The sequence below is a fragment of the Streptomyces sp. NPDC057438 genome, from assembly GCF_042802995.1.
In the GTDB taxonomy this organism is placed as follows: Bacteria; Actinomycetota; Actinomycetes; order Streptomycetales; family Streptomycetaceae; genus Streptomyces.
On sequence record NZ_JBHVDD010000076.1, the window covers coordinates 1 to 49816 of the forward strand.

Here is a 49816-nt window from a genome sequence, read left to right on the forward strand (position 1 = left end):
CCGGCGCTTCCTGCGCCGTCTGATGAAGAAGACGAGCGCGGTGCCGAGGGTGGTCGTCACGGACAAGCTCCGCTCCTACGGCGCCGCCCACCGCGGGGTCATGCCCTCGGTCGAGCACCGTTCCCATAAGGGCCTGAACAACCGGGTCGAGAACAGCCATCAGCCCACCCGGCAGCGTGAACGCGCGATGAAGGGCTTCCGCAGTACCGGTGGAGCCCAGCAGTTTCTCTCCGCGTTCAGCGGTATCTCGCCCCACTTCCGGCCCCGCCGCCATCTGATGACCGCCCACGAATAGTGAGCAGAGATGACCGTCCGCTTCGTGATCTGGAGCCAGATCACTGGTGCTGCCGGCCGGCCCACTCCGGCCTGAACATAGGCCTGGACCGCAAGCCCACCGCGCCCCGACGCACCGTCAGACGCTTACACACCCAACAACGTGACATCGCCCACCGCGGATGTCCGAAGGCGACAGGGCTGTGGGCAGGAACTGCCGGGGGGAGCGGCGGGAGCGTGCGATGTCGGTGAAGGGTGATGCGGTGCCGGGCAAGGCGGTTCCTCTCCGTGGCGCGCAGTCATCTGCCCTGCTGCTCTGCGCGGAGGCCGCCGCGGCTGCGGACGCACCCTGCGGGTGCCGGCAGGCTTGCGGATGCCCGCAGGCAGCGGCGTGCCGAAGCTGCGGTCTGCAGCGCGGGGGACTGTGCGCCCTTCGTGTTCGTCTTCGTTCGTGGCGTGCCGGCGCTGCCGCTCGTGTCCGTTGCGTGCACGAGTGCCGCGTCGGGTGTCTCAGCGGTGGGCGGCGCGGTTCATCTCGACGACGTCGTCGACGGTGGGGGTGGCCGGGAGGGCGGCGAAGCGTTCCGGGAGGCTGTCGCGGATGGCCGCGTCCTTGACGCGGTCGGCCGCGGCCAAGGCCGCCGGCAGCTCGTCGAGGGTCAGTGCGGTGCAGTAGGCGGGGCTGTTCGGCTGCTGGCGCCAGGAGTCGGCCAGCGTGCCGGCGTCGTAGGGGTCGAAGCCGGTGTCGTCCACCAGGCTCATGGCCACCTTCCGCGCCTCCTCGGAGTCACCGGCGACGGGAATGGCGAGGCGGCCGGGCGTTCCTGCCGGGACGCCCTTGGTCCGCTGGGTTTCGGCCAGCGCGGCGTTCCACGCCTTGACCACGGGGCGGCCGAGCAGCTCGGCGGTGTACACGCTCTCCACCTGGCCCTTGTCCACCGCCTCGATCGGCTCGCTGAGCATGCCGGGGTAGTAGTTCGAGGTGTCGATGACCACCGTCTGGTCGGGCACCGACGCGAACAGGTCCGCCAGCTGGCCCGCCACCCCGAACGGGATCGACAGGACGATGACGTCCCGGCCCTGGACGGCGGCCTCGGAGAGGTCCGCCGCGCGGGCCCCGGACTCCAGCACCTCCGCCCGGACGGCCTCGGGGCCGCGGGCGTCGGCCACCTGGACGTCGTGACCAGCCGTGCTGAGCTTGGCAGCGAGGTTCCCGCCGATGGCGCCAGCGCCTATGACAGTAATTTTCATGATTTGTTCCTTAGGAGGTTGTGCCGCCCCTGGGGCAGCACGATGTGATGGATGGGTGGTGGTGCCGCCTGGCGTTGCGGCGGGGGGCGGAGAGCAGTGCCCGGCGATTTACGCCTGGGTGTCCTGCTGGCGGTAGCCGCTCGCGATGAGCATGCGGAGCCGGTCGAGCGACTCCTCCTCGGTACCGGTGCCCTTGATCCAGGCAACGGAACAGGCCGCGAGGAACAGGTCGTTCCCCCGCACCGACGCGCGCACGCGCCCCGCAAGCTGCGCGGCTCGCACGTATTGATCGGTGGCGGAGATGAGGATGTCGCAGGGAATGGTGAGCGGGTTGTCCGGTTCCTGCGCCCTGGCTGCGGCCATGAGCGGGTCGGGCAGCCCACTGAAGGCGCTGAAGTAGTCCTCCATCGCCCGCAGCCACTGCTCCAGCGCCTCGGCCGGGTCACCGAGTTGCTCGATCTCCGCCTGGCGGGCCACCAGCTCCTCGGAGCGCGTCTGCAGCACGGCCGCCAGCAGTGCCTCCCGGGTGGGGAAGTGCCGGTACAGGGTGCCGGGCCCGACGCCCGCCTCCTTGGCCACCGCCTCGAGGGAGGTACCGACCCCGTGCTGCAGAAAGTGACGCTGCGCGGTCTCCAGGAGGGCAGCGCGGTTGCGCTGGACGTCCGCGCGGGGCTTGCGTCCCCGCTGTTCACCGGCGCTCATGCGCCCTCCTGCCTGCCGTGATCCTGCAGGCCGCATCAAAACGGATGCTGCCTCCGTACATGTTCGAGAGTAAAACGGAGGCAGCGTCCGGTCAAATGGGCGGCCTGAGCGCGGAGCCCGGCCCAGTACCCGGTCCAGGACGTCAGGGGGCGAGCTGCTGGTGCCCTATGACGGAGAGCAGTTCGAGCTTGCTGTGGCTCTCCGTGCCGGGACGAGTGGTCAGCACCACCAGAGTCTGGGCGCGGTTCTCGGTGAACAGGAGCTGGGCGTCAACGTCGATGCGGCCGAGTTCTGGATGGAGGATGGTCTTGCAGTCGTCGTAGCTTTGGGCGACTTCCTGAAGTTCCCACATGCGGACGAACTCGTTGCTGTGTTCCTGGAGTTCGGCGAGGATCCGGGCAGCTCGGGGGGTGTCGCTGCCGGCTGTCAGCGCGGCCCGCAGGCGCGCTGCATGGGCACGGCCGTGGTGTTCGTGGACCTCCTCGGGATATACCAGACGCTCGGCCGGGTCCATGAACCAGCGGTAGTAGCCGCTACTGGCCAGACCGGTGTGGCGGGTGTGGTCGCCGAGCAGCGCGACGGCCAACGGGTTCATCGCGAGGGTGTCGAGCAGGTCGGTCTGCACCAGGGCCGGGGAGTCGTCCAGACGGTCCAGGACCCGCATCAGGGTCGGGCTGACATGTTCGGAGCGGTGGAAGCGGGCCGGGGCGTTGTGGCCGATGAGGACGAAGAGGTGGTCGCGTTCGTCCAGGGTCAGCCGCAATGCCCGGGCGAGAGCCGCGGTGATCTGGACGGAGGGCTGCGGAGCACGCTGCTGTTCCAGCCGGGCGTAGTAGTCGGTGGACATACCGGCGAGCTGCGCGACCTCCTCGCGGCGCAGCCCCTGCGTACGGCGACGCGCCCCCTCGACCAGCCCGACGTCGCGGGGGCGCAGCGCCTCACGCCGGTGCCGCAGGAATTCCGCCAGTTCCTTCTTGTCCATGGCCCCATCCTCGCCGTACCCCGCCCGGCTATCCAGAGACCGCCGATCCATGGCTGAGCCACTCCTCTTCTGTCCGCGCGAAGCCGTTCGTACGGCCGGCGCGATGGCGCTCGCGGTGAGACGACCGGTGATCACCTGCCCCTGCGTGACCCGCTGGGAAATTCGCCGGCTGTCGGCGGTACGCCGCAGGCCGTCGGAAGGCGGCCGGCCTGCGGCGACGGTCTCCGTCGAGGACTCCTGACGCTTTGGACAGGCCCCGGGCCTCGTCGCCCGGCCTGGCCGATAGGACGAGGTTCGTCGTGTGACGGCGCTCGCCTGCTGTTGCTTCCCGTCGGGAACAACAGGTCGGTCAGCTGCCGCTGATCATGGCGAGGACGTCGTCGTAGGAGCCGTTGGCCTGCGCGTCCCGGATGAACCTGGCGCGCTCGACGACCAGCTCCTTCGCGTCGGGCTTCTCCCGCAGCAGGTCGAGGGTCTCGGTGAGGAAGTCGTCCAACGGCATGGATTGGTCGCTGTCCTGCTGGCCCAGCAGGGTCGTTCGCACGCCCGGCGGGACCACCTCGATCACCTGGACGCCGACGTCAGCACCGGCGAGCTGGATGCGCAGGCTCTCGGAGAATGAGTGCAGCGCTGCCTTGGTCGCACTGTAGGTCGGGGTGGTCTGATACGGGACGAACGCCAGCGCCGAGGTGACGTTCAAGACGACCGCGTCGTCCTTGCCCACCAGCAGCGGCAGGAAGGCGTACGTCATCCGGATCGTGCCGAGCAGATTGGTCGCGACGTGATCCTCGGCGACCTGCAGTCCGGCCGGGTCGAGGAGGTTCTCCCGCAGCATGATGCCGGCGTTGTTGACCAGGACGTTCAGCCCCGGGTGGCTCGCCGCCACGGTCTCACGGGCCCGGGCGATCGAGTCGGGGTCCGCGACATCGAGGACGAGCGATTCGACGCCCGGGTGCTCGGCCGTGATCTCGTCGAGGAGTTCCTTGCGCCGCCCGGCGACGATCACCTTGTTGCCGGCCTCGTGCAGACGCAGGGCCAGACCGAGGCCGATGCCCGAGGTGCCGCCGGTGATCAGGATCGTGTTGCCGGTCATCTTCATGGGGGTCCTGCTCCTTCGGTACGGCGGGCCGGTGAGCGCCCGCAGCCCCGACCGTAAAGACGCCCGCGCAGGGGCGGGAGAGGACGGCTTATCCATGGATCGGCGGTCTCTGCCTGGTGGAGTGGTCCCACCCAGCGGATCCGGTATCGCTTCGGCGTCGCGGCATCCGAGGCCGGCCCTGGACGCGCCCACACTGGCTTCCCCCTTCTGACATGTCGGTGGGTGGCACCTCGCACGGGTCCTCAACGCCGCCGAGGCCGAGGGGCGGCTTCCGAACGGGTGCGGGCGAGGTGGCTTCCGGCACCCGCCGGGGCCCCGGAGACGACGTCCGGGTGCGGTGACTGAACCGCCCAGCGCCTCCATCGTGGCTGTCCGTCGAAAGACCGCGTTGCCTGCCGCGGGGCTTCGAGCCGGATGGTCATCGAGTAGGAGACGCTGGGCGTGCTCTCGGGAAGGGTTCCTCAGCTGTCCTGGTGCACGGCGGCCTGGAGGATGCCGCCGGTGGGTGCCGCATACGCCGTCGAGGGTGACTGCACTCGACGACGGGCCCGGCTACTTGTCGGCGCCGACCTTGGTGGTGTCCAGCTCGTCCTGCGGCGGCGTGATGGTGCGGGAGTGCAGGACCTTGCGGGCCTGTTCGGTGTCGAAGTCGTTCTCCCACTTGCCGATCGCGATGGTGGCGACGGCGTTGCCGAGGACGTTGATGAAGACGCGGCCCTCGTTGAGGATGCGGTCGATGCCGACGATGAGGGAGAGGGCGGCGAGCGGGATGTGGCCGACCGCGGTGACGGTGCTGGCGAGGACGATGAAGGCACCGCCCGCGATCCCGGCGGTGCCCTTGCTGGTGAGCATCATGACGCCGACCATGGCCAACTGTTGCTGCCAGGACAGGTCGATGCCCATGGCCTGGGCCAGGAAGAGGGAGGCCATCGTGAGGTAGACCGCGGAGCCGTCCAGGTTGAAGGAGAACCCGGAGGGGATGACGATGCCGACCACGGGCCGGCCGATGCCGAGGATCTCCAGTTTGCGTACCAGCTGGGGCAGGACGGCCTCGCTGGAACAAGTGTTGAGGGCGACGAGCAGTTCGGCCTTGAGGAAGCGGATGAGGCCGAACAGGCTCAGGCGGCAGGCCCGCATGATGGCGCCGAGGACGACCAGGACGTAGACGATGCAGGTCGCGGTGAACAGGATGATGAGGTAGCCGAGCTGTTTGCGGCTCTCGGCGCCGTAGGTGGCGACCACGGTGGCCAGGGCGCCGAAGGTGCCCAGGGGCGCGAGCCGCATCACCCAGCCCACGATGCGGAAGACGACGTCCGACAGCGCCTTGATGGGGTCTGTGTAGCGAACGGCTCTGTCCCGTAATCGGTGGTAACGAAGCGTGATGGTTGTCGTTGGGCTGGTGTGCGCGATGTCAACGAGCTTGTGGGCGTGGTGTTTTCGGGACTGTCGGCCCTGGTCGTCGAGGGCGTGACGGACGAGGGCGAGGTCATCCGGGTGTCGGCGCGGACCCGGGACGCTCCGGTGCCGTGCCCCGCGTGCGGGACGCGGACAGCGCGGATGCACGGGTTTCATGGGCGGGTGATCGCGGACGTGCCGGTGGACGGACGGCGGGTCGTCGTCTCGGTGCGGGTCCGCCGCCTTGTGTGCCCGGTGCTCGGCTGCCCACGGCAGACGTTCCGCGAGCAGGTTCCCGGCGTCGTGGAGCGCTACCAGCGCCGCACCAACCGCCTGGCAGGCCAACTCGGTTCCGTGGTCAAGGAGTTAGCGGGCCGGGCGGGATCCCGCCTCTGCCGCGTTGTGGCCTGCGCGATCTCACGCTCGACCGCCCTGCGCATGCTCATGCGCCAGGCAGTGCCACCGCTGCGCGTCCCGCGCGTGATCGGCGTCGACGACTTCGCCCTCAAACGCCGGCACCGCTACGCCACCGTGATCATCGACGCCGAGACCGGCGAGCGGATCGACGTCCTGCCCGACCGCACCGCCCAGACCCTGACCACGTGGCTGCGCGAGCACGCCGGGGCCCAGTACGTCTGCCGCGACGGCTCCGCCACCTACGCCGAAGCGATCCGCCAGGCTCTCCCTGACGCGGTGCAGGTCAGCGACAGGTGGCACCTCTGGTCCAACCTGTGCGGCAAGGTCCTGGCCGAAGTCCGCTCCCACGCCGCCTGCTGGGCCACCGCCGTGAACCCGCCCGACCCGGGGGCGTACACGAGCAGACCACCCGCGAACGCTGGCAGCAGGTCCACCACCTGCTCGACCAGGGCGTCGGCCTGCTCGAATGCGCCCGCCGCCTCGACGTCGCCCTCAACACCGTCAAACGGTACGCCCGCATCAAGGAGCCCACCGCAGAGCGCCGCGCACCCCGCTACAAGCCCACACTCGTCGACCCCTACCGCGACCACCTGCGCCGGCGCCGAAGCGAAGACCCCGCCGTGCCCGTCACCCACCTCCTGCGCGAGATCAAGGAACTGGGCTACACCGGCAGCGCCAACCTCCTGGTCCGATACATCACCCAAGGCCGCGCCGAGGGCGAGAAGCCGGTCACCACCCCGCAGCGCTTCGCCCGCCTCCTGCTCACCCGCCCCGAAAACCTGTGCGCCAAGGACACCGCACTCCTGCGGGAACTCGCCGCAGCCTGCCCTGAGATGACCGAACTCGCCCGCCTCACCGGTGAATTCACTCAGCTACTGACCCCAGCGGAGGGCAACGACGCCAAACTCACCGACTGGATCACCACGGTTCGCGCCGTCGACCTGCCCCACCTGCACTCCTTCGCCAACGGCCTCGAACTCGACCGCGCCGCCGTCGACGCCGGCCTCACCCGCCCGTACCACAACGGCCGCACCGAGGGCGTCAACACCCGAACCAAACGGATCATGAGACAGATGTACGGCCGAGCCGGATTCCCCCTGCTCCGCCACCGCATCCTCCTCCAGTGATCACTACACAGCGCTACCACCGATTACGGGACAGAGCCGTTCGCTACACAGACCCAGGTCAGGACTGTGTGGTCCGGAACGCGAGATACCGGCTGAAGGCTTCGTGGCTGTCGGGCGTGAAGCGCCACTCGATCAGGGCCGACCGCAGCTCCGGCTCGGTTAGCCAGCCATGCCAGGCGACCTCATCGGGATCGGCGGCCACGGTGTCAGGCACCAGGGCTTCGTGCACGCCGAGCCAGTGAGGACTCAAACCGCTGCGGTTGATGAACGTGAACAGCAAGCGCGGCAGTACACGAATCCCCAGCTCTTCGGCCAGCTCCCGCGCAGCGGCCTGTTCATAGGACTCACCGACATCCACGGCGCCACCGACCACGACTTCGTGGAGCCCGGGGAAGCGCAACAGCTGCTCCGACCGTCGGTGAACGAGGACCCGACCGCGCTCATCACGACACACTGTCACGGCGACCCGGTGCAGCCACCCTTCCCGGATGGCCTGACGGCGGCTGACCACCACCCCCAGCACACGATCTTGATCGTCGACACGCTCCACCAGTTCGTCCACGACGCACACCCTGGCAGAGCCCACCGACAATGGTGGAGGTGGAGCGGACGTCAACCTTGCGGCCGATCAGCTTCCACGGCACCGAGTAGAGGGTGCGGCCGGCCTTGATGTGGATGTCCGGTCCGACCGTGGCCGTCGACCAGCGGGCGAGCACGAACGGAGTCGGCGGCAGAGGCAGCAGTTCGGCCGCCTCCAGTGCTTCGAACACGGTCATCGGGGCGGCCCCGCCCAGCGGCCGGCACTTTCGCCGCCCGGCGACCTGCTGACTCCAGGTCACTGCCTCGGCCTGCATGTGCTCGATCGAGGTGAACTCCCGTCCCCGCCAGAACGAGTCGCGGACATAGGGCATCGGCCGCTCGACCCGCGGCTTGTCCTTCGGCTTCGCCGCCCGGGCCGGATCGACCAACGCGCCGTAGTGAGTGGCCAGTTCGGCATATGCCTTGTTGATCTTCGGGTCATAGAGGTCGGGCCTGTCGACCCCGGTCTTCAGGTTGTCCGGAACGAGCCGACGAGGGACACCGCCGAAGTAGCGGAAGGCCGCGACGTGCGCTTCCGTCCACGCGTGCTGGTCCAGGTGCGGCACCGGCCGGACGAACATGTGCCGCGAGCACGGCAGCACCATCACGAACGCCCAGACCCGATGGCGCTTCCCGGACCGCGGATCGATCCACTGCCCGAGGAAGCCGTAGTCGATCTTGGCCTCCGAGCCGGGCTCGCTCTCACGCAACACGGTGACCTGCGACTTCGCCACCTCATCCGGCAGCGTCGCATGAATCCAACGACGGAACGAGAAGATCGACACCTGCAGCTTGCGCTCATCACGAAGCCGCTGATGGATCGTCGAGACGGTCACCGTCCCGAGCAGGCTCTGGATTTAGTCGCGGTGCTGGTCGATCTCCGGCCAGGTCACCTGCCTGAGCCTTCGGTCGATGAGCCCGGGGAACCACTCCTTGATCAGCTTCGACCAGTCGGCCTCGCTCATTGGCGGCCCGCCCGGGCTGATCCCGGACGCCTCCGCCGGGGCCAAGTACTTCCTGACCGTCTTGCGGTCCACCCCCAGCGACGCGGCCAGCTCGCTCTTCGAGCGGCCCGCGTACCAGTGGACGTAGATCTCGGTGATGTCGACCACGACGAACGTTCTCCTCGCCATCCGGGCTGCCCATCGGCCATCCGAACCAAGGGACGAGGGGCATGAGCAGCTCCGCGACGACCAGGTCCCTCGATCCCGACCTTCGCGCTACCCGTGGACAATGCGGAGAATTCAGGATGATTAATTATATGACGCCAAAACCGCCCAAGCTGGGGAAATTGATCCGTCATCGACGTCGCCTGTCAGTGCCTCCTGGCAGGATACGCGGATGACCTCAACTGGCCACCCGCTCACCGACAATGACGATCAGCCGCGTGCCCGCCTTCTGGAGCTGGTCGGCGCCATCGAACCCTGGGACAGCCTGGAGCGCACCCACCTGAAGACCGCCGCGCAGTGGATCGCCAGCGGAGCCCCGGTCTACCGGGTGCACAAGCCGGATGTTCCCGCGATGCACTTGGTGAGCTACTTCGTCGTCCTCGACGACACACGCGGTCAGCTGTTGCTCGTCGCGCACCGCAAGGCGGGCCTGTGGCTGCCGGCCGGCGGACACGTCGAGCCGGGTGAGGACCCGTGGGCCGCGGTGGTCCGCGAATGTCGTGAGGAGCTGGGCATCCACGCCACGGCATCGCCGATCACCGGCGAGCTCCCCCTCTTCCTCACCGTCACCGAAACGCGGGGGCAGGGCTCACACACTGACGTCTCGCTCTGGTACCTCCTCACCGCCGACGCTGACACCATCACCTCCTACGACCAGGAGGAGTTCAACGCGATCCGGTGGCTGACCGACGAGCAGGTGCTCGAGGAGTCGGACGAACTGCTCGACCCCCACATGCACCGCTTCACCCACAAGCTGCAGCACGTCCGGGCCGGAAGGTATTGCGGGTAGCCTCCCCCCGGCCGTCCACGGTGCTGTACGCCCCAGCCACGACGACACAAGGCCGAGAACGACACCAGCACCGCTCACGTTCACCGTCCCCATGGGGAGTCGTGACCGCGAGGGTGGGGAATTACGTGACGCTCAGGCCGTCGGAAGTGGGGAATTGCGTGAGCGTCGACATCAGGATGTCGTTCGGCCGGAGGGCGGCCAGGGCTGCTTGGAACTGGGGCCGCGTCGGCTGGCGGGTGTGCCGCCCGCAGAATCACAGCGGATCAGCGTCCGCCGTCCTTGCCGGTACTTCCTGGGCAGTTGAGCGAGGGCAAGGCGGGCGGCTGTGATGTGGTCGACGGCCGTGTTCGAGCCCGCGTTCCTGGGTCTCAGCAGGGCGGCGACGGGTTCGCCGGTCCCTCCCGGACCGTGGTCGACGAACCCCATGAGCGGGTGATGACCGTAGGACTTCTTCCAGGTCGGAGCCGTGTCCTGCTTGCCCGAGTGCACGACGACCACAACCCCGTCCAGGTCCACGGTCACCTGTCGGCCGGCGTCCGGAGCCCGGTTGCCAGCCACCGTGACCCAGGCACCGGGCCGCAGAGAGCGGATGGCGTCCGAGCGGCGCCGGCCGGTACATCGGTCGCCTGCTGGAGGTGGCCCGCTGATGGAACGGCCAACGCCTGTGGCGGGAAGGGAGATCAGGATCAGGACGTTGGCGCATTGCTGGTTGTTCTGGCTGAACAGCGGGCCTTTGCCCGGGGCCCCTGGCCGCGCCGGAGCCCTCCTGAAACTCCGTGCACTACACACCCACGGCGACTTCGACGCCTGCTTGGGCTGGTACGAACAACACAGAAGCCCTCGGACGATGCGTACCCTCCCCGGTTCAGAGCGCTGCGTTCAGCCGTTTCAGCAGATGTCGGCTGCGATGGGTCAGGTCCCTGGCGCGGGCCGGGTCGGGTGCCACCGAGTGGAAGACCAGCGCCAGCATGAGAGCGGTGTCCAGCCTGTTGAGCAGCGCCGCGGCAGACCAGGTGTCGAGCTGCTGCCCGTCAGTCGCCATGTAACCCTCGAGTACGGCTTCGGCGTTGAGTCCGTTGTCGGGCAGCAGCGCGTATTCGCAGACTCTGGCCAGTTCCATGAGCGGGGGGCCCATCAGAGCGTTGGACCAGTCGACCACTGCTGCCAGACGGCCCCCGGTGCCGAGCAGGTTCTGCCGTCGGATGTCCAGGTGGAGCAGGCGTGCGGCGGAGTCCTCGTGGTCCATGACATCGCGCAACACCGCGCCGTCCGGAAGCTCCGGCAAGTCGGGGGCGTGCCGGCTCAGTGCCTTATGGCGGTCGTGGACGCGGCTGACCAGGAACTCGCCGAAGTCTCCTGGGGCCTGGTAGGCGAGCCGCACTGGCCAGGGCTCCACCTGATGCAATCGAGCCAGGAAAGCGCCGATGTCCTGTCCGGGTACGGGCCTCCCGTCAGAGGGGACGTATCTGGCGAGGGAAACCAGCAGACCGTCCTCACAGGTGACGAGGTCGACCGGTGCCGAGACGGGCAGTCCGTGCTGGGCGAGCCGGCCAGCGATCTCGTGCTCCTGGCGCACCAGGTCCGCCGCGTCGACCTGGCCGTACGGGGCGATGTAGCGGCGGTGTCGTGGAATGCGCAGGGCGAGGTCACCCAGCGTCTTGGAACCGACGTGGTACACGACGAAGTCCACCCCTTCGCCGGCCAGACCCAGGGCCTGAAGCCCTAGCCTGCGAGTGACCTTCGCGGCCACTGCGGACGTGTCGATGTCGACAGTGCTGTCGGCAGTCACCATGTCGGGTTGCCTTCCTTGAATTGGGCGGCCAGTGTCGGCAGGAAGTCGAGCATGGCCAGTTGCGTCCCCGGGAAGTCGGGGAATCGTCCGTACCGGTCCAGGAGCACGGGGTGCAGGCCTGCGCCCGAGGCTCCTTCTACGTCTACGGCGACGGAGTCGCCGACGAACAGGCAGTCGGACGGCAGCCGTCCGAGGCGTTCACAGGCCAGGGCGAAGATGGCGGGAGCAGGCTTTTCCTGGCCGACCTCGCTGCTGACCACGATGGTGTCGAACCACGGTGCGAGACCGGTGGAGCTCAGGATGTCGTGCAGCCAGGGGTCGAAGTTGGAGACCAGGCCGAGCTGGTGTCCGTTGGCGCGCAACCGCTCCAGGCAGTGGGGCACATCGGGAAAGCAACGGTAGTTCTCAGGAGCCAGGATGTGTTGGGCGGCCCGCCGCGCGGCTGGTGCGGAGTCGGCGCCACCGCCGCGCACAAGAGCCTCTCGGCAGAACCGCGTCCAGGTCTCGACCCGGGCAACGGGGTCGGACTCGTCGTCCGGCCAGCCACCTTCGGTGCCGATCTGCCACAGAGCCTCGCGCACGGCTGCCGCAGACGGGGCTCCGTCGGTGCCCAGCCACGTGGCCGACAGCAGCTCGGGTATGGCCGGAGAGAGTTCTATGAGGGTGTCAGCGGCGTCGAAAAGGACCGCGACTGGCTGCGTGTCCGGTGTGGGAATCATCGTGGCTCCTCGCCAGTGATCAGCATGGTCGACAGGCCTCCGCGTGCGGCGGAGACCACACGTGCGGTCCCCGCCGCACGCGGGTCATGGACCATGACCGTGCTCTCGGCAGGAGAAAAGTAGTCGTTCATCAGCACCGCCACGTGTTTGCCACTGCTCAGTGCCATGGCCCGAAGGGCGAGTTCGATGTCGCCCTTGTACATCTCGACGAGGACGCAGCTGATGCCAGCCGACAGATAGCAGGTCAACTCGCCCAGGAACTGTTCGGAGGGCAGGCCGTGACGGTCGTGCAGTCCGGAGATGTAGGCGAAGGAATGCGACAGTGGATCGTCGTGGAACAGCTCCGCGTTCTGCGCTGCCGCGAGCAGTCCGATCGGTATGCCGGGTGTCACTTGCACATCGCGCCCGGCCACGGAGAGGCCGTCCAGGACGTCATAGGTGTCGGGGTTGCCCTCGATGAGGAGTCCGACGCGGTCGACACCGTCCGAGGCCAGGTTCCGCAGGGTGCGGTCCACTTGCTGGATGTTCGCCTCGAAGTCGTCGAACTGGTACGGCAGAACGTGCGGGGTCACGCCGGTGCCCGGCAGAACGTCCTTGAACGTGTTCTCGTACGTCCAGTCCGACATGATCGCGTCGTCGACGGGGCCGAGGGCCCGCAACACGCGCTGAGGATCCGTCGCGGCCGACGGTCCGGTGCCGACGGCGTACACGGTCTGGTGTCGGCTTTTCGACGGGGGACATCGGCGTTGCAACCTGGGCTCCATGGCCGCGATACGGCGGGTGCGGAAGCGCTCGGGGACCACGAAGGAGACAGTGGACGGGGAGGACTGCGGTACGTGCAGTTCCGAATCGGTCGCCGCGGCGGAGAACCGCGCGAGACCCCACGAGTCGTCCACGAAGGCCACGGGCCGTCCCCAGCCGAGAGGGCCGAGGGCGGAGGTCATGTCCTCCTTGAAGCCGCGCGGCCGCAGAACGACGAAGCCGCCGGAGACGGGTGAGATGGCGTGCCGCTCGCCCGCGATGGTCGCGGTGATGTGGTGGCGCACGTCCGAGGCGGCGCGGAATACCTCGATGTCGGCGAGCCCGGAACGGGCTTCTACAGGGATCACGACACTCCGTATCTGTGGTCGAGAAGTCCGGGGTCCAGAAGGCGCCAAGAAGCGCGTACGAAAGGAGAGAAAGTCTTCAGCTCGCCGAACTCGACTTGGAACGTACGGAGTTCAGCAGGGCGGGGCCGACGAGGCCCAGAGCGGCAAGGGTCAACAGGCTGCCCGCCGCGAACGCGGTGCGGGGGCCCCAGGCATCGGCCATCGCTCCGTAGAGGGCGGCCCCGACGGGCATGGTCCCCCAAGCGAACAACCGGTAGGCGCCGATGGAACGGCCCAGGAGTCGGGCCGGTACGAGCTCCTGGCGTAGCGAAACCGCGACCACGTTCCACACCATGATCGAGAAGCCGGTGGCGAAGTAGGCGACACCGACGACTAGCGGGATCGTGGTGGCGGCCGTCGCCGGACCGGACAGCGCCACGACGATGAGCGCCGCCATCAGAGAACGTGCCGTGCCGAGCCGTCGGGTGATCAGGTCTGCCAGCGCGCCGCCGAGGACACCTCCGAGCGCAGAGACCGAGATCAGAATGCCGTAGGCGGAGGCCGGCAGGTGCAGCACTTGTGTCACCAGCAGGACGAAGATGGCGACCTGTCCGAGGTACACCGCGTTGATGAGGCCCGCGACAAGGGTCAGAGCGCGGACCAGCCGGTCGCTCCAGATGTAGGAGATGCCTTCGGTGATCTCCTTGAGTAGCCGGCGTGAGGAGGAAGCGGACGGCTGGGGGCCACGTGGGAGCCTGCTGAGGAAGGCGGCGGACAGCACGAAGGAACAGGCGTTGAGGAGGAACGGGAGAGCCTGGCCGACCGTGAAGAGCCAACTTCCCAGGACGTGACCTGCCATGTCTCGGCTGACTGTCTGGGCAGTGAACAGTCGGCCGTTGGCCTTGGGCAATTGTTCGGCGTCGACCAGTTGCGGCAACACCGCGAAGGATGCGCAGTCGAAGAGCACCTCCCCAGCACCGAGCAGGAGAGCGATGGCGAGCAGAGCCCCGAGGCCGAGTCGGTCGTTGGTCAGCAGAAGCACGGCAGCGCCGAGCGCACACGCGCGCAGCAGGTCGGCTGTCACCATCAGACGGTTCCGGTCCCAGCGGTCGGCAAGCGCGCCGGCTGGAAGGCTGAGGACAAGCCAGGGCAGTGTCGCCGCCGCCGACACCAGACTCACCGCGAAGGCGTCCTTCAACAACACCGCGGAGAGAAGGGGAAGTGCGGTGAACCGCATGCCGTCACCGAGGGTGGAAATCGTGGAGGCGGTCCACAAGGTCCTGTACGCGCCGCCCAGGGGCGCTTTCTTGGTCAGCACCACGGCTCAGACGCCCTTCCGCGGTACCGGGGAGAACACGGCGTAGCGCAGCTCGCTGGTGTGGCGAGCGCCGTCGACCCGCAGCCAGCCGAAGTCGACGTCCGGCACCATCTCGGAGATCACAACCGTGCCCTCGGCCTTGCGAACGAGGCGGAAGAACTGGCGTACGAGCAAGGGGGCGTCCCAGTCCACGAAGATCGGCTTGGGTTCACCGGGCACCTTCGCGAACACTCGACGCGGCCAGCCGTACAGCGCGCGCAGCTTTGCGGCGGTGAGGAACTCGGCCGTGTCGTCGTTCTTCACCGGGCTGCCGGTCGGGGACCAGCCGCGTAGCCCCGTCGCGTCGATTCGCCAGGTCTCCCTCTGTATCACTGTCCGTCCATGACGAATGCGGGGCACGTGCGGCAGGTGGGCCAGCCGTAGTCCGTTGCCGCCTCGCAGCCGGGGGAAGGCGAACAGGGCAAGCGGGTCGTCCACCAGGCTGTAGCCGCCCGCGGGCGGAGCGAGAAGACGCAGTCGCCCAGGCCGCCCGTGCGACCTCAGTTCGAGTCGCCCGTCCCGCAGACACACGAAGAGGTCTGCGGGACGGATCACCTCGGACCTGGGCTTGGGGGAACGGCCGAAAACCTCCACGTCAGGTCCAGGAAAAGGCAGTTGTGATGCAGTTTTGTCCGAGTGGCCCCGGATGACGTCGGCGAGGTATTCGTCGTCTTCGAGCAGGCTGGTGTAGCGACGGTGGACCTCTTCAGTCACCGACGGGGCTCGTTCGGCTATCTGGATCGACAGACTGCTGTGGGTGAGCAGTTCCCTGCCTGCGTGACATTCGCCCACGACGGACAGGAAGCGACCGGCGGCCAGTGCCTCCGGGCTCTCGGCGGCGAAGAGCACATCGGGATTGCAGAAGGCCGCGGGTGTCCGGGGCAGGGCCCGTCGCAGTTCGGCGACGCGCTCCTCAGGCACCTCCACCTCGCGGGCGCCAGCAGCGTCACCGATCAGCAGCCGTTCCACCTCCGCGTCGAGACTCGCGACATCGGCGTCGACCGCCGCACAGGCCTCGGCAAGCTGGTCACGATCCTCCGTGAAGGCTTGGTAGTAGTCGGTGAGGGATACGGATGTCTCGTCTCCGAAGCGCCCACGGAACCAGATGTTGACGGCCTCGCTCTCCCGCAGGAACCGCAGGCGCGGGGCGGCAAGCGCAAGTTCGTAGGTGAAGGCCAGTTCTGTCGTCAGGACTTCCGCCAGGTCCGCGCCGATGCGCAGACCGTCCAGCCGACCATGCGCCTCTTCCCAGAGGATGCTGCGGTCGGCGTAGTGGCTGCCGGACAGCCGGTTGGCGGAGGCTGCGGCCAGCGTCTCGAACCGTTCCTTGAGGACGCGCAGCGCATCCGGTCGGTCGGGGTGCCGTGCGCCGCGGAACGCGGCAAGGTCGTCTTCGATGGCAGCGATCGAGGCGACAATGTCGTCCGCGCCCACCTCTGTAAGCCGATCACGCAGAAAGACGAGCGGTTTCGGGTCCCCGCTGGGCACCTCGATGCGCGCCGTGATCCAGCCACGCTCTTCCAGCCGCACGAGAACGGTGTCCAGGTCTTCCAAGGCGCCGGTTTCATGGGGCCAGCGCTGCTCGAGGTCAGGGAGGGGCGACTCCCCGTCGGCATGGCGCAGAAGCCATTCCTCGGCAGCGTCGACGTCGTACCGGCCCAGGAAGGTGAACCGCCAGTCTTCTCCGGGCGCCGCGTTCGCGCCATTGCTGTAAACCTCCACGGCACCGTTGCGGACGAAGACGAGCGGTCGACGCCGCGGACTGATGAGCGGACGACAGCGGGGGTCGGTGCTGTAGACCTGCGCGAGCCGCTCAGCGGCCCAGTGACTGATGTAGGTGCGGTTACTGACGGCAGGGCCCTGCGACCAGCTGAAGGTACCCGGCTCATGGTCGACGCGGGCGACGTTGAGAGGGCCGAAATGCGAGTGGGTCTCGTTCTTCGTCGCCACACGCTGGAGGTACATGGCGAGCATGTCGGTCATCCGCCGAGTACGGCCGCCGCTCTCGCCGGCGTAGCGGCGCAACCAGTCCAAGAATTGCGGAGCGGCAGCATCGTTGGACAGCAGCAGCACGTCCTGCAGCCGTTGATCCGCGAACGCCTTCACGACCGCCGACCGTCCCCGGTCGAGGCGGTCGGACAGGGAGTCGCGGAACTCCTCCAGAAGACCACGCAGCTCCTCACCTGTCTTCTGGTACTCCGTCAGCGCCGAGGAGTCGCCGTCCAGCGCCGCGACTGCTTCACGCGCGTCGGCCTCGGGAACGGGACGAAGCATGCCCACCGCGTTGCCCACAGCCTTGCGGTTGGTTGCGTTGGACGTCTTGAGATCCTTGCTCAGGCGTCGGCCCGCAGCTCGCAGGCGAGAGTGACAGTCAAGGACCGTCCGGGCCTCGGGGAACCAGTCGGGTTCTGCCAGGGGGTCCAACAGACTGACGGGGAAGCCGGCTTGACGCAGCAGAGCGATCGGAACCAGCGACCATGACGTGGGAACACAGCTGTCCGCAGACATGTCGAGCGAGCCTCTCGGAGAGGTGGTGACGAGGTGAGAGATACCGATGTGGCGGCGGTCGGCCTTACAGGGCAGAGGGCACGCCGGCAGACCGGGAATAGACGGTGCACCGGAGCTCACTGGTGTGGCGGTGCCCGGCTACGTCGAGCCACAGCTCGCCCGGCCCGGGGAGCATCTCGCTGAACTCCAGTGTTCCGGTTGCCGACTTGGCCAGCCGGAACAACTGCCTCACAAGGAGCGGGGCACGCCAATCCACGTAGATCGGCTTGGGCTCACCGGGGATCTTCACGAAGCAACGATCCGGCAGCCCCAGCGAACGCTGTAGGCGCTCAGCTCCCAGGAACGCCGCCGCGTCGGCGGAGAGAGGGCGTTCCAGCGGAGACCAAGCCGCGAGTTGGGCCGCCGGGACCCGCCAGCTCTCGCGGCGCAGGACGACTCTCCCGCAGCGGATGCGCGGCACGTGCCGCAGATCATCGAGGTTGAGGCCGATGCCTCCGAAGTGACGAGGGAACGCGAAGACGGCGAGTGGGTCGTGTCGGATGCCGGGGCCGCCCGCGAAAGGCGCCTTCAGTCGGAGCCGTCCCGTCAAACCCTCCGCCCGTAGTTCAAGGCGGTCCTCGGTGACGGCGATGTACAGCTGCCGAGGCTGAAGGACTTGACCGCGCGGCTTGCCCGACCGGCCGTACACCTCGACGTCGGGGCAGGGGTAAGCAAGTTGCACACCGGTCTTGTCCAGGTGGGCACGAGCCAGGTCGACCAGGACCTCATCCGGATCCAGGAGCCCCTCGTAGCGGCTCTGGGCCTCCTCCGCGGCACCTCCGTACTCAGCCGCGAGCAGGGGGGCAAGGCTGGAATGGGTGAGGGGATCCCGTAGGGCGTGGCAGTCGCCGACGACGGCGGTGAATCTGCCATCAGCCAGGGCTTGGGCATCCTCGGCCGCGAGCATCACGTCGGGGCTGCACAAGGCGGGCGGGCCACCGGTGTGGCGGGCCAGCACCGACTCGAGGCGCTGTCGGCCGACCTCGATCTCGTGTGCCTCGAGGTCCGCTTCCGCCAGTAGGGCAGAACGGAGTTCGGCCTCGATGGCGGCCACCTGATGGTCCACTTCGGCACAAGCAGCGTGGATGCGTTGTTCAGCAGAGAAGAACGCCTGGTAAAAGCGGTGAAGCGGGACGTGAGTTGATGCACCGAAGGCCTCTAGAGCCCAGGCGTGCAGGATTTCCGTTTCGCGCCTCATGCGGGCGCGAGGCTTGAAAAGCACCATCTCGTAAACCGGGGAGAGTTCGTCCTCGATGAACCGTCCGATGCTTTCAGAGACCGACAGATCATACTGCGGGCCCAATGCCTCTTCGTAGAAGATGGACCGGTCAGCATAGTGTGATCCGCCGGGACGCTCAGCGGATTCCCCGGTGAATTCCTCAAACCGTTCGCGGATGCTCCGGGAAAGCTCAAAGCGATCCGGCAACGGGGCATCAGGAAAGGTGTGCAGGAATTTGGTGAGGTCGTCGAGAATCTGAGCGACGTCAGTTGCATGGACCTCGGATTCGGTCACGAAGTCACGTAGCACGGCGAGGGGGTCGATCGTCCCGACGGGTATTTCGGGAAGGGTGATCAGCCAGCCGTCGTTGCTGCATTTGTCGATAACAGCGTCGAGTTCGTGCGTCGGACGGCCCGACGACTCCCGCCATTGCTGGTGCAGTTCACTGATGGTGCGTTGGCCGTCCGCGTGCCGCCATATCCACTCTGCGTCGGGTTCGAGCTGTGAACTGCCCACGACGATGAACACCCAGTCGTCGGGCATACCGGTCCGAGTTCGGAAGGCGTAGCGGTCGACGCGGTTACCCTCACGGAATGCCAATGGCAGCAGGCGCGGGCGAATTCCGCCCCGGAATCGGGGGTCGCTCCCCAGCGTCGCCGCCAGCCGCTCGGCGGCCCAGTGACTGAGATAGGCCATCCGCCGAAGAGGGCCCTCGCGCCAGGAAATCCCTGCCCCCGCAGCTCCCACACGGGCGACACTGACCGGGCCGAAGTGTGAGGCCGTCTCGTTTTTCGTCGTCACGCGCTGCAGATACATGGTCAACAGATCGGTCATACGGCGACCGGTACGATCACTGGGGTCGCGATCCTGCGTGAGCCATCCATCGAAGTGCGGATAGTTCGCCTCGTTGGACAGCATGAGGACCTGACGCAGCTCGGTACGTTCCTGAAAGAGCTGCTTCACCTGTGCCCGAGAAGTTTCCAGGGCGCGGGCGTGCCGACGGTCGAACTGATCCAGCGCTTCCCCCAGCCCGGTCAGCGCCACGTGATAAGCGGTGACGAGGTCTTGTTGTGCATCCGGGACAGCACGTCGATCCGCTGCCGCAAGCTGCTTCAATCGACCAAGGCGCGTCAACGGGCGCTGATTGGACGCGGCATCACTGCTTCGCAGTACGCGAGCCAGGATTTCCGCTGCACCCCTTGCTGCTTCGTGTGCGTCACGGACAGCCGCCGCGTGATCCCCAGCGTCATGGATGAGAATGTCCAGCAAATCAACGGGAAACCCCGCTTGCCGGAGCATTGCTCCCCTCATGACGCTCCAGGAACCCCCCATACCCTTCCCCCGTTTCACTTCCTCTTCACCAAACCCCGGTGAAGATGCGCTACACGCTCGAGACCCGCGGTGGTCTGCCGCCAGGTCATGATCACAAACGCGATCGTCATTAGACCACCTGTTCAACGGTCATGCAATGCGGTGTTTTCACGCAGGAGGCGCGCGTCGTGGGACGCATGTCCCGTCTGGCGTGGTGGCTCCTCAGAGCTGTCGCAGAATCGGGTTGATTAGGCGACGCCGCTGGTCACGGCGTGGTGATGACGTACGGGCGAGCCACCGCGAAGCCATTGAGGGGCGCGTTGCGGATGAGCCGCCTTGTCTGCCCAGATCCCGCAGGGCGGACCGATCAAAGAACCCCGCAGGATCCTGCACCTTCAACATCCTGGGGGCGGAGCACGACGGGACAAAACCGACTGTGGTCAACGTCAGCACGCCCCAGGAACTTGGAAGTCGCCCGTGTCGATCGAGCATGCATTCGCGAATCGTGTGATCCTGCCGTGGCCAGGGCGTGAAGACGCGGTCTCCTGAACAGCTCCGTTTGCCAATCCCCAGGTTTCGCAGAGATGTTGGTCACTGAGGTTCTCTCAACGATGGTCACTTCCAGATTCCATTGAGGACGAGGGCAGCGCGGGCGATATCGCCGATGCGGCTCGGGTTGAGCGTGATGTATTGGAGGCTCCTCCAGGGCGTTGTCACGTTGTTGGCTGTGACTGCCTGACGGCGCGTCGGGGCAGGGCGGGCTTGGGAGCCGGGCCTGTGCTCAGGCCGCGGTGGCAAGGCCGGCGACGCCGGTGATCTGCTCCCAGATGGCGAGGCGGACGGTCATCTCGGCTCGGTAGTCGTGGGCGGGCATCAGATGGCGGCGGGGCCGGACGTGGGGCGAGATACCGTTGAACGCGGACAGGAACCGCTGGGCCCCGCCCACTGAGCGGAAGCCCTTCATCGCCCGTTCACGCTGCCGGGTCGGCTGGTGGCTGTTCTCCGCCCGGTTGTTCAGGTACTTCGACTGGCGGTGCTCGACGCAGGGCATGACCTCGCGGTGGGCAGCGCCGTAGGAGCGGAGCTTGTCGGTGACGACCACCCGCGCCACCGCACCCGTCCTCTTCATCAGCCTGCGGAAGAAGCGCCTGGCCGCGGCCTTGTCCCGCCGGTTCTGCACCAGAATTTCCAGCACGATGCCGTTTTGGTCGACGGCCCGCCATGGGTACTGCAACCGCCCGTTGATCTTGATGAAGACCTCGTCCAGGTGCCACTTGTCACCGGGCCGGGGCTGCCTGCGGCGCAGCGCGTTGGCGTAGGCCTGCCCGAACTTGGCGCACCAGTGGCGGATCGTCTCGTAGGAGACGGTCACGCCGCGCTCGAGCATGAGCTCCTCGACCTCGCGGAAGCTGAGCGGGAAGCGGTGGTACAGCCACACACAGTGGGAGATGACCTCGACCGGGTACCGGTGCCCCTTGTACGACAGCGACGCCCTCCCCACGGACGACCCTTCCCCGGCTGATCAACCAGAAGATCATCCCACCGGTCAGCCAACGTGACAGTGCCGGAGGAGGTGCTGTGGCGTTCCGCAGCAGCCGGACACAGCTACGCCCGCAGCATCCTGGCCAGACACCTGGAGAGCGAGGGGCGGACGGCCGAGGCCGAGCGGGTGTGGCGCCAGAGCGTCCGGCACGGAAACGGGGACGAGACCTCCTCCGAGGCGCGCGAGAAACTGAGCGACCTCCTCCTGCGGCAGGGTCGGCTGGCCGAGGCGGAGGAACTGTGGCGGGACGGGGTCCGTGCCGGGAGTACGGATCGGCCTCGGGGCTGGCCAAGGTGCTCGAACAGCGGGGCCGTGTCGACGAGGCGGTCGCGCTGCTCCGCCCCAGTGCCCTCAAGGGCGACGCCGACCCGCTCCTCCTGCTGGGTCGGCACGGCAGGGACGCCGAGGACGAACGCCTCCTCGAAACGGTCTCCACGACCTACGACAAGGGCACCGGCTGGCTGGTCAGTCTCCTGCTGAAGCAGGAGCGCTCGGACGAGGCCCAGACGATACTGCTCCGCTCGGCCCTGAACGGAGGCGAGGAGGCCTGGACTTCCCCTCGTCGCCTCGTCGAACTCCTGGTGGAGCGCGGGCGGATCGACGAGGCGGAGGAGCTGCTGCGGAAGATCGCGGCGTCCGGCAACCTGGCGGTGAACGAGGAACTCGTCACCTTCCTGGAATCCCACCGGCACACCGACGAGAGCGAGCAGATCTGGCGCCGCCTGGCGGACCACGGCGACTCGACCACGCGCTGGTACGCCGGTCACCACCTGATCAAGCTGCTCGCACGGACGGGCCGCACCGCCGAGATCGAAGAACTGTGGCGCCGGAACCTTGCCATGGGAGGCGGTACACAGGTTCTGGACGTGCTCGCCGGCCTGCTTCCCGAGCAGGGCCGCTCTCCCGAGGCCGCCTGCGCAGAGAGGGCTTGAACCAGGGCGCGTTTCGAGACGTGATCAATCTGCGGGATTCGCCTTCGTGGCAGGGTCTGGACCAGTAGACCTTCGACGCGAGTACAACTGACGAGGAGTGGGAGTTCGTCGAGCTGTACCTGCCGACAGGCGAGTGCGGCCCAGCACCAACGAGGACAAGCATCCTGGGTGCTGCTTGGCTGGACGAGCGCAGCGGTAGCCGGCCCCTGCGCCTCAGCACGTGCTGAACCGGCACCAAGAAGATCAGGGACTCATCCAACGCCCGGCTGCAGGACGTCGCACTTGCAGTGCGAGGGATGTCCGCTTCGTCGTCTTCGACGCCAGCGACCTCATCAAAGCCATTCGCAGAGTCACGACCGGGGCGGTCACGAGCCGCCGTGGCGCTCACGGGGTCCGGAGGCCCACCGTTCACGGAGGAGGAACGAGCAGCCCCGGCGCCTGGTGGGGCGCCGGGGCCGTTCGATGGGCTGGTTACAGCTGTTTGAGGTTTGAGGCTGCATCGCCGGGTCAGGGCCGGTGGGCCGGTCCGGGCGGCGGGGGGACGCTGCCGAGGAGGCGTCCGTCGCGCTCCACTGATGTGCTCATGCCTAAATGCCGCCTGCGGGATGCTTCCGGCCGAGAGCACCTACCACCTCAGCCCACGGGATTGTGGTCGGTCACCCGGCCGTCCACGCCGCGCGGGAACCGCATCGGGGGAATGCGGTACCGCCGCGTGGCTGAAGTGCGTCAGCGCTGACGGCGTACGGAGCTGGAAGGAGGCGGATCAGAAGAGGATCTCGCAGTTCAGCCGGGTCTCGATCCGGATGTCGCACTGATCGGCCGCGCCCGCGCCGCCGTCGCCGCCATCGGCACCGGCGAGATCGGTCAGCACGTCGTTGCCGTCGCCGCCGTTGAGCTGGTCATTGCCGTCGCCGCCATCGAGGTCGTCGGCGCCTGCCTGGCCCTGGAGGGTGTCCGCGCCGCCGTCGCCGTTCAGAGTGTCGGGCCCGGCGCCGCCGTAGAGAGTGTCGGTCCCAGCGCCGGCGTCGATCCTGTCGGCTCCCGCTGTGCCGTAGAGGGTGTCACCGCCCGCGCCGCCGTCGATCCTGTCGGGTCCGGCCTGGCCGTCGATCCAGTCGGCACCGCCGTTGCCGTCCAGAGTATCGGCCCCGGCACCCCCGGAGATGCGGTCGTTCCCCACACCGCCGAGCACGGTGTCGGCAGCTCCGCCGCCGTCGATGGTGTCATCGCCCCCCTGGCCCTCGATGTAGTCCAGGCCTTCCTCGCCGTCGATCCAGTCTCCGCCGTTGCCCCCGATGACCGTGTCCGCACCGGCTCCGGCGCAGATGGTGTGGTTGCCGGCGCCGCTGAGGATGATGGTGTCGTTACCCGTGCCGGTGGAGACCACCAGAGGGGTGTCGGAGTTCAGTATGATCCGGTCGTCGCCGTCCGTGCCGATGATGCCGACGGTCACGTTGTTGCATATCGCCGGTGGGGCGGCCTGCGCTGCCGTCGGGAGAGATAAGGCAATGGCGCTGGCCAGCATGGTCACGACAAGAGCGTGCTTTGCAGTACTCATCAGGTTTCCTTCCAAAGGTGCGATGAGTTCGGTGTGAAACCGCTGCGGCTCAGCCCTCTCCGATCTCGGAGGGCACGATCGGGCCGGGCTGCAGCGACACCTATCGTGCCGTGACGTGCGCGTCCCGTAATGGCAAGATCGCGCCAGTCTTCGAGTCGTCGGCCGACACGGAGCGGCAGCGCAGTCAGGCGAAGGGGCGGGGGTCGGAATTCCCGGCGCTGCAGCGAAGCGACGCGGTGGACGTTGCGGGCTGCTTGGGCTGTTCTTGCGGGCTACCGGGGCGAGCAATGCGCGCACGTAGTCCCGCATCCGGCGGCGGGGTTCGACGCGGCCGAAGTGGTGCCCGATGGTGGTGAAGAGGTGGTCCAGGTCGCGGTCCCAAGTCTTCGGCTGCCTGTTCTGTGATCACGGCCTGAGGCTTTCCCGAACACGGGCGACATCTCCGTCGTGGGCACTCCTTCGAGGGGCGGGCGGGCAGAACCCGTCCGTGACAGCATCCTGCCCGCTACACTCCCACCGCTCGACATTTCCCCAGGTCAAACCACGAAGTACTGCTGGAGTACTAGGAGCCCATGAGCGCACGTCGGCACTATCACCGCAGCAGCCGTCGCCATCTGGCTTCGCCAGTGACCGGCCGGACAGCGGCTGGCCCACCGGCTCGGGCGGTCATCCAGCCGTCTCGAGCTGCGCCTCGAGCTCGTCCAGGCACGTCTGCCAGCCTCCGGAGGCGCTGTCGGCGGTCGAGGGATCGGCCATGATGTGCGTGAACACCAGCAGGCAGCCGGCCCCCTCGTCGCGCAGCTCGATCCTGAGGTGATCGTCGAACTCCCGTTCCTTGCCGTCCGGGTCGTGCTCGTCGAAGGCGAACAGCCGCGGCGGGTCGAAGTGGGTGATGGTGGCCGTGTAGACCGTGCCCTCGCCGTCGTCGAAGGCGATCCGACCGCCGGCCCTCGGCTCCAGCTGTGTCACCCGAAACGGATACCACTGGCTCAGATGCCGGGGATCTGTGACGGCCAGCCAGACCTTCTCCCGGCCGTGCTTCAGGTGACGTTCGAACTGCAGGGCAGGCCGACCGTCAATGATGGTGGTGGTCGTGCTCATCGCTTCACTGCTCCTCGGCCGCCTGACGCGGCTGTTCCTCGGGGACGTCGGGCATCGTTTCCAGGTGTTGTTCCAGCACTTCCAGGCGTTCCGTCCACAGCCGGCGATACGGCGCGAGCCAGGCGTCGAGCTCGGACAGCGGCTCCGGGCGGAGCTCGTACCAGCGGCGCTGCGCTTCCGCCCGCACTGTGACGAGTCCGGCGTCACGCAGCACGCGCAGATGCTTGGACACCCTCGGCTGGCTCATCTCCAGCTCGTGGGCGATCTCCCCCACGAGTCGGGGGCGCCCGAGGAGCAGCCCGAGCATCCGCCGCCGCGTGGGGTCGGCCAGTACATCGAAGGGCAGGGACACACCCTCAATATACTCACTCAGTTATATAACTTCAACGGCATGAACATCCCACCTAGGCCGCCCCCGGGCCGGTGGGACTGCGGAATGAACGTGTGCACCACCCCGCGGCCGGCCTCAACGGCGATCTGGGGCAGCCGGCCGGCGACATAGGCCCGCACCATCGGATAGGTCACCGCCTCCGCCGCGTGCTCGTCCAGGAGCCGGTCGAAGATCCGCTTGACCGTGTGACGCTGCTTGCGCAGAGCATCCAGATCCGCCCGGAGCATCGCGTCGATCAACGGCTTGTAGGCATCCAGGCGGGTCCCGCGCGGCCGCGGCTTCTTCCACGGTTCCGGCCAGACCGACTCCAACGCAGCCTTGACCGTCCGGAGTCCGACTCCCTGCTCACGCATCAAGGCCCGGTACGACATGCCGGACCGGGCATCACGGCGGAGCGCCGCGTACAAGTCGACCTTGGACTTCGGTGACGCCATCGCAGCCTTGTCCCTCAAGCACGTCAATGCGCCCACCGCAAGCCCCCGGGCGTTGCCAGAACTCACAGACATCGCCCGTCGTCGAAACGAGGCGTTCTCGGCCCCGAGCGACAAGTGGTGTCAGGTTCCATTAACAAAGCCACCTGGGCAAACTCCGGGATGGCGGAACGGCTCGCACAGGAGAAGGCGCAAGTGTTGGCGCAGGAGATGTTGCCGCCGCCGATCGTGCGCTACGTCAGCGCTCGCGCGGAGCGTCCCCAGTCGGGTGAAGACGTCCGGACGGAAGAACCTCCGGGGGTGTCGGCACGTCGTGCCAGGCATGAGGCAGATCAATGACGGGCATGTGGCAAGGCCGGGGCTGGCCCGTGGTGGAGGCCGCGGCCGCCGATGACGAGACCGCCTTCGCGGTCCAGGAGCCGCTCGCTGCGCGGTGCGTCACCGCGCCGGCGGACCGTACGACCCGGGAGCCCGGCGAGCGGGGCGTGCGGCTGCGCTGCTTCCTGGACCTGCGTCAGGAACTCGGCTCGGAGCACCAGGCGGAGGGCGATCTTGACCCTGTGACCGGCTGACCAGCCGTGGACACCGCCGGGGACTGCATGGTCGGGGGTCCGCTCGCGCCCGACCAAGACCGGCCATGGCAGTCACCCGGGCGGCCGATGGACTGGGTGGAAGGCATGGTGCGTGACGTGGACGCTGCCGGAGCCGATGCTGACCACCCCTATTTCCTTGCCCGATGTGCGGCCTGGCTGTGCTGCGGAGCCGAAGTGGGACGGATTTCGGGCTCTCGTCTCCGTCGCCGCGGGCCAGGTGGTGCTGCGCTCCAGGCGCGGCACCGAAATGGGGCCGTCGTTTCCGGAGGTCGTGGTCGGGGCCGTGCAACTGCCGGACGCGACCTCCCTGGACGGCGAGCTGGTCGTATGGGACGCCGCGGGCCGCCTCGCGTTCGAGCGGTTGCAGAACCGGCTTGCCCGGCACGGTGCTGGGGCGGACCGGGCGGCGGAGGAATGGCCGGCCCACTTCGTCACGTTCGATCTGCTGCGGCTGTCCGGGACGGACACCACCTCTTGGCCGTATCGGCGGCGCAGGGCTGCGCTGGAGTCCGTGTTCGCCGCCCATCGGCTGTCGGCACCGTGGGCGCTGTGTCCGTCGACAACTGAGGCCGTCGTCGTGCGCGAGTGGCTGACGTGGGCGTCGGTCGGAATGGAGGGCGTGGTCTTCAAAAGGCTGGACGACGCCTACCGCCCGTCAGTGAGGGGCTGGCAGAAATACAAGGTCCGCGAGACGAGCGAGGCGATCGTCGGCGCGATCACCGGTTCCCTGGCCGTTCCCTGCACGCTGCTGCTCGGCAGGTACGACACCGAAGGCCGCCTTCAGTACGTCGGCCGCACCACCACCCTCGCCCAGGCGGCAGGTGCGGCGGTCGCCGACCTGCTCGCTGCGGGGGCGCGTGGCCATCCGTGGACAGGCTGGTCGTTCTCCGCCGGGTGGGGCAGCCAGGAGACGCTGAACGTCACGCTGGTGGAACACGAGCTGGTGGTAGAAGTCGGCGTCGACGTCGCCCGCGACGCCTCCGGCCGGTGGCGGCATCCCGCACACTGGCACCGTGCCCGCCCCGACCTCTCCCCCGCCGACGTCCCCCGCCTGGCGTCGCCGCCGCGCTGACGGCGGCCGGGCGCGGCGGCCCCGCCGACGCGCAACACCGGTGAGCGCGCCCCGATCCCCGGCTGCGTCCGCGCCGCCCATCCCGCCCTCCCACTCCTCAACTCCAGCCAGGGCATGGTCGAAGGGGTCGCAACGGGGATTTCAGCACCCCAACCACGCTCGTACACCCGTGGTGACCTGGGCGAACTCCAGAACGCTGCGAAGGCTCGCGCAACACCTACCGCAACCTGACGGTCCCGTACTCCGCCGCAACTCAACACGCGCCGCCGGCACCGAGGGGACGCTCTTGAAGTACGGGTGCCATGTCAGGCGTACGGACAGGAGCAGCAGGCGGCGACGGCCTTCTGCAACACGCTTTATGTGGGGCGGATGCGGTCAGCGACGGCCGCGGAATCTGCCCAGCAGCCTCTTGGCCTGGCTCCGGCGACGGGGGTCGGAAGCGGCCCGCCGCGCCTGCTCGGCCGTACGACGCCCTTGGGGACTCCTTGCGAACTGCTTGATACGTTCCATCATGCGTGGCATGCGGATCCATCCCCTCGGTACAGGCGAGTGCCTTCCTCTGCTCGACTACCCGTTGTGGGACGACTCAGCCCTCCCAGCCGCTGGAATGTGCGGCTCGTGGACGGACAGCGGGGTGGGCGGCGTAGGTGTTCACCGAGGCCGCAACTCAGTTGGGGGGCAGCCAGCATCCGCCCGCGCCCAGGCCGCAGCCAGCGCACGGGCTGGCGCGCGAGGCAGGAACCCAAGGGGGAGGGCTGGCATCAGTCCGCCGTCACCACCGATGTCCGACTCGCTGACCGCTGTCAGTCCTCATCGACATCCTTGAGCCCTGTGATCGCTGTAAGAGGGCGGTATGAGACTACATACGGGTTTGTGATGGTGACGGGTTCGGAGGCCGGCAAGCCGGACAGGGGTTCCTCGCCAGGGTGGTAATACATCCCGAAAGCCCGTTCCAGAGCTATGCCGACCTCTGCATTTTCCCGGAGGAGGCGCTGACGACCGTCATGTGCTCGACCTGGTAGTCGTAGTACGGAGAGCCGAACCACAGGGACATGTGGACATCGCCGGTGACTTGGTCGTAGCTGTGCCCCATGACCTTCCGTGATTCCGGCCAGCTGGCATCGACGGCGAAGATGCTGAAGCCTTCTTTCGAGAGGCCTTGATCGTTCATGGAATCCCCCCGCGTGCTCGTCCGTGATCAGGCATTCTGCCACGCAAGAGAAGCCCCGGGCGGCTTGGGCCTGAGGCTGGTCGGTGCCCGCCCGCACCGGTCTGACTGAGGCCGGGCGGTGGTGCATCGACCACGGACAACTCCGGCGGCCAAAGGATGGTGAAGCGTCAAGACGGACACCGTCACTCGTCGGCACCTGCTCGCCGAAGCCCGCCGTCACCTTGCCCTCGTCCTGCGCGGCCGCCACCGCGCGCCGGGCCTGGACGAGACGATCGTGAACACCGCGTCGCTGTTCAGGCTTGTGCTGTGCGGTCGGAGACGAGGTCGGCGATAGCGCGGTAGGTGTCGGGCAGGCGGTCGCGGCGGTGGGTGAAGCGCATCAGTTGCTTCCAGCGTTTGTGATCTGGTAGAGCGTGTTCGACCGTGATGCGGTCGGACGAGTGCCCGTGACGGTCACGTTCCCACTGCGCGACCCGACCCGGCAGTGCTCCAGGTCGCGGCTTTCTCGGCGGGGTGACGGCCTGGCTGGGGTAGTCACGGCTCAGGCCGAGGTAGCCGTCGTCCAGGAGGACCTCCACCTCGGGTAAGTGCTGGAAGCAGATTGCGATGCTTCGTTGCGGGCGACTGTGGCGTCATGCATGTGGCCAGGTCGCAGGGCATCGGTCCATAACGTGCGGCCGCGCCAGTCAGCGATCACGGTTGCCTTCATGCTGTTCTGTTTCTTCTTGCCGGAGACGAATGCGCGCCGGCCACCACGTCCGGCTGGTGGCCGACGGACCTGGACCTCGGTCGCGTCCAGGCGCAGCTCGACGCCCTCGGCCTGGGCGTAGGCGAACACATCCGGCAGCGTCCGAAGACGCAGGCCGGGATGGTCGGGACCGCGCACCCCCGCTCCGCCAGAAGCGTGCGTATGACGTCGAGAGATCCCCGTGAACAACCGATGCGCCAGTACCGCCCGATTGACCATGATCGCCACAGCCGGATCATGCCACCGGCCAGGCACGTCGCCTCACCCGCTGTCACGCACCAACTTGTAAAGCCCCTCATGCATCCGATGTACCCGTGTATGCGTTGATATGCGGTCCACCACCGCGACGGCCCTCCCCACGTTGCTCCGAACCAGAAGCTCACACCGTCCGTGTTGTTCTGGGAAGAGTCAGGAGAGGAACGTTGTCCGACCGATCAGTCGCAGCGGCGTGCTGCCCGGGCGTGGCCGCTATGACGGTTGCCGCAGCCGCTTCGCCCCGCGCGAAGGCACGCTGCTCACGGGTGACGGTCAGCTACGACCGTCCCTTCAGCGCGGACGTCGGGACCGTCCGGCTGGTGAACCCGCGAGAGCGGCAAGGTGATGGATGTCAATGGCGCCTCGAGCGCCGACGGTGGCGCGGTCATCCAGTGGCCGTGGAGCGAGCCAGCAGAGCCCGGGCGGTTCCGGCCAGGGCGACGGACTCAACGAGAGAACCGACGACGGCGGTGACAACCAGTCGTGGAGGCTGGTGCCTTCGATCAATGGCTGCTACCAGTTCGTCGACGTCCGCAACGGCTGGTGCGCCGACGTCAAGGACGCCTCCCCCGCGGACGGTGCCAAGGTCACCCAGTGGCCCTCCACCGGCGGCTCCAACCAGGGCTAGCCGATCCTCGCGCTGTGAGCCGCCGGGACGCTCAGTGAGGGCGGAGTCGTCCGGCGCGGATCGGTGGCAGAACAGGTGCCGAGTGGCTGGCACCAACGGCAATCCCCCCACCCGCTGATTCACCATCACTCGCAGAAGAGGACGCCTGTATGAGAAAGCCCTGGATTTTCCCCCTGGTCACGCTTGTCGCCGCCGTGCTCGGGGTGACGGCGGCGGGTGTGGCCCCTGCCTCCGCCGCCTCCGGCACCCCTTTGCGGGTCATGCCGTTGGGTGACTCGATCACCTGGGGCGTGGGCAGCAGCACCGGCAACGGCTACCGCGGGCCGTTGTGGAACAGGCTTGCGGCGGACGGACATCCGCTGGACTTCGTGGGCACGGGACGGAGCGGCTCGATGTCCGACCCCGACAACGAAGGCCACTCCGGATACAAGATCCACCAGGTCGCCGCACTCACCGACGCCTCGCTAACTCGTTACCGGCCCAACGTCGTGACGCTGCACATCGGCACCAACGACCTCAACGAGAGCTACGAGGTCTCCACCGCCACCGCCCGGCTGAGGTCGCTGGTCGACCAGGTCACCGTCGCCGCCCCCGACGCGACCGTCCTGGTGGCCTCCCTGGTCGTGTCCACCAGCGGCTCGGAGGAGCAGTACCGGGGCGCGTACAACCAGGCGATCCCGCAGATCGTGAGGGACGCACAGTCCGCAGGCAAGCGCGTCGCCCACGTCGACATGAGCGGCCTGACCGCGGCCGACCTGGCCGACGCCCTGCATCCCAACGACGCGGGCTACCAGAAGATGGCCGATGCCTTCCACCGCGGCGTGCAGGCCGCAGACAGCGCAGGGTGGCTGAGGAACCCCGCCCCCGCCCCCGCACGCGTGCAGTCCGGCATCGTCGGCAAGTGCATGGACGTCAACGGCGCCGGCACCGCCGACGGGACCGCCGTCCAGACGTGGAGCTGCGGCGACAGTGCCAACCAGTACTGGTCCGCCTACACCGACGGCACCCTGCGCTCCATGGGCAAATGCCTCGACGCCGTCGGCGGGAGCACCGCCAACGGCACCAAGGTGCAGATCTGGGCCTGCCACGGCGGCGCCAACCAGGTCTGGCAGCCCCACAACGGCGGCTACCGCAACCCCGCCTCCGGCCGCTGCCTCGACGTTCCGGGCGCCTCCGCGACCAACGGCACACAGCTCGTGCTGTGGGACTGCAACGGCGGCTCCAACCAGAAGTGGACCACCCTCGCCACCGGATGACCCCCACCGACGGGGTCTGAACCCCCTCCTTGTTCTCCTCGCGTGAGGCCGACCCAGGGTCGGCCACCCGAACAGAGAACGGCCCGCCGCACCAGGAACACCGGTACGGCGGGCCGCTCGCGGAGGCATTGCGCTGTACCACGACGCAGTCTTCAACGCCCGTTCGACGGCGGCGACCACCAGATGTTCACCGTCTCCTGACGCCGCTGGACCAGACAGCCATTTAGCGGTACGTCACCGGGTCAGAACCCGGCGCCCCCGGCCGGGCCGTGTTCGAGGGCCACGGCCCGGTGACGGCGTCGGTACGACGGTGGTGACCATGGCGCCCCCGCCGAGCCCCGCCGACCGTCGGCGGCGGGCTCTTCCAGCCGGACCAGGGCTCGTCGGGGACCGTCCCGTCCCGTGCGGTTCGGTGGCCGTGAGCTGTCGACCGCCCGAGCGGTCCGGTCGTCGCGTCGGCCGGCCCACGCAGGGCCACCTCGGCTCGGATCAGTGCACCTTCCTCGCTGTTGCTGCGGCTGGTCGGCGCCGCGCATGAAGTGGCACTTCCCACAAAAGTCGACATAGGACGACACCGCGGCTTTTCCGTGAGCCGACGGCGCGAGCCGCACCAGAACGGAAACCGTCGGAAACATTGACGAAACCATTGCTCAAATCTATCTTCTGCTCGAAGTTCCGCACATTGTTCGCAATTTCGACCAACGCGTCCCCACCCACGGCGATCGGCCAAGCGGGACTGGTCGAGCCCGGAGGAAGAGTTGAACAGAACCGCAAGAACGCTCTGGGCCCTGCTGGGCCCGCTGCTGCTGGTGCTCCTGGGCGTCCCCGCCCTTCAGGGCACCGCAACGGCCGACGCCCCACCGGCCGGGCAGGCCACGCGGTACACAATGACCGCGTTCACCAACAGCAGCGAGTCGAACATGTACGTGTACGACTCGCCGGACGCCACCGGATTCACCCTGCGCAAGGGCCCCGCCTACACCCCGCCGTCCGGTCTCATCCGGGACCCCAGCATCTTCAAGCACACCGACGGCTTCTACTACATCACCTACACCACCAACTGGACCGGGAACACCATCGGTTTCGCTCGGAGCACCGACCGGGTGAACTGGACGTTCCTGTACAACTACACGATCCCGATCACCGGGCTGACCCGCACCTGGGCACCGGAGTGGTTCGTCGACAGCGACGGCAGCGTCAACGTCATCATGTCGCTGACGTCGGCGAGCACCGCCACCCACTTCACCGCCTGGAAGATCACGGCGACCGACTCCGCGCTGACCACCTGGTCGGCGCCCACCCAGCTCTCCGGCATCGGCCCGAACTACATCGACACCTTCGTCGTGAAGATCGGCTCCACGTACCACGCGTTCACCAAGAACGAGACGACGAAGTACATCGAGTACGCCACCGCCTCCAGCCTCACCGGCCCCTACACCATGCGGAAGACGGGCAACTGGGCCGGATTCGGCGACTGGGTCGAGGGCCCGGCCCTGGTCCAGCTCGACAACGGCGGCTGGCGCATCTACTACGACGGCTACCGCGCCGGGAAGTACTGGTACAGCGACAGCTACGACAACTTCGCCACCTGGACCACGCCCACCGAGGTGCCCGGGCTGACCGGCTTCATACGCCACGCCACCGTGCTGAAGGAGACGGTCCCCGGCGGTGTCACCCTGCCCACCAGCACCACCAGGTCACTGCAGTCGGTCAACTTCCCCGGACGGTCCGCCGTGGTGCGCTCCGACAGCCTCGGCTACATCGACCCGGTGAGCGCCTCCAGCAGCACCGCCGTCAAGCAGAGCGCGACCTTCACCGTCGTGCCTGGCCTCGCGGACGCCAACTGCTACTCCTTCCGTGACTCCGCCGGCCGCTACCTCCGCCACTGGGACTACCGGGTCCGCTTCGACGCGAGCAACGGCACGGCCGTCTTCACCAAGGACGCCACGTACTGCGCCCGCCCCGGCAGCACATCCGGTTCCGTCAGCCTGGAGTCGTACAACTACCCCGGCCGCTACCTCCGCCACTACAACTACGCGCTGCGCGTGGACCCCTACCAGAACACAGACACCTTCCGAGCCGACAGCTCCTTCACGGTGGTCACCCCCTGGGCCTGACCTGTCCGGTCCGCCCCGCCGTGCCGTCGCGGACCCCACCCGCGGCGGCGCGGCCTCCACAGGGCGTTGTCACATTGATTGAGCGGGGAGTGCTGGACATCCTCGTGCAGAACCAACGAGACAAGGCCGCGGCCAGGCGGTTCTTCCGTGGCCTTCTGACAAAGACGGGTACGGTGCCGCGGGTGGTCGTCACCGACAAGCTCCGCTCCTACGGAGCCGCCCACCGCGAGGTCATGCCCTCGGTCGAGCACCGCTCCCACAACGGCATGAACAACCGGGCCGAGAACTCCCACCAACCGACCCGGCAGCGCGAACGGGCCATGAAAGGCTTCCGCAGCACCGGCCGAGCGCAGAGATTCCTCGCCGCGTTCAGCGGGATCTCACCCCACTTCCAACCCACCGCCACAGCCTGTCCGCCACCCACTACCGAGCCGAGATGATCACCCGCTTCGCCATCTGGGACCACATCACCGGCATCGCCCGCCTGCCCGCAACAACCTGACCCAGACCGACACCCGGGCCGGCCACACCCCAGCACGCTGTCAGGCACTCACGCACCCAACAACGTGACAGCGCCCTCGGGCGAGTTCACCGCGGCCGACGTCCTCGCGGCCCGCCCGTACGACTGCTCGATCGCGACTTCACTCTCTTCCGATGTCCGGTCCGCGGTGGCGTTCGCCGCGATGCGCCGCGCCTGCGAACAGCTGGGCTGGGCCTATCGGCTGGCCGGGGAGGTCGATGCGGTGCGGGTGGCGAATCTGCGCTGGCTCGCCGGCTACCGCCACCCCCGTTACGGGGAGTCGGAGGGGATCAATTCGGCGGTGACCGCGTCCTTTGCCGTCCCCGCGCCGCTGGTTGCCCAGGCCGCGTCCGTCGGCGATCCCCTCCAGGTTCTCCCGGTGGTGTTCCACCTGCTGTGGTGCGGACGCCTGGCCGCGGATCTGTCCTATCCGCTCAGCGACCGCACGCTGGTGAGCCGAAGTGAGGAGCGATGAGCCGGACAAGTCCACGCGGAGCACTGCGTGTCGGCGACCGCGTCCGCTTCGACGGGCAGGTTCACACGGTGGCCGGGCTCGCGGGCACCACGGTCCGGCTGGTCGACCGCCACGGGGCACCGTCACTGATGATGTTCACCCACCTCATGGCGGCCGAGGACTTCGAGCTGCTCGACTCGCAGGCCGGTACGCCGGGCCTGCCGCCGTTCGGGCAGCTCGACACGGTTCCCGAACCCGCCTTGCTCAAGGCTCAGTTCTTCGAGCGGCACCTGATCGAGGTCGAGACCGGAGTGCCACGGGATGCACCCGCGGGCACCAGTCCCCGGCCGGAGTTCGACCCGAAGTGGCGCACGATCAACGAGCGGATCACCGCAAAGGCCGCCGAGCTGACCGCCTCGGGAACGTCGGTCTCGGACCGGACCTTGCACCGCATGCGGCTGCGATGGCGCGATGAGGGTGTGTGAGGTTTGGTCGACCGGCGGGCCACACGGCTGTCCATGCCGAGTACGGGACGAGTGGACGAGCGGCTGGTGGAAGCCCTCATCGAGGTGCTCGCCTCGCAGGAGAGCAAGTCGACCGGCACCCGCACCCGGGCGATGCGCCAGGCCGAGCATCTGATGGCCGAACGCCACGGCGAAGGCGTGGTGCCCATTCCCTCGCGGGCGACGCTCTACCGGCTGGTGAAGGCTCTGGCCGAGGGGCGGCACAGCTTCGAGGCGGCCACGACCAGGCGCTCGCAGGCCCGGCGGCCTGAGGCACCGTTCACGCCGACCATGGCCGCCCGGCCCGGCGAGGTGGTGCAGATCGACACCACCCCGCTGGACGTGCTGGCGGTCCTGGACGACGGGGTCACCGGCAGAGTCGAGCTGACCATCGCGGTCGATATCGCGTCGAGGACGATCTGCGCGGCCATCCTGCGGCCGGCGGGCACGAAGGCGGTCGATGCCGCCTTGCTGCTGGCGCGGATACTGGTGCCCGAGCCGATGCGGCCCGGCTGGGCGGATGCGTTACGCATGTCGGCCTCGCTGATCCCGCACGCCCGCCTGATGAGTATCGACGCCCGGCTGGAGCACGCCGCGGCCAAGCCGGTGATCGCCCCGGACACGATCGTCGTCGACCGCGGGAAGGTCTTCATCTCCGACACCTTCATCGCGGCCTGCCGGACACTGGGCATCTCGGTCCAGCCCGCACGGCCGGCCACCCCGACCGACAAGGGTGTGGCTGGTGATCGTCTTCACCCCGACGATCCGCTATGTCGCCGCGACCGGCCGCAAGCGCATCCTGCTCAATCGGCACCAGCACTCCGCCCGCCGGGGACTGATCGTCTCGGGCCCAGCCGGCACCGGAAAGACCACCGCGATCACCCAACTGGGCAAGCACTACGAACAGTTGGGGCGGCGCCGGGGAGAGATTCAGCCGAAGGCCCTGCCGGTCGTCTATGTCACCGTCCCGCCGGCCGCCACCCCGAAGATGCTGGCCATCGAGTTCGCCCGGTTCATCGGTCTGCTGCCGTCCCGCTACAGCCAGGTGGAGGTCACCAACAAGGCCTGCGATCTGCTCTGCACCCTCGGCTGCCGTCTCGTGCTCATCGATGAGCTGCACAATCTCGACATCGGTACGCGGGTCGGCGCCGAGGCGTCCGACCAGATCAAGTACCTCTCGGAACGCATCCCCGCGACCTTCGTCCTGGCGGGCGTCGACGTTGAGGGCACCGGTCTGTTCGCCGGACGGCGCGGCGGACAGATAGCCAGCCGCTACAGCCTCATCCCCACCAGCGCGTTCCGGCACAAGACCGCAGACCAGCGCAGCTCTTGGCAGTCCCTCGTCGCCACGCTGGAGGAGTCCTTGCGGCTGCATGCCCACCGGACGGGCACGTTGCTGAAGCTGAGCGCCTATCTGCATGACCGCACCGGCGGCATGATCGGCAGTCTGTCCCACCTCGTCCGCGAAGCCGCCCTGGACGCCATCCTCGACGGCAGCGAAAGAATCACCAAAGCGTCGCTGGAGCGAGTCGATCTGGACGAGAGCGCCGAGCAGCAGAACCTCCCGCGCGCACGCCGACGCCGATCCCGCAACGAGGACCATCCGGATGCGGGTGCTGCCGCTGACGCCACCGCCCGTCCAGGGAGAGACCATCGGTTCCTACCTGAACCGGCTCGCCGACGCCAACCACCTGACCATCGGGCACCTCTCGTCGCTGATCGGCCCGTCGCGACAGCACCGCCGTGAGGACAACCGTGTCGGCTACTGGACCCCCGAGTCGTTGCCTCGGCTTGCCTCTTTGACCGGCCGAAACCGGTCCGCTCTGGTCCACGCGATGCCTCCGCTCGGCACGATCGGCGACCCGATCCGGCGGCTGCCGATGTCCGCCACCGAGGAGGTCACCGAGCCGCGGCGCCGCCCGGCCTGCCGCCTCTGCATGGCCCGCCGTCACATCCGCGGTCTCGTCGTCCGCAGCACTCCGCACCATGAAGGCGTCTGCCACCGGCACCACCGTTGGCTCCTGGGAGACGAACAGCACAGTCTCACGCGGCTGCCCGAGGTTCTGCGGGCCAACCGTCGCCATCAGCGGATCGTCCGCCGGGGCGCCCACCCCTCCACCGCACTGGCCTATATCGATGCCCGCGACCGTCTCATCCGGTGGTTCACCAGCGAGGGCACCAGCCCTCCTTTCGGGAGCGCTGGACCCATCGACTCAACGTGTTGGGCGAGGACCGGTTCGGTGATCCCCACCGACCATCAGAAGTCCGGATCGAACTGGTCACCTAACCCGAAGCCGTCGTTCTCACCGGCCTGTTCGCCTCACCACACTGGCGAGACCACCCCCGGCTGCCGACCGAGGCGGCCCACCGCTTCGGCATCGCTCCCCGCCAACTCCTGCTGGAACTCCGGCCCGATCGAGGGCCGGGGCAGCCACATCATTCTGTGGACTCAGTGCTCGTCAAGTCTCACGAGTAGATGGCTTTCCTTGCCGGGTCACATCCCGGTGGAGCCGTCGATGCATTCGCGCAGGAGATCGGCGTGGCCGTTGTGTCGTGCGTACTCAGCGATCATGTCCACCATGATCCTTCGCAGTGAGATCGGCTCGCCGGTCCTCTTGCGGATCCCTGTTTCATCCAGCGATGCGGCAGCGGCCGTGATCTGCCTGGAGTGCTCGCACTCCGTCCGCCAGACGGCGAACGCTTCCTCGACGTCACCGTCCAGGCTGTCGAAGTCCTGGTCGGGGTCCTCGTCGGAGTAGTAGAGCATCGGAACGTCCTCGCCGGCGAACTGGATGCGGAACCACCAGCGCTCGACGCCGGCCAGATGCCGCACCATCCCATGCAGGGACAGGCCGGACGGCGGCACCGCCCGTTCGGACAACTGCTCCGGAGACAGACCGGCGCACTTGAGCTCGAAGGTTGCCCGATGCCAGTCCAGGACCGCGCCCAGGGTCTCCCTTTCGCCACCGACGGAGGGCGGGGCCGAGCGGGTGTCGTTGTCCCACCTCGGTGAATAGTGCTTGGGGATGGCTGTGTCGGTCATCGTCTGCCTTCCTGGCCGGGGATGGGCCGAGTCTGACAGGCACCACTGACATCGGTCCTGACCTGCGGGTTGTTCAATTCGCGCCTGATCCCAGCTTCTCGGCTACGAAGTCAGACGTCGGTCGGTCCTGACCCGGAAACTGCCACCTGCGATGCGAATCCTGGAAGCAGGCGTCTCACCATCCTGACGTGGCCCAGCTCAGGAAGCACCACCCTCGCCATGATCGATGAGACGCGCACTCAACAATGACCGAAGCCCTCCCGGGACGCTTTCTTTCGGCCTCCGTGAGTCCCGACTCAGCATGTCACCCCGCAGGTCAGCGGCCCCACCTCTGCAAGATCTAATAGGACAGGACAGTCGCCACCGGTTGGCATGATGCCGGGCATGCTGAGAACACTGCGCATCGAGGGCTTTTCCGCGACCGGCCAGCCGATTTCCACGCCGACCACCAAGTTCGGTGGCCAGCCCGTGTGGCTGACAGGCCCGCAGTGGCCGATAAGCGCGGCATGGGACCGGCCGATGCGGGTTGTCGGCCAGATCGAGTTGGGCCCGGTACTCGGAGCGGCCGGCCACGGGAAGATGACCTACCTCTTCGTGACCCACGCCGATCACGGGGAGGACTTCTTCGACCCCGCCATCATCGATCCCGACGGTGGCGAGAACGCGGTGATCGTGCAGCCAGGCGGGGACTATGCCGGCCCGGCGCGCCCGCTGGCAACCGGGCCCGGGCTCTACAGCCGCGACGGGTCGGCGACGGAGTTCACCGTCGACCTCCGCCCCGTCGACGAGCGTGGGTCCATGACGGATGGGGAACTCCAAGCCCTGCCCTCCGCCGACCGGGACCGCTACATTCAGCGGATCGACGGCGACAAGATCGGCGGAACACCACTGTTCTTCCAGGGTGCCGAGTGGCTGGACGGCGGCCCCTGGCGGCTTCTGCTGCAACTGGACTCGAACTGGGTGCCCTTCCCCCTCAACCTCGGCGCGTCGCAGAGGTTGTTCGCCTTCGTGTCCGAGGACGGCACCCAGGGCAGGCTGCTCGTCCAGGACTCCTGAACCCGACAGGGCCCCGGCCATCGGGGCCAACATCGTTCTCACGCCTACACGACGCCCCCGCCCGTCAAACTCCGCTGAGACTGATCAACTTCGGTGAGACGGGTCAGTGGCGGGAAGATGGTCGACTACCGCTCCGACACATGAGGCCTGTCCACGTCGTTCCGGGCATCCCGGCCCGCCGCACCTCTGTGCGGCCCGGTTGTCGGTACGCGCTGATACAACTCTTGCGTACCGACCCAACCAGCAGAGGAGACCCGTGGGCGACTGGGGAACCGGCAACTTCGACAGCGACACGGCCGCAGACCACCTGTCGATCCTCACGGACCGGCTCATCACCGAGGTGGCGGGCGCGATGGCCGGCGACCCGGTCGAACTCGAGCCCGACGAGTACTGGGGAATTGCGGTGCCGGCCAACCTGGAGCTGCTGAGCCTTCTGGCGCGGCAGGGGTACGTGGGAGCGTCGCTGCCCGAGGCCGAGGTGGTCGAGGGGTGGAAGATGACGTTCATGGCGGTGTGGGAGGGCCGCATCGACGCCTTGATGCCCTCATCCGGTTACAAGGACGAGCGACGTACGGTCCTGATCCGTACTTTCGACGAGCTGGCCGAGCTCAGGAGGAAGGAGGACTCGGACTGAGGACTGTCCCTGAACGAACGCTCACACGGCGTGCAGGACGAACGGCACTTCCGCCCCCACCAGCCGGTACGGCGGCCTGGAGGACCCCGGCCCGCTCGTCAGGACGAGATGCGCATTTGGACCGCCGCTTACTGGCCCCATGCTCTTCGGCCTCGCGGTGGGAGGCTGTGAATGACTTCTCGTTCCCCTGGAGACAACCGTCGCGTTCGAAGCCACGGTGGGAGTCTGCCGACGGCCAACTTCGTTTCGTACGGTGGCAGCATGCGCAGGGACGACGTTCCTCGGCTGAGGCTGGTTGTGGTCACGGACGACCGCGATGATGGGCCTCGGTTGTGCCGTGGGTGTCGTGGTCCGCTGATGCCGTCGGCAAGGGCGACAGCGGTGTTCTGCTCGTCCGTCTGCCGGTCGCGGCATTGGCGGCGGATGCGGCGGGCGAGGGCAAGGACCGAGGCGGTCCAGGCCGGTGTGGCGTCCAGCTGCCCGGAGTGCGGGACGTCGTGGAGGGTCGGGGTCGACCATCCTGCCTCGGCAAAATGCCTGACGGAGCAGCGCTGGGGAGCGCAGCCCAAATTCCAATGCCTACCGCTGCCGCACCTGCGAGAGCGGACGCCACCGTCGCGATTCGGCTTGCTGTTTCCCACTGCGAGACGGCCAATACCCATCCCAAGACAGCGACCAGCACGCACGTCGCGACTAACTGATCGTTTCAGAATGAGATCGTGATCTCGACTTGTCGGCGACGTGGGACGGGGTGATGCCACGGAACCGGTTGGTCTGCTTGCACGTTGCCTCGACAGGTCTATGAGGGGGAAGAACCTTGTCGAGCTTGAGATTCCCGCCGGTGCGGGCGGTCGGACGCGGGGCGACCTGGTACCGCGGCGACAGCCATATTCACTCCGTGCGCTCGGGCGGAGGAGAACTTACTCCCGAAGAGCTGGCGCTCCGAGCCCGCGCCGCCGGGCTCGACTTCATCGCGACGACAGAGCACAAAGCCGCGGCGGAACCCGGTGCATGGGGGCATCTGGCCGCCGGTGACTTCCTGATTGTTCTCGGCCAGGAAGTCACCACGAAGACCGGGCACTGGCTCGCGCTCGGCCTCAGCCCCGGCCAGGCCGTCGACTGGAACTACGGGGTCGGAGAGGGACTGATCGATCAGTGTCTGGACCAGGTCCATCGAGTGGGGGGCCTGTGCGTGGCGGCGCACCCGCATGCGCCCTATCCCTCGGGCGACTTCATGTATTCCTTCCAGGGCTTCGACGTGGTGGAGGTGTGGAACGGGCGATGGACTTCGGGCCTGCCCTGGCAGGCCGACAACGAGGCTGCCCTGGCCGAATGGGGGCGGAGCCTCGCAGCCGACATTCAGACGGGTTCATGGCGGCCGGCGATGGGCAACAGCGACACGCACTTGGATGGGCAGGTCGGCATCCCCCACACGGTGGTCTTCGCCGAGGAGCTGAGCACGGAGGCGATCCTGGCGGGGATCCGCTCGGGCCGGAGCTGGATCGCCGAGTCGGCAGCCGTGGAGGTGTCGTTCGCGGCCCATGTGGAGGGTCGCATCGCCGGAGTGGGAGAGCGGCTTACAACTCATGGTGGGCAAGTCGAGGTCCGCGCGGCGGTACAGGGCGTCCAGGCGGCGACCGTCAGCTTCCACACCGATCGAGGAAAGGTTCACCACGCCGCCGTCCCGGGTGATGGAGCAGGTGTGGTGCAGTGGTACACGACGGCGGAGGACTCGGCGTTCGTCCGCATCGAGGTCCGCCATCCCGACGGGACCGTCGCCGCACTCACCAATCCGATCATCCTGTTCTGACTGGTTGCTTCATCGTGTGGTGCGCAGGCGACGGAGGCAGATGAGACTGCAGGCCAGCTCGAGCAGGCCCTGGTGGAGGTCGGCGCGTCGTTCATAGCGGATCCGGAGTCGTTTGAACTGGTGCAGCCAGGCGAAGGCGCGCTCCACCACCCAACGCACCTTGCCCAGCCCGGAACCGTGGACGACGCCGCGTCGGGCGATCAGCGGCTTGATGCCGCGCTTCCACAGCAGGCGGCGGTACTTGTCGAAGTCGTAGCCCCGGTCGGCGTACAGGCGCCGCGGCTTGCGCCGAGGGCGTCCGCGCAGGCCCCGGATCGAGGGGACCGCGTCCAACAGCGGCAGGAGTTGGGTGACGTCGTGTCGGTTGCCGCCGGTGAGTGTGACGGCGAGCGGGGTGCCGTGGCGGTCGACGATCAAGTGGTGCTTGGAGCCGGGACGGGCGCGGTCGACAGGCGAGGGGCCGACGTGATCCCCCCTTTGAGTGCCCGGACGTGTGACCCGTCCACAGCACAGTCGTCCAGGTCCAGCAGGTCGGCGTGGCGCAACTCGGCCAGCAGCGCGGCGTGCAGTCGCGGCCACACGCTGGCCTCGGTCCAGTCCCTCAGTCGGCGCCAGGCCGTCACGCCGGAGCAGCCCACAGTCTGCGCAGGGACATCGCGCCAGGCGACACCGGTCCGCAGCACATACAAGACGCCAGCGAGTGCCGCCCGGTCCGGAACACGCAGCCGCCCCGGGAAACGGTGGCGCCGCTCGGGAGCAGGCGACAGTAGCGGTGCCACCCGCTTCCACAGATCGTCCGAAACAAGATCAGTACGCACCCGGACACCCTGCCGAGCAAGATCGTCCAGCACAAGTCCTGCTCAACTCATTCTGAAACGATCAGTAAGACCATGCGCTTCAGCGTCATCCCGTAATCGTCGCTCAGTCCGAGTCGCGGCGGGAGTGCTTTGACCGAGCCCCTACGTTGCGGCGGTTATCCACCGAGTTGCCCGTTGCTCCAGGGGAATACGTGTGATCAGAAACAGCGTGGTTGCGAAGCCACCCACCAACCCCTCCGACCCGAAACTGTCACAGGCGTCTTCGATCCGGGCGAGGTTCTGCTTCGTCGGACTGCGGGTGCCGGCCAGCCATGCCTTCAGGGTACGGTCGGTGACGGTCAGACCCGCGTCGTAGGCAGCGCTGGCCTGCCGCACAATCTCCGGGCCCGAGGCTCGAAAAAAATCCTCCGCGCGGCGGTGCAACGAAATCCGATCCTCATGGACTCCTTCAACCATCTAGGAGGTGACCATGTTGGATCGGAAAGAGGCTCGGGACGCGGAGTTCCAGAGCTTCGTCGTCGGCCGCTGGCCACGGTTGCTGCGCACGGCTTTCCTGCTCACGGGGGAGCAGCATGCCGCGGAGGACCTGGTCCAGTCGACGCTCGAACGGGCCTATGCGGCCTGGCGCAGGGTCGGCGCGGCCGACGACCCCGACGCGTACGTACGGCGCGTGATGATCAACGCGCACGCCCGCAGGCACCGCAGACGCCTCAAGGAGTTCCTGGCGCCGAAGGACTACTCGGGCCTCACCCACGAGCTGCCTGACGCCGAAGACCGCATCGCGCGGGCGGACGACCGCGGCGCGCTGCTGACGGTGCTCGCCGCACTGCCCGCGCGACAGCGGGAGGCGGTGGTCCTGCGGTACTGGGAGGACCTGAGCGAGGCGCAGGCAGCGGAGGCCATGGGATGCAGCGTCGGCACGGTGAAAAGCAACACGGCGCGGGGGATCGCGAAGCTCCGCGCCCTGCCGGGACTGGCCGAGGCACTCACGAACGGAGGGCGGAAGTGATGAGCGGGGACAGGGAGACGAACCACGACATGACGTACGACGAGGCGCACACGGACATCGCCCTCCTGCTGGCGGACGCGGCGGACGAGGTCGAGGTCGGCGCGGCCCCCTATCAGGCGGTGCTACGGGGAGGGAGGCGCCGCAAGGCGCGCCGCTGGGCGGTGGCCGCCGCGGCCGCGGCGGTGATCGCGGGGTCCACGGGGACGACGCTGGCGCTGGCGGGAGGCACGGGCGACGGGCACGGGGCGGGGCAGGTGGCCGCGCGGCCCTCGGCGGGGACGGCGAAGCAGAGTCCCGAACGGCGGGTGACGACTCTGGCCAGGGGCACGGACCACGGCAGGAAGTGGAAGGTCGACGCCGCCGTCTGGACCGCGCCGAAGACCACGGCGAAGGCACGCGCCCAGCTCGCCGAGATGGCCCTGTACGGGGAGGAGCCGGTCAAGGTGGATAAGGCCTCGGACCTGGTGGGCGAGAGCTGGCACTTCGTGCACCTGACCGTGGAGGGCAAGCCGTCGACGGTGATCCTGAGAGCATTCAAGAAGGACGACGTGGTCGCGGGCAAGGACCTCGAGGCGTACCCGAGGCCGTTGGACACCGACCGGGTCGACGCCCCGCAGCGCCTGGTGATCGGCCAGGTCGCCCGGACCGTCCAGGAGGTCACCTGCACCTGGGACAACGGCACGAAGACCCGGGTGGAACGGGCCGCTGCGGGGGCCGGCGACTTCAAGAACCTGATCCGCGAGGTGGACGGCTCCCCGAAGGACTGGTTCGTGTGCCTGGGACCGGACGGAGTGAACTACAAGAAGGCGGAGGCCACGGGGTGAGGTGAGCGATGCGGGCAGGGCGGCGGCAGGGGTCACAACCCCCGCCGCGGCAGCAGGGTCACAGCCACCCCTGCTGCCGCGCCTCCCGCATCGCCTCCATCCGGTTGCGGGTGCCTGTCTTGCCGATCGCGGAGGAGAGGTAGTTGCGGACGTGGACTCCGAGAGGTGGAGCTTGGCCGCGACGATCTTCCACAGCGACCGCGGCGCGGAGTACACGTCCGAGGCGTACAACAAGCTCTGTGACCGCCTGGGCGTGGTGCAGTCCATGGGACGGGTGGCGTCCGCGCTGGACAATGCCGCCACGGAGAGTTTCAACTCGCTGATCAAGGTCGAGTACATCCACCGCCGACAGTCCGCGACCCGGACCGAGGCCCGCCTGACGATCGCCACATGAATCACTGGGTTCTACAACCCGCGTCGAAGGCACAGCGCGGCCGGCGGCCTACCGCCCGAGGAGTTCGAAAGAATCATCGCCGAAGCGCGCGAGCGACACGGCCAGAAAGATCAGACCGCATTACCAAAGTCTCTACGGAACCAGGGGATTGACAGAAGTGCTCTGCGCGCGGACGAGATGCTGGATGGCCGTGACGTCGGCGCGCCGTGCGCGATCTCCAAGTACAGGGCACGCAGTCGAAGAGACCGACCTCTGCAGCCGCTTCGGGTAGGTCCGGATGAACTGCCGCAGCTTTGCCGGCGGTTGGGTCGTAGCGGTTCGTCCTCAGAACTCGACGCCACCTCTGCGGGGTTGCCCACGTTGACGTTCGCGCCGAGAGCAGCGACCTCGCCATCGCAGTGAGGAGCCGTAGATGGGCAGGAAGAAGCCTGGCAAGCCGGGCCGCCGACAAAACGAGTCCTACACCCTTGGGCAGTTGCAGCCGCCCGGATACGACGAGTGGATCAGGTTCGGCTCGACCTCCGCCGGCGCGGCCGCGGATCCTCGCCTGGGTGAGGAGCCCGCCGTCGCCGAGCTTGTGGAGGTGAAGGGCTGTCACGCCTGTCCGTCCGCTCACATCTGCACGCGTACGGAGGAAGACGGAGGGACACCGTGATCGCGAATCAGCTGGTCGTCCTGCACGGGCGTCTGTGGATCAACCACAGTGGGGACGCCCACGCCCTCCAGTGCGTCGCCCGTACCAGGAAGGGGGCCGCTGCCGGAATCCGATCGAGAACGGACAAGTACTCGGTCTGCACGAGTTCCATCTCGGCCCGGCCGGATACGTCCACGCATATGACTGCCCCAGGCGGTACGAGGCGGTTGATGCCAACCGGTGGCTTGCCCAGCACTGCACGCTTCACGACACACCGGACGTCACCGACCATGATTCGACCGAGCTCCGCCGGTTCGACATCGTCCGCGACGCGTTCTTGAGGCCTTGCGTGCTCGGATATCGGGGTAGCGGCCCGGTCGCGACGCGGCGTTGCCGGACCGGTTCACGTCACGCTGCCTTCGCCTGGACGGCGGGTTCTGGGCTGGGCCGCGCCCTGGCGGCAACTTCCGAGTGGCGGCGCGGCCGCCGGTACCGCGGGAGGCGATGCCGCGCGGCTTGACGTCGACCGGCCCGCCGCAGCCGCCGGACTCCTCCCGAAACTCCGCTGTACGGCAGCCAGGACGGTGTCGAGTCCTGCTCAGCCACCACGAGGCACAGGCCACAGACGGCTCGGCCCCCTGCTTCCCGAGTGAGGCCGAGCCGTCTCCGCCGTCAGGCGAGCGGCGGAAGCTGTTCGCCCTGGACGGCCTGGAGGTCGACCCCGACGCGGAACGTGGTGCCGATGGCGGCCATGCTGACCTGGACGGCCTCGACGGCCTCGACGGCCTGGTTGTAGTTCATCGCGAAGTCCTCGCGCGGCAGTTCCACGGTGGCCCAGAACGCGGCCCGTGGGCCGACCCACGGGTCGGGACCGGTGCCGAGGCAGGCCAGGCCAACGACCCGGGCCTTGTATGTTTCCTGACCGCCGACGCCCGCGCGGGCCGACGGCCCGGCGCGCACGCCACGGGTGGGTGGCGTTGCTGCCGGGCCGTCAGTCACGCACGCGGTCTCACTTCCCGTGCAAAGCCTTGCGGCGACGTCCGCGAAGTACCAGCACGCCGCCGGCAGCCATGACCAGCAGGCCACCGATGGCGCTGTACGTGACAGCGGTGCTCGCCCCGGTGGAAGCCAGGGGGCCGAACGTGTTGCTGCTGCTGCTCGGGGACGGTCGGCCGACGGGTGCGCCTTTCTCCGCCTGCGCACGGCTGCCGGTCTTTCCGGCGGCGGAGACAAGCGGCGCGGCGGCGGGCGGCGTGGGGGCGGGCGACGGCTTGTCAGCGTCGGCGGTCCCCGACGCGGGCTTCAGCTGAAGAGTCGTGATCGAGTACGGCGGCAGCTTCTGTGCGCCCGCCGTGCCCCGCTTCGCCGTCGTCAGGGAGGTGTCTCCCTTGGCATACGAAACGGTCGTGACCGCCCCTGCGGCGGGGGTGAATCCGGCGTACGAGAGCGACACCTGCGCCGCGTCCTTCGGGCTCTTGTTGATCATCATGACGTTCAGACCGCCCTTGCTGCTCCGCACCGCGTGCACGGCGACCGACGAGTTGCGCGAGGACGACTTGACCATGGTGTCGCCAGGCTTCGCCAGTGCGGTCAGCGAGCGGATGCCCCAGTAGGTGGGGAAGGGCGTGTCGCGCGGCGGTTCGCACTTCCCCCCGGCGCAGGTTCCGGCGGAGAGAATGCCCCCGTCCTGGTAGTCGGTCTCGCCGTGGACGGTGGTGGGTGCTTCGCTCGTGCCGTTGTGCAGGTTCCACCAGTCCACATGGGTGGCACCTTGCTCGAACCAGGTCATGTAGGTGTCCGGCGCGAACAGGGCCGCGGCCTGGCTGGTCAAGGCGGGTGAGCCGACGGCGTCGGTCTCGGTGACCGCGATCTCCACCGAAGCGGCGTTCGAGCCCGCGTACTTGGCGATCAGCGAGCGCAGCGAGGACCTGACGCCGGCGATCTGGGAGGGGGTGTTCAGCAGGTCGGCAGTGGTGGTGCCGCCCGGATACCAGTGGACGATGACGAAGTCGATCGAGCGTCCCGCGATGGAGAGCACCGTGTTGTTCCAGTCGGCGGTGTCACCGGGAGCCTTCTCTGCATCCGGCCAGAAGCCGGGGGTGGTGAGCACGGCTCCGATCTTCACTTTCGGGTCCACGGCCTTCATCGCCTTCGAGTAGGCGACGAGGTTCTTCCCGTACTCCTTCGGGCTCTTGTCGGCGTGGTTGTCAGTTTCCCAGCCCTTGCCGTCGCCGTAGTGCCCGTTGCCGTAGACCTCGTTGCCGATCTCCCAGTACTTCACGCCGTAACCTTTGTCGACGTTGGCGTACTTGACCCAGTCGGCGGCCTCCTTGGGGGTGCCGGAACCGTAGTTCGCGGTCAGGATCGGCTGGGCGCCGACCTTCTTCGCGGTGACCATGAAGTGGTCGAAGTCGGTGTTGGAGGGGATCCAGCCGCTGCCGTCGCCGTAGGTGTGGGTCTTCCAGTGGTAGTCGTCCGCGCCGGAGCCGCCGGGATAGCGCAGCTGCCGAACTCCCGCGGCCTTCATCAGCGATGTCGCCTTGGCGTTCCCCATGTGCTCGTCGCCGTAGCCCGTGTTGAGGCCGACACCACTGCTGGGCACCGTGCCCAAGGAGGTACCGGCATCCACACGGATGCCGATGGTCGGCGCGGCGCCCGCGCTGGGCGCCAAGGCGCCGACACCGGCCGAGGCGGCCAGCACCGCCACCGCCCCCACGACACAATGCCGGAGCATCCGGCTACGGCGGTGGGGCGCGCGACCCCGAGGCATCGGCTGCTCGGCGGATCTCGGGTCGTCTGGTGACACGTAGTGCTCCGATCGGGTGTTGACACAGAGGGCGTTGTGCCGCTGACCACGGCTCGCCCTCGTCGGTACACCCCTAAGTGGCCACTCAGAGCGGAAAAGTTGCCATCTCAATCGTTTTTTGCCGAGACGCGGTCGCACAGGAGCACCTGAAAAGACAGACGGCGGCCGCCGCCACCGCGACGGCCCTGTTCTCGTATAGCTACCGCCAGGTGGTGTGTAGCGCTGAGTAACTACTTGGGGCTGCGGTCGCGCTGCTGAAGGGCGGCGAAGTCGGCGTGTGCTGTCTCGACGGGCCTCGGGGTACGCCTGGGTCTTCTCGTGTTCGGCGAGGGGCCGGTAGATGCTGGCGACGGACGGGCTCTGTCCCTTGCGCTCCCCACCAACGTGTGGATCAACCAGCCGGACGACCGCGCCGCCGCCCAGTGATCACCTCGGACGCCGGCGACCCCCGCTCACTCGACAAACCCTGAAACCGACCGACTCACCAGGCTTGAGACGTTCCGCGTCTCGTGGTCGACCAGGACGAGGCCGCCACCATCCGGGTTCTCCGCGTGCACGGGCGGGCTCGGCCTTGCACCGAGCCCGCCGCTCCAACTCCCCCGTTCCTGGTCGCTCGAGGCGACGCTCACCCGGTTGGCGTACGTCGTTGCCCGCGAACGTCAGGAACAGCGGAGCCGGACCTGTGTCACGCCACCGGCTAGCGCTGCAGTGTCAGTACCCCCGGCCGGTACGGCAGGGTGCCGTAGTCCCCGCCGTCGGTGCGGGGGTCGCGCCCCTGGTAGAGGAACTGCAGGTTGCAGGGGTCAATGGTCTTGGTCTGGTCGGGGTTGGTGCGAACCAGATCGCCGTGGCTGATGTCCCTGGTCCAGGCCGTCGCGCCGCTGTTGGCACTGCCGGCGAAGGGGCTGGTCACGGTGTCGGCCTGCGGCTGCGGTGTCCACGTGCCGCCGAGGCTGGTGGCCGTGAACGAGCGGAAGTAGCGACCATACCCCGTGTAGTTCTGGGCCTCGACGATCATGAGGTACTGGTTCTGGCCCTGGACCTTGTAGACCTCCGGCGCCTCGAACAGGTTGAGCGCCGTGTCGCTCATGATCTTCGTGAACGAACCGAAGGTGCCTGGGAAGGTGCCGATGGGCATGCTGGCGCGGTAGATGCCGCCCTCGTCGTCGGCGAAGAACATGTACATGTTCGTGTCGTCGCCGATGAGGGTCACGTCGAGGGGGCCCCTCTTCCGGCTCGTGCCGTCGGGATCTACAACGTCCGGGAGGGTGGTCGTGAAGAGATCCTGCTGCGGGCCCCAGCCGTTGGGGTTGGTGGGGTCGCTGGAGGTGCGGTAGGAGAAGCTGTAGGGCCAACCCCCGTTGTAGGCGAGCACCCAGATGTCCTTCGGGGCGAAGTAGAACAGCGTCGGCGCGATGCCGTCGAAGGGAATCTTGTTCTGGGTGGCGGTGGCCATGTCGGACCAGTTCGTGAAGGGGCTGAAGGTCGTCAGTCCCCAGCGCCCATTCTCACCGGCGACAGTGTCGTGCGTCGTGGCATAGACGACGTGCTTGCCGTTGTGGACGACGCTGGTGAAGTCCTTGAGCGAGGCCCACCCCGCCTTCGGCTGGGCCAGCGGGCCGGTTGAGGTCCAGCGGTAGGTCGACGGAAGAGCACACGCGTTGCTCGCCCCGGACAGGCCGGTCCACTTCTGGTTGG

The 49816-nt window shown here is 67.9% G+C and carries 44 protein-coding genes and 8 pseudogenes; 22 read left to right on the top strand and 30 right to left on the bottom strand.

What is annotated here, in order from left to right:
- Positions 1-265 (top strand): annotated as a pseudogene (locus ACFU5F_RS31680) (DDE-type integrase/transposase/recombinase); the annotation flags it as partial.
- Positions 266-783: 518 nt separating this feature from the next.
- Here the strand turns inward: ACFU5F_RS31680 and ACFU5F_RS31685 are convergent.
- From ACFU5F_RS31685 to ACFU5F_RS31695, 3 genes are all read right to left on the bottom strand, one after another.
- Positions 784-1524 (bottom strand): NADPH-dependent F420 reductase, encoded by a 741-nt coding sequence (locus ACFU5F_RS31685; RefSeq protein WP_383894673.1) that lies wholly within the window; start codon positions 1522-1524, stop codon positions 784-786.
- Between the two features lie 108 nt (positions 1525-1632).
- Complete coding sequence (locus ACFU5F_RS31690; RefSeq protein WP_358954337.1) at positions 1633-2226, bottom strand: helix-turn-helix domain-containing protein; 594 nt, start codon at positions 2224-2226, stop codon at positions 1633-1635.
- A gap of 142 nt (positions 2227-2368) precedes the next feature.
- On the bottom strand, positions 2369-3208 hold the full coding sequence (locus ACFU5F_RS31695) for a helix-turn-helix transcriptional regulator (protein WP_383894677.1): 840 nt from the start codon (positions 3206-3208) through the stop codon (positions 2369-2371).
- Between the two features lie 49 nt (positions 3209-3257).
- Here ACFU5F_RS31695 and ACFU5F_RS31700 point away from each other — a divergent pair, with 49 nt between their 5' ends.
- A complete protein-coding gene (locus ACFU5F_RS31700) occupies positions 3258-3449 on the top strand; it encodes a hypothetical protein (RefSeq protein ID WP_358954339.1) in 192 nt (63 codons plus the stop codon).
- 108 nt (positions 3450-3557) lie between these two features.
- Here the strand turns inward: ACFU5F_RS31700 and ACFU5F_RS31705 are convergent, their stop codons facing one another.
- A complete protein-coding gene (locus tag ACFU5F_RS31705; RefSeq protein ID WP_358954340.1) occupies positions 3558-4307 on the bottom strand; it encodes an SDR family NAD(P)-dependent oxidoreductase in 750 nt (249 codons plus the stop codon).
- Positions 4308-4859: 552 nt separating this feature from the next.
- Positions 4860-5717, bottom strand: coding sequence for a cation:dicarboxylate symporter family transporter (locus ACFU5F_RS31710; RefSeq protein ID WP_383894772.1), 858 nt, complete (start codon positions 5715-5717; stop codon positions 4860-4862).
- A gap of 21 nt (positions 5718-5738) precedes the next feature.
- On the opposite strand from ACFU5F_RS31710, the pseudogene ACFU5F_RS31715 reads away from it, so the two are divergent.
- Positions 5739-7246 (top strand): annotated as a pseudogene (locus tag ACFU5F_RS31715) (ISL3 family transposase).
- 58 nt (positions 7247-7304) lie between these two features.
- On the opposite strand, the gene ACFU5F_RS31720 reads toward ACFU5F_RS31715, so the two are convergent.
- From ACFU5F_RS31720 to ACFU5F_RS31730, 3 genes are read right to left on the bottom strand one after another with little or no spacing between them, the layout of a single operon-like run.
- Entirely contained in the window at positions 7305-7796 is a 492-nt protein-coding gene (locus ACFU5F_RS31720; RefSeq protein ID WP_383894775.1) for an NUDIX domain-containing protein, read from the bottom strand.
- A complete protein-coding gene (istA, locus tag ACFU5F_RS31725; protein WP_383894680.1) occupies positions 7690-8661 on the bottom strand; it encodes an IS21 family transposase in 972 nt (323 codons plus the stop codon). Before istA ends, ACFU5F_RS31720 begins: the two co-directional genes overlap by 107 nt.
- A 21-nt stretch (positions 8662-8682) precedes the next feature.
- Positions 8683-8937, bottom strand: a complete 255-nt coding sequence (locus ACFU5F_RS31730; protein WP_383894683.1) for a hypothetical protein — start codon at positions 8935-8937, stop codon at positions 8683-8685.
- A gap of 229 nt (positions 8938-9166) precedes the next feature.
- On the opposite strand from ACFU5F_RS31730, the gene ACFU5F_RS31735 reads away from it, so the two are divergent.
- Positions 9167-9784, top strand: coding sequence for an NUDIX hydrolase (locus ACFU5F_RS31735; protein ID WP_383894686.1), 618 nt, complete (start codon positions 9167-9169; stop codon positions 9782-9784).
- Between the two features lie 237 nt (positions 9785-10021).
- Here ACFU5F_RS31735 and ACFU5F_RS31740 read toward each other — a convergent pair.
- The 8 genes and pseudogenes from ACFU5F_RS31740 to ACFU5F_RS31775 all read right to left on the bottom strand — a co-directional run.
- A pseudogene (locus tag ACFU5F_RS31740) lies at positions 10022-10399 on the bottom strand (transposase); the annotation flags it as partial.
- A gap of 250 nt (positions 10400-10649) precedes the next feature.
- Positions 10650-11576, bottom strand: coding sequence for a phosphotransferase family protein (locus tag ACFU5F_RS31745; protein ID WP_383894688.1), 927 nt, complete (start codon positions 11574-11576; stop codon positions 10650-10652).
- The gene (locus tag ACFU5F_RS31750) at positions 11570-12295 is read right to left on the bottom strand and encodes an HAD family hydrolase (protein ID WP_383894691.1); all 726 of its coding nucleotides are present in this window, start codon (positions 12293-12295) and stop codon (positions 11570-11572) included. Before ACFU5F_RS31750 ends, ACFU5F_RS31745 begins: the two co-directional genes overlap by 7 nt.
- Entirely contained in the window at positions 12292-13404 is a 1113-nt protein-coding gene (locus ACFU5F_RS31755; RefSeq protein ID WP_383894693.1) for a hypothetical protein, read from the bottom strand. Before ACFU5F_RS31755 ends, ACFU5F_RS31750 begins: the two co-directional genes overlap by 4 nt.
- Before the next feature lie 76 nt (positions 13405-13480).
- Positions 13481-14704: an MFS transporter gene (locus ACFU5F_RS31760; protein WP_383894696.1), complete on the bottom strand. Its 1224-nt coding sequence runs from the start codon at positions 14702-14704 to the stop codon at positions 13481-13483.
- A gap of 3 nt (positions 14705-14707) precedes the next feature.
- Positions 14708-17248, bottom strand: coding sequence for a lantibiotic dehydratase (locus tag ACFU5F_RS31765; RefSeq protein ID WP_383894699.1), 2541 nt, complete (start codon positions 17246-17248; stop codon positions 14708-14710).
- Positions 17249-17312: 64 nt separating this feature from the next.
- Positions 17313-19805, bottom strand: a complete 2493-nt coding sequence (locus ACFU5F_RS31770; RefSeq protein ID WP_383894701.1) for a lantibiotic dehydratase — start codon at positions 19803-19805, stop codon at positions 17313-17315.
- A 793-nt stretch (positions 19806-20598) separates the two neighbouring features.
- Positions 20599-21318 carry an IS6 family transposase gene (locus tag ACFU5F_RS31775; RefSeq protein ID WP_383894704.1) on the bottom strand — a complete coding sequence of 240 codons (720 nt, stop codon included), beginning with the start codon at positions 21316-21318 and terminating at the stop codon, positions 20599-20601.
- Positions 21319-21390: 72 nt separating this feature from the next.
- On the opposite strand from ACFU5F_RS31775, the pseudogene ACFU5F_RS31780 reads away from it, so the two are divergent.
- Together ACFU5F_RS31780 and ACFU5F_RS31785 are read left to right on the top strand one after the other, a co-directional pair.
- Positions 21391-21576 (top strand): annotated as a pseudogene (locus tag ACFU5F_RS31780) (hypothetical protein); the annotation flags it as partial.
- Positions 21577-21599: 23 nt separating this feature from the next.
- Positions 21600-22292, top strand: a complete 693-nt coding sequence (locus ACFU5F_RS31785; protein ID WP_383894777.1) for a tetratricopeptide repeat protein — start codon at positions 21600-21602, stop codon at positions 22290-22292.
- Positions 22293-23055: 763 nt separating this feature from the next.
- On the opposite strand, the gene ACFU5F_RS31790 is transcribed toward ACFU5F_RS31785, so the two are convergent.
- The 4 genes from ACFU5F_RS31790 to ACFU5F_RS31805 form a co-directional block, all read right to left on the bottom strand.
- Entirely contained in the window at positions 23056-23850 is a 795-nt protein-coding gene (locus ACFU5F_RS31790) for a calcium-binding protein (RefSeq protein WP_383894707.1), read from the bottom strand.
- Positions 23851-24516: 666 nt separating this feature from the next.
- Positions 24517-24951 (bottom strand): SRPBCC domain-containing protein, encoded by a 435-nt coding sequence (locus ACFU5F_RS31795; RefSeq protein WP_383894709.1) that lies wholly within the window; start codon positions 24949-24951, stop codon positions 24517-24519.
- Between the two features lie 4 nt (positions 24952-24955).
- On the bottom strand, positions 24956-25303 hold the full coding sequence (locus tag ACFU5F_RS31800) for an ArsR/SmtB family transcription factor (protein ID WP_383894712.1): 348 nt from the start codon (positions 25301-25303) through the stop codon (positions 24956-24958).
- A gap of 17 nt (positions 25304-25320) precedes the next feature.
- On the bottom strand, positions 25321-25776 hold the full coding sequence (locus ACFU5F_RS31805) for a hypothetical protein (protein WP_383894713.1): 456 nt from the start codon (positions 25774-25776) through the stop codon (positions 25321-25323).
- A 332-nt stretch (positions 25777-26108) separates the two neighbouring features.
- Between ACFU5F_RS31805 and ACFU5F_RS31810 the strand changes: the two genes are divergently transcribed.
- Both ACFU5F_RS31810 and ACFU5F_RS31815 read left to right on the top strand, forming a co-directional pair.
- Complete coding sequence (locus ACFU5F_RS31810; protein WP_383894714.1) at positions 26109-26345, top strand: DUF6207 family protein; 237 nt, start codon at positions 26109-26111, stop codon at positions 26343-26345.
- A 112-nt stretch (positions 26346-26457) separates the two neighbouring features.
- Positions 26458-27438: an ATP-dependent DNA ligase gene (locus ACFU5F_RS31815; RefSeq protein WP_383894717.1), complete on the top strand. Its 981-nt coding sequence runs from the start codon at positions 26458-26460 to the stop codon at positions 27436-27438.
- Between the two features lie 958 nt (positions 27439-28396).
- Here ACFU5F_RS31815 and ACFU5F_RS31820 read toward each other — a convergent pair.
- Entirely contained in the window at positions 28397-28531 is a 135-nt protein-coding gene (locus ACFU5F_RS31820; protein WP_383894720.1) for a hypothetical protein, read from the bottom strand.
- 371 nt (positions 28532-28902) lie between these two features.
- Positions 28903-29521, bottom strand: a pseudogene (locus ACFU5F_RS31825) (transposase family protein); the annotation flags it as partial.
- A gap of 446 nt (positions 29522-29967) precedes the next feature.
- Here ACFU5F_RS31825 and ACFU5F_RS31830 point away from each other — a divergent pair.
- The 6 genes and pseudogenes from ACFU5F_RS31830 (at position 29968) to ACFU5F_RS31855 (ending at position 35072) form a co-directional block, all read left to right on the top strand.
- Positions 29968-30240: an RICIN domain-containing protein gene (locus ACFU5F_RS31830; RefSeq protein WP_383894723.1), complete on the top strand. Its 273-nt coding sequence runs from the start codon at positions 29968-29970 to the stop codon at positions 30238-30240.
- Between the two features lie 149 nt (positions 30241-30389).
- On the top strand, positions 30390-31496 hold the full coding sequence (locus ACFU5F_RS31835) for a ricin-type beta-trefoil lectin domain protein (RefSeq protein ID WP_383894725.1): 1107 nt from the start codon (positions 30390-30392) through the stop codon (positions 31494-31496).
- A 758-nt stretch (positions 31497-32254) separates the two neighbouring features.
- Entirely contained in the window at positions 32255-33613 is a 1359-nt protein-coding gene (locus tag ACFU5F_RS31840; protein ID WP_383894728.1) for a glycoside hydrolase family 43 protein, read from the top strand.
- Between the two features lie 89 nt (positions 33614-33702).
- A pseudogene (locus tag ACFU5F_RS31845) lies at positions 33703-34115 on the top strand (transposase); the annotation flags it as partial.
- Positions 34116-34179: 64 nt separating this feature from the next.
- Positions 34180-34608 carry a TnsA-like heteromeric transposase endonuclease subunit gene (locus tag ACFU5F_RS31850; protein WP_383894731.1) on the top strand — a complete coding sequence of 143 codons (429 nt, stop codon included), beginning with the start codon at positions 34180-34182 and terminating at the stop codon, positions 34606-34608.
- The gene (locus tag ACFU5F_RS31855) at positions 34605-35072 is read left to right on the top strand and encodes a hypothetical protein (RefSeq protein WP_383894734.1); all 468 of its coding nucleotides are present in this window, start codon (positions 34605-34607) and stop codon (positions 35070-35072) included. Before ACFU5F_RS31850 ends, ACFU5F_RS31855 begins: the two co-directional genes overlap by 4 nt.
- 206 nt (positions 35073-35278) lie before the next feature.
- Here ACFU5F_RS31855 and ACFU5F_RS31860 read toward each other — a convergent pair whose 3' ends face one another.
- Complete coding sequence (locus ACFU5F_RS31860) at positions 35279-35743, bottom strand: hypothetical protein (RefSeq protein ID WP_383894737.1); 465 nt, start codon at positions 35741-35743, stop codon at positions 35279-35281.
- A gap of 89 nt (positions 35744-35832) precedes the next feature.
- Here ACFU5F_RS31860 and ACFU5F_RS31865 point away from each other — a divergent pair, with 89 nt between their 5' ends.
- Positions 35833-36837 carry a TniB family NTP-binding protein gene (locus tag ACFU5F_RS31865; RefSeq protein WP_383894740.1) on the top strand — a complete coding sequence of 335 codons (1005 nt, stop codon included), beginning with the start codon at positions 35833-35835 and terminating at the stop codon, positions 36835-36837.
- Positions 36755-37045: pseudogene (locus tag ACFU5F_RS31870) on the top strand (hypothetical protein); the annotation flags it as partial. The gene ACFU5F_RS31865 and the pseudogene ACFU5F_RS31870, both read left to right, overlap by 83 nt.
- 539 nt (positions 37046-37584) lie before the next feature.
- Here ACFU5F_RS31870 and ACFU5F_RS31875 read toward each other — a convergent pair.
- The gene (locus ACFU5F_RS31875) at positions 37585-38133 is read right to left on the bottom strand and encodes a DinB family protein (RefSeq protein ID WP_383894742.1); all 549 of its coding nucleotides are present in this window, start codon (positions 38131-38133) and stop codon (positions 37585-37587) included.
- A 384-nt stretch (positions 38134-38517) separates the two neighbouring features.
- On the opposite strand from ACFU5F_RS31875, the gene ACFU5F_RS31880 reads away from it, so the two are divergent.
- The 3 genes from ACFU5F_RS31880 to ACFU5F_RS31890 all read left to right on the top strand — a co-directional run bounded on the left by ACFU5F_RS31880 (position 38518) and on the right by ACFU5F_RS31890 (position 41633).
- Entirely contained in the window at positions 38518-39189 is a 672-nt protein-coding gene (locus ACFU5F_RS31880; protein WP_383894745.1) for a hypothetical protein, read from the top strand.
- 256 nt (positions 39190-39445) lie between these two features.
- Positions 39446-39823, top strand: a complete 378-nt coding sequence (locus ACFU5F_RS31885) for a DUF4259 domain-containing protein (RefSeq protein ID WP_383894748.1) — start codon at positions 39446-39448, stop codon at positions 39821-39823.
- An 841-nt stretch (positions 39824-40664) separates the two neighbouring features.
- Complete coding sequence (locus ACFU5F_RS31890) at positions 40665-41633, top strand: CehA/McbA family metallohydrolase (protein ID WP_383894751.1); 969 nt, start codon at positions 40665-40667, stop codon at positions 41631-41633.
- Between the two features lie 9 nt (positions 41634-41642).
- On the opposite strand, the gene ACFU5F_RS31895 is transcribed toward ACFU5F_RS31890, so the two are convergent.
- Together ACFU5F_RS31895 and ACFU5F_RS31900 are read right to left on the bottom strand one after the other, a co-directional pair.
- Positions 41643-42451, bottom strand: a protein-coding gene (locus ACFU5F_RS31895; RefSeq protein ID WP_383894753.1) for an IS5 family transposase whose coding sequence is annotated in 2 segments (ribosomal slippage) — positions 41643-42128 and positions 42131-42451 — 807 coding nt in all. Because the reading frame shifts where the segments join, the coding sequence is not laid out codon by codon here.
- Positions 42452-42592: 141 nt separating this feature from the next.
- Positions 42593-42907: a hypothetical protein gene (locus ACFU5F_RS31900; RefSeq protein WP_383894756.1), complete on the bottom strand. Its 315-nt coding sequence runs from the start codon at positions 42905-42907 to the stop codon at positions 42593-42595.
- Between the two features lie 13 nt (positions 42908-42920).
- On the opposite strand from ACFU5F_RS31900, the gene ACFU5F_RS31905 reads away from it, so the two are divergent.
- Entirely contained in the window at positions 42921-43460 is a 540-nt protein-coding gene (locus ACFU5F_RS31905) for a SigE family RNA polymerase sigma factor (RefSeq protein WP_383894758.1), read from the top strand.
- On the top strand, positions 43460-44284 hold the full coding sequence (locus ACFU5F_RS31910) for a hypothetical protein (protein ID WP_383894761.1): 825 nt from the start codon (positions 43460-43462) through the stop codon (positions 44282-44284). The genes ACFU5F_RS31905 and ACFU5F_RS31910 overlap by 1 nt, the downstream gene beginning before the upstream one ends.
- A gap of 58 nt (positions 44285-44342) precedes the next feature.
- Here ACFU5F_RS31910 and ACFU5F_RS31915 read toward each other — a convergent pair.
- Positions 44343-44467, bottom strand: a pseudogene (locus ACFU5F_RS31915) (DNA-binding response regulator); the annotation flags it as partial.
- On the opposite strand from ACFU5F_RS31915, the gene ACFU5F_RS31920 reads away from it, so the two are divergent.
- Positions 44436-44678 (top strand): hypothetical protein, encoded by a 243-nt coding sequence (locus ACFU5F_RS31920; RefSeq protein ID WP_383894779.1) that lies wholly within the window; start codon positions 44436-44438, stop codon positions 44676-44678. The pseudogene ACFU5F_RS31915 and the gene ACFU5F_RS31920 overlap by 32 nt on opposite strands.
- 1306 nt (positions 44679-45984) lie before the next feature.
- Here ACFU5F_RS31920 and ACFU5F_RS31925 read toward each other — a convergent pair.
- The 3 genes from ACFU5F_RS31925 to ACFU5F_RS31935 all read right to left on the bottom strand — a co-directional run.
- Positions 45985-46113: a hypothetical protein gene (locus tag ACFU5F_RS31925; RefSeq protein ID WP_383894763.1), complete on the bottom strand. Its 129-nt coding sequence runs from the start codon at positions 46111-46113 to the stop codon at positions 45985-45987.
- 208 nt (positions 46114-46321) lie between these two features.
- Positions 46322-48046: an LPXTG cell wall anchor domain-containing protein gene (locus tag ACFU5F_RS31930; RefSeq protein ID WP_383894766.1), complete on the bottom strand. Its 1725-nt coding sequence runs from the start codon at positions 48044-48046 to the stop codon at positions 46322-46324.
- 769 nt (positions 48047-48815) lie between these two features.
- Positions 48816-49816, bottom strand: a 1001-nt coding sequence (locus tag ACFU5F_RS31935; RefSeq protein ID WP_383894769.1) for a non-reducing end alpha-L-arabinofuranosidase family hydrolase, incomplete at its 5' end; no start/stop codon positions are given.

Bases quoted from the DNA above. Each gene is read 5' to 3' on its own strand.
- ACFU5F_RS31685 (WP_383894673.1), bottom strand. From the start codon at position 1,524: ATGAAAATTACTGTCATAGGCGCTGGCGCCATCGGCGGGAACCTCGCT.
- ACFU5F_RS31690 (WP_358954337.1), bottom strand. From the start codon at position 2,226: ATGAGCGCCGGTGAACAGCGGGGACGCAAGCCCCGCGCGGACGTCCAG.
- ACFU5F_RS31695 (WP_383894677.1), bottom strand. From the start codon at position 3,208: ATGGACAAGAAGGAACTGGCGGAATTCCTGCGGCACCGGCGTGAGGCG.
- ACFU5F_RS31700 (WP_358954339.1), top strand. From the start codon at position 3,258: ATGGCTGAGCCACTCCTCTTCTGTCCGCGCGAAGCCGTTCGTACGGCC.
- ACFU5F_RS31705 (WP_358954340.1), bottom strand. From the start codon at position 4,307: ATGAAGATGACCGGCAACACGATCCTGATCACCGGCGGCACCTCGGGC.
- ACFU5F_RS31735 (WP_383894686.1), top strand. From the start codon at position 9,167: ATGACCTCAACTGGCCACCCGCTCACCGACAATGACGATCAGCCGCGT.
- ACFU5F_RS31745 (WP_383894688.1), bottom strand. From the start codon at position 11,576: ATGGTGACTGCCGACAGCACTGTCGACATCGACACGTCCGCAGTGGCC.
- ACFU5F_RS31750 (WP_383894691.1), bottom strand. From the start codon at position 12,295: ATGATTCCCACACCGGACACGCAGCCAGTCGCGGTCCTTTTCGACGCC.
- ACFU5F_RS31765 (WP_383894699.1), bottom strand. From the start codon at position 17,248: ATGTCTGCGGACAGCTGTGTTCCCACGTCATGGTCGCTGGTTCCGATC.
- ACFU5F_RS31770 (WP_383894701.1), bottom strand. From the start codon at position 19,805: ATGCTCCGGCAAGCGGGGTTTCCCGTTGATTTGCTGGACATTCTCATC.
- ACFU5F_RS31790 (WP_383894707.1), bottom strand. From the start codon at position 23,850: ATGAGTACTGCAAAGCACGCTCTTGTCGTGACCATGCTGGCCAGCGCC.
- ACFU5F_RS31795 (WP_383894709.1), bottom strand. From the start codon at position 24,951: ATGAGCACGACCACCACCATCATTGACGGTCGGCCTGCCCTGCAGTTC.
- ACFU5F_RS31805 (WP_383894713.1), bottom strand. From the start codon at position 25,776: ATGGCGTCACCGAAGTCCAAGGTCGACTTGTACGCGGCGCTCCGCCGT.
- ACFU5F_RS31810 (WP_383894714.1), top strand. From the start codon at position 26,109: ATGACGGGCATGTGGCAAGGCCGGGGCTGGCCCGTGGTGGAGGCCGCG.
- ACFU5F_RS31820 (WP_383894720.1), bottom strand. From the start codon at position 28,531: ATGGGGCACAGCTACGACCAAGTCACCGGCGATGTCCACATGTCCCTG.
- ACFU5F_RS31830 (WP_383894723.1), top strand. From the start codon at position 29,968: ATGGCGCCTCGAGCGCCGACGGTGGCGCGGTCATCCAGTGGCCGTGGA.
- ACFU5F_RS31835 (WP_383894725.1), top strand. From the start codon at position 30,390: ATGAGAAAGCCCTGGATTTTCCCCCTGGTCACGCTTGTCGCCGCCGTG.
- ACFU5F_RS31855 (WP_383894734.1), top strand. From the start codon at position 34,605: ATGAGCCGGACAAGTCCACGCGGAGCACTGCGTGTCGGCGACCGCGTC.
- ACFU5F_RS31860 (WP_383894737.1), bottom strand. From the start codon at position 35,743: ATGAAGACCTTCCCGCGGTCGACGACGATCGTGTCCGGGGCGATCACC.
- ACFU5F_RS31875 (WP_383894742.1), bottom strand. From the start codon at position 38,133: ATGACCGACACAGCCATCCCCAAGCACTATTCACCGAGGTGGGACAAC.
- ACFU5F_RS31880 (WP_383894745.1), top strand. From the start codon at position 38,518: ATGCTGAGAACACTGCGCATCGAGGGCTTTTCCGCGACCGGCCAGCCG.
- ACFU5F_RS31900 (WP_383894756.1), bottom strand. From the start codon at position 42,907: ATGGTTGAAGGAGTCCATGAGGATCGGATTTCGTTGCACCGCCGCGCG.
- ACFU5F_RS31905 (WP_383894758.1), top strand. From the start codon at position 42,921: ATGTTGGATCGGAAAGAGGCTCGGGACGCGGAGTTCCAGAGCTTCGTC.
- ACFU5F_RS31910 (WP_383894761.1), top strand. From the start codon at position 43,460: ATGAGCGGGGACAGGGAGACGAACCACGACATGACGTACGACGAGGCG.
- ACFU5F_RS31925 (WP_383894763.1), bottom strand. From the start codon at position 46,113: ATGAACTACAACCAGGCCGTCGAGGCCGTCGAGGCCGTCCAGGTCAGC.
- ACFU5F_RS31930 (WP_383894766.1), bottom strand. From the start codon at position 48,046: ATGCTCCGGCATTGTGTCGTGGGGGCGGTGGCGGTGCTGGCCGCCTCG.